We start from the raw sequence: 55,905 nt of genomic DNA on the forward strand, positions 1-55,905 counted from the left end.
TCGACCTCGCCTGGGTCGCGGCCGGCCGCTACGACGGCTACTGGGAGCGCGACCTCCATCCGTGGGACCTGGCGGCCGGCATCCTGCTGGTGACGGAGGCCGGCGGCCGCGTCACCGACGCCGAGGGCGGCGACGATGTGCTGGCCGCGGGTTCGGTCTGCGCCGGCAACCTGGAGATCCAGCCGCAGCTCCTGGAGCGCCTGCGCCAGGCTTCGCGCTAGTTGACCCTACCTCCGCCGAGTGACTGACTGTCACGAACGAGAAGTAGGGGGAGCGTCATGGACATCACACGCCGCACACTGGGCGCGACCGGCGCCGCAGCCGCCGCGCTCGCCGCCCTGCCCGCCGCCGCACAGGGGTTCAGGAAGAAGCCGCTGATCATCGCCCACCGCGGGGCCAGCGGCGAGCGGCCGGAAAGCACGCTGATGGCCTTCAGGCTGGCGATCGCCGAGGGCGCGGACTTCATCGAGCCGGACCTGGTGCTGACCAAGGACGGCCACTTCGTCGTCCGCCACGAGAACGAGATCTCCCAGACCACCGACGTGGCCCTGCACAAGGAGTTCGAGTCCAGGCTCACCACCCGCCAGATCCAGGGCCAGGCGGTGAGCGGCTGGTTCACCGAGGACTTCACCCTGGAAGAGCTGAAGACCATCCGCTGCCGCGAACGGCTGCCGAAACTCAGGCCCGAAAGCGTCAAGTTCAACGGCCAGGAGACCATCCCGACCTACCAGGAGGTGCTGGACCTGGCGAAGTCGGAGAGCGCCCGGCTGAAGCGCCCCATCGGCACCTATCCGGAGATGAAGCACGCCAACTACTTCGCCGGCATCGGCCTGCCGATGGAAGGCCGGCTGGCCGACATCCTGAAGAAGAACGACCTCGACAGCGCCACCGCCCCGGTCTTCATCCAGTGCTTCGACGTCCTGCCGCTGAAGACCATCATGACGATGTGCAAGGCGCCGCGCATTCAGCTGGTCTCGCCGGGCGGCGGGCCGACCGACGTCACCCTGGTCTACAGGGACATGGTCTCGGCCTCGGGCATGAAGGCGATCGCCGCCTACGCCAACGGCGTCGGGCCGGAATACACCATGGTGATCCCCACCGCGGCGGACGGCGGGCTGGCGCCGGCCACCGCCCTGGTCGGCGACGCCCATGCGGCGGGCCTGGCGGTGCATCCCTGGACGGTGCGCGCCGAGAACGCCTTCCTGCCGCCCAAGCTGCGCAACGGGACCGACCCGATGGTCCACGGCGACGTGGACGCGCTCTACCACGCCCTCTACGCCGCCGGCATCGACGGCCTGTTCAGCGACTTCCCGGGGCTCGCGGTGAAGGCGCGAGGGTGAGGCGCCTCGCAGCTCTGGCAGCCCTGGTTTCCGCCGCTGCGCTGGCGCCTGCGGCGCAGGCCCAGGCGCCGATCCCGACCCGTACGCCGCTGGCCGTGATCCCTGTCGCGCCCGGCAAATCCGTCGACCGCGTGGAGACCAACCGGGTGGACTTCCTGCCCGGCCAGGTCATGCCAAGGCACAAGCACACCGTCCCGGTGATCTGTTTCATCGCCAAGGGCGACTTCCTGGTGAAGATCGGCGACGCGCCCGAGCGGCGGGCGGCCCAGGGCTCGACAACCTACGAGCCGCCGGAGACGACGGTGCACTATTTCCGCAACGCCTCGGGGACCGAGCCGGCGCAACTGCTCTGCGCCTCGCTGGCGGGCAAGGACGACAAGGTGCTGAACGTGATGCTCGGCCCGGCGCCGGGCCGCTAGGCGGCTTCCCCGAACTGCAGCGACGCCAGCCGCGCGTAGAGCCCGTTGCGGGCCACCAGCTCGTGGTGCGTGCCCTCCTCGACCACGCGGCCCTCGTCCATGACCACGATGCGGTCGGCCTTGAGCACGGTCGCCAGCCGGTGGGCGATGACCAGGGTGGTGTGGCCGGCCATGGCCTCGTCGAGGGCCCGCTGCACCAGCTGTTCGTTCTCGGCGTCGAGCGCGCTGGTGGCTTCGTCGAGCAGCAGGATGGGGGCGTGGCGGACCAGCGCGCGGGCGATGGCCAGCCGCTGGCGCTGGCCGCCGGAGAGGCTGCGGGCGCGCTCGCCGATCTGGGTGTCGATGCCTTCCGGCAGGGCCGCCAGGAAGCCCTCGGCCTGGGCGGCGCGCACGGCGGCCTGCACCTCGGCGAGGCTGGCGTCCTCGCGGCCGAAACGGACGTTTTCCAGGGCCGAGCCGGAGAACAGCGGCGAGTCCTGGGCGACCAGCGCCATGCGGGCGCGGACCTCCACCGGATCGGCGTCGCGCACGTCGATGCCGTCCACCAGCACCCGCCCCGCTTGCGGATCGTAGAACCTCAGCAACAGGCGGAAGACCGTGCTCTTGCCGGCGCCGGAGGGGCCGACCAGGGCCACTCGTTCGCCGGGCTTCACGGTGAGCGTCAGGCCGCGCACCGCCGGCATGTCCGGCCGGCCAGGATAGGCGAAGGTGACGTTCTCCAGCGCCACCTCGCCGCGCGGCGGGGCGGGCAGCGGCCTCGGGTGGGCCGGCGGGGCGATGCCCGGCCGCGCCGAGAGGATCTCGGAGACCCGCTCCATGGCGCCGGCGGCCTTCTGGACGTCGCCCCAGGTCTCGCCCAGCGCGCCCACCGAGCTCGCCGACATCACCGCCAGGAAGACGAACTGGATCAGCGTGCCCCAGGTCATCTCGCCGTTCAGCGCCGCGGTGACGCCCAGCCAGAAGATCCATACGACTCCCCCGAACACCAGGGCGATGGCCGCCCCGGTCATCAGGGCGCGCGCGGTCATCCGCCGAAGCGAGGTGCGGAAGGCGTTCTCCACCGCCTCGCCGAACCGCGCGGCGCCGGAAGCCTCGCGCCCGAAGGCCTGGACGATCTCCAGCGCATCCAGGGTCTCGCCGGCATGGCCGATGGCCGAGGCGAACTGGTCCTGGGTGGAGGCGGTGAGCTTGCGCACCTGGCGGCCGAACAGGAAGAGCGGCGCGATGACCACCGGGAAGGTGATCAGCACCAGGCCGGTCAGGCGCGGACTGACCACCACCATGTAGGCCAGGCCCCCCACCAGCATCAGGACGTTGCGCAGCGAGACCGAGATCGAGGTGGTGAGCAGGTTTTCGACGATCTGGATGTCGGTGGTCAGGCGCGACAGCACCTCGCCGGTCCGGGTCATCAGGAAGAAGGCCGGGTCGAGCGACAGGATGTGGGCGTAGGTCGCCTTGCGGAGGTCGGCCACGATCCGCTCGCCGAGCTTGGTCACGAAGAAGTAGCGCAGGGCCGAGGAGAGCGCCAAGGCGAGCGCCACCCCGCCCAGCACCCAGAACCAGGGCGCGGTGCTCGCGGGCGTCGGATGGGCCGAGGGGCCGGTCAGGTGGTCGACCACCAGGCGCGCGGCCCCGGTCAGGCCGAGGCTCGCCGCCGCGGCGGTGACCAGGAAGACGCCGGCGGCGGCCGCGTCGAGCCGGTGGCCGGCGGCGAACGGCACCAGATGACCGAGCGCCCGGACGTTGCGGCTTTTCGGCCGGCGCTCGGCGGCTTCGTCGAGGGTTTGCGCCAGGGCCTGCCCCGCGGTCGGCCGTCCGGCCGCCGGCTCCAACCCGGGCTCACTCATCGACGCTCGCACCTTGCATTTGCGCCGGCGTTTCTCTATACGCCCGGCTTCCTCGAACGGCCCCCTCTGCAGGAGGCCTTCCGATCATTTTCGACGCTTCCTTACGTCAGGCGCTTTCGCGATGAAACAAGACACCCATCCGGACTATCACTTCATCACCGTGGTGATGACGGACGGCACGAGCTACCAGACCCGTTCCACCTACGGGAAGGAAGGCGCGACGCTGAACCTCGACATCGATCCCAAGACCCACCCGGCCTGGACCGGCGGCGGCCACCAGATGCTGGACCGCGGCGGCCGCGTGTCACGCTTCAACGCCAAGTTCGGCGGCTTCACCCGCAAGTGAGCCGGCGTTAGCCCGACTGATCCCGGCGAAGGCCGGGACCCAGGCCGGGACAACAGGATATCCCAATAGAAAACGCCGCGGAGATCGCTCTCCGCGGCGTTTTCTCGTTTCGATAGGCTGGAGCCTAGCTCCCGAAGGCGGTCTTCAGGCGGTCCTGTTGGGTCAGCACGGGGTGCGGCGCCTCCTCGGCGTCGCCCTCGACGTACATCCGCCGGTCGAGGTGGCGGACCCGTTCGTAGAGCCGTTCCGAGCGGTCCAGCAGGGTCAGGAGCTCGGTGGGCAGGCCCTCGGCCTCGCCCGTAGCGCGGCAGACCTCTTCCCCGGCCAGCCGGTAGCGCTCCTCGCAGGCGGCGTTCGGCGGCATGTCGCCTTCGCGAACGGCGCGCTGCACCAGCAGCCAGGAGGCCACCTGCATCAGGCGCGTGGTCAGGCGCATGCTTTCGGCCGCATAGGCGAGCGCGGCGTTGCGGGACAGCAGCTTGGAGGCCTGGCGGCCTGCGCCGTCCAGATAGCCGGCGGTCTCCTCAACCAGGTCCATGCCTTCCTGGAAGGTGCGCTGGAACAGCTCGGAACGCGCAAAGTCCTGAATGACTTCGGCGCGCCACGGCGTGGAGGGGACGTTGAGATCGCTCATCCGGTGGTCAACCTATACTCAGCCCGCCAAGCGGTCGCGAAAAACCGTCAATGCAACCGCCGTGCCACCCGATCTGGACCATTTTGCGCCTAATCCCTGCGTCAGACTAGCGCGGGCCAGAGCCGAACAGGGCGTCGGCCGCCGCCCGCCCGGCCCGCTTGCGCTCGATCTGGGCCTGGGCCCGGGCGATCTCCGACTGCAGGATCTCGATGCGCTCTTCCAGCTCGGCCACGCCGAACAGTTCCAGGTCCTCGCGGACGGCCTCGATGAGGCGCTGGCCGCGGCCGATACGGACTTCAGCCGGCTCTTCCATGACGGGCTCCACTTTCCGGTTCCCCGATGGGGCGCTATCCAACCTCGCGAGCCGCCAAAGCGCAAGTTTGCGCAACCCCGGCGCGCACAGCTTTGCCGGAGCCATCCACATGACCGACACCATGACCGCGATCGCCATCGAAGGCGGCAAGGGCCCGGCCGACGCGCTGAAGGCCGTGCAGATCCCGCGCCCCGAGCCCAAGCCCGGCCAGATCCTGATCCGGGTGCGCGCCGCGGGCGTCAACCGGCCGGACATCATCCAGCGCATGGGCTTCTATCCGCCGCCGCCGGGATCGCCGGAGACCATGGGGCTGGAAGTCGCCGGCGAGGTGGTCGAGGGCGCGGGACGCTGGAAGGCGGGCGACCGGGTCTGCGCCCTGCTGGGCGGGGGCGGCTATGCGGAATACGCCGTCTGCGACGCGCGCCACGCCCTGCCGATCCCCAAGGGCCTGGACTTCATCGAGGCCGCCGCCCTGCCCGAGACCGTCTTCACGGTCTTCGCCAACGTCTTCGAGCACGGGGCCCTGAAGCCCGGCGAGACCCTGATGGTGCACGGCGCCACCTCCGGCATCGGCACCGTGGCGATCCAGATGGGCAAGGCGCACGGCGCGAAGGTGATCGCCACCGCCCGCGGCGCCGACAAGGCGGCGACGGCCCGCAAGCTGGGCGCGGATGTGGCGGTCGACACCAAAACGGAGGATTTCGCCGAAGTGGCAAAGGGCGAGGGCGGCTGCGACGTCGTCCTCGACATGGTCGGCGGCGACTATTTCGCCAAGGACCTCGACGCGCTGAAAACCGGCGGCCGCATCGTGTTCATCGCCAGCCTGGGCGGCGGCGACGTCACCCTTTCGATCGGCCGCCTGATGCAGAAGCGCGGCGTCGTCACCGGCTCGACCCTGCGGCCGCGCGACGCCGATGAGAAGGCCAGGATCGCCGCGGCCGTGGAGCGCCTGGTCTGGCCGTGGATCGAGGCCGGCAAGCTGAAGCCGCAGATCGACGCCACCTTCCCGCTCGCCGAAGCGGCCAAGGCGCACGCCCATCTGGAGGGCGGCGCACACGTGGGAAAGGTGATGCTGGTAACGGGGTAACCAGACGTTGCAGACGTAACGCTAGGTAAAGGCCTTTGCCAAACCGTGTTTTTGAATTTTATGACAAAAACCTCGTGACAACTTCCCCACACTCCAAACCAACATTTCGAAATTGGGTTGTAAATTGGGCAGAGGCGGTTGACGCCCCGGTACGGCTGAGCCAGTGGAGAAAGAAAAAGCGACAGCTCATTCCTGGCTCATCTGGCCCACTGGGGAGATCAAATTTTGCACAACAAGGTTCGCCTTTTCGCGTCCGGCGCTCTTTTGCTTGCCGTCGCGCTCGGCACGTCAGCCCACGCTCAAACCCGTCCGGCCGCTGCGGCCGCGGCCAGCAACACCATCGAAGAGCTGGTGGTCACCGCTGAAAAGCGGAGCCAGAGCCTGCAGGACGTCCCCGTCGCCATCTCGGCCTACACCTCCGAGAAGCGCGACCTCCTGGGGATCAACAGCGTCCAGGACATGACCAACTTCACGCCGGGTCTGGCCTATTCCAGCCAGCTCGACCGCATCAGCCTGCGCGGCGTGGGCCGCCTGACCAACGTGCAGTCGGCCGACCCGGGCGTCGCGACCTATTCCGATGGCGTCTACACCTCCTCGACGGTGGAAGCCGGCAAGACGCCGATCTTCACCGACCGGGTGGAAATCCTGCGCGGGCCGCAGGGCACGCTCTACGGCCGTAACTCCATTGGCGGCGCGATCAACGTGATCTCCAAGCGCCCGACCGAAGAACCCTATGGCGAAGTCCGCGCCACGCTCGGCAACTATGGCCGCAGCCTGCTGGAAATGGCGGTCTCCGGTCCTCTGGCGCCGGATCTCCAGTTCCGCCTGGCCGGCAACTGGGAAAAGCAGCGCGACGGCTACTTCACCAACATCGTCCCGGGCATGCCCAGCGAAGGCAATGTCGTCGACACCTACTACATCGAAGGCCAGCTGCAGGCGAAGTTCGGCGAGAACCTCGAAGGCTGGGTGAAGGCCTCGGTCGCCGGCTGGAACAACGGCGGCGGCGGTCCCGGCGCGCGCGCCACCTACACCACCGGCCCGATCAACACGACCGAGTTCCAGCCCAGCGCGCTCTTCGTGAACCCCGGCTACGCCTGTAGCGGCGTGCCGACCAATGTCGTGAACAAGTCGCCCTCGGGCTGCGTGAACCCGGCCAACAGCGACCCGCGCAAGTTCGCGGCCGACACCGCCAACTCGGTGTCCCTGGACGAGACCTACATCTTCTCGACCCAGTGGACCTACCACTTCGGCGGCGCCGACCTGAAGTACATCGGCGGCTACGACAACTACCACTACACCCTGATCGCCGATCAGGACGCCACCGCGATCCAAGGCTTCACCCTGCCGGTGGCGCCGTTCTTCGCGGCCGGCGGCGCGGCGCTCGGCGCGCAGGTGACGCCCTGCTCGGTCGTTCCGGGCTGCACCGGCGTCAACGTGCGTCCGCGCTACGCCTCGACCTACCAGGAGAACAAGCACTGGGTCAGCCACGAGCTGAACCTGTCGTCGAGCGGCGACGGGGACCTGCAGTGGCTGGTCGGCGCCTACTACTACAAGGAAGGCGTCCAGCAGCCGGTCTTCACGACCCTGTTCGACCAGACGCAGCTCGCCTCCGCCGGCATCGCCGCGGCCGCGCCGACCCTCACCGGCCCGGTCAACGCCGACACCCTGCTGCGGCCCTATGACGACCGTCCCGAGATGCACGACGAATCCTACGCGGGCTTCGGTCAGATCGACTGGAAGTTCGCGCCGGACTGGAAGACCACGCTCGGCATCCGCTACAGCCACGACCACAAGTACGGCACCGAAGACGTCCGGGTGGTCTGCTATGCGGTGACCTCCTGCCTCGGCGGCGCGACGCCCGAAGGCCTCGGCTCCCTCGCGCCCCCCGTGGACGTGACGGCGGGCGTCGTGAACCTCGCGACCACGCCCCGCGGCGTGGTCCCCGGCGGGATCGGCGGCGTGACCTTCCTTCCGGGCGGCTTCGCCCACCGCGCCTACGACGCCAACTTCTCCGCCTGGACCGGCACCGCCGGCGTGCAGTGGGATCCCGATCGGGACACCATGGTCTATGCCCGCTACAGCCGCGGCTATAAGGCGGGCGGCTTCAACGTCGGCATTTCGACCACCCTGGGCTCCTCGCCCTACACCGGGCCGGAACACGCCAACAACTATGAAGTCGGCCTGAAGAAGGACTTCTTCAACCACACCCTGCAGACCAACCTGGCGATCTACTATCTCGACTACCAGGACTTCCAGGCGCCGGTGACCGTGCCGGCCGTCAGCGGCGGCATCGCCCAATCGCAGGGCGTCTTCCTGAACGTGCCCAAGGCGGTGAGCTACGGCCTCGAGCTGGAAACCATCTGGTCGCCCATCGACCACCTGCAGTTCCAGCTGACCTACGCCTACGACGACGCCCACATTACCGACCTGAAAGGCGTCATCGACCCGACCGATCCGACCGCCACGCAGCCCGGCGCCAAGCCGGTCGGCGCTGCCGGGCCGATCGATGTTTACACCGGCCTCCCCACTCGGGGGCAGGACCTGAGCGGCAACCAGCTGCCCCAGTCGACCAAGAACAAGGTCGCGCTGAACGGCACCTACACCTGGGTGATGGACGCCGGCTCGCTGTCGCCGTCGGTGAGCTACATCTGGCGTGACAAGCAGTACGGCTCGATCTTCACGCGCTCGTACAACGAGGCCCCATCCTGGAGCCAGGTCGATGCGCGCGTCACCTGGAAGGGCAAGGACAACAAGTACTCGGTCATCGCCTATGTGAAGAACCTCTTCGACGACCTGGGCTACGATGGCGGCGCCACTGGCGCCCGCATCGCCGGCACCCTGCCCGGCGCGACGGTTGTCTCCCCGCAGCGCAACGTCGTGCAGCCCGGTTTCAACATCACCTACCCGCTGACCCCGCCGCGCACCTACGGCGTGGAGCTGCAATACCGCTTCTAGGATAAACCCAGATTCGGTCGGAGGGCGCGCCTGCAAGGGCGCGCCCTTTGTTTTTGCAGGACAATCTTGTGATACTGATGGTCACAAGTTGAAACTTTCCGTAACGTAAGATCAAAAAACGTTGACGCTGCGCTAGGCCTCCCGCACCTTCGGCCCACAAAAGAATGGGCGATGGTGGCTGGCTGGCCTCCAAACGCCCGACGAGGGCCGCCTACGGGCGGTGGGAGGACGAATGGGGGCTTGCGGCATTTGCTTGTCGGACGCGCGATCGTGATCGCGCGCTCGCGCCTGCCCGCGATGATTTTCGAACAACAATAATATCAGTCTTAATTGTTGGGCCCTCGCGGCCCCTGGGGAGGATAAGTTGCAACACAAGGTTCGCCTTTTGGCGTCCAGCGCTCTGCTGGCCGCCACGGTGCTCGGCGCCACGGCCGTTCACGCTCAAAGCAAGCCCGCGGCCACCGCCGCGGCCAGCAACACCATCGAAGAGCTGGTGATCACCGCTGAAAAGCGGAGCCAGAGCCTGCAGGACGTGCCGGTCGCCATCTCGGCGTTCACGTCAGAAAAGCGGGAGCTGCTGGGGATCAACTCGATCCAGGACATGACCAACTTCACGCCAGGCCTGAACTACACCAGCGCCAACGACCGCGCCGCGGTGCGCGGCATCGGCCGCCTGACCAACGCCCACCCGGTCGCGGTCCCGGTGGCTGTGTACGACGATGGCATCTACACCACCTCGACGGTCACCGCCGGCAAGTCGCCGATCTTCTCCGACCGCGTCGAAGTGTTGCGCGGCCCGCAGGGCACGCTCTACGGCCGTAACTCCATCGGGGGGGCGATCAACATCATCTCCAAGCGCCCGACGGAAGATCCGTACGGCGAAGTGCGCGCGACCGTGGCCAACTACGGCCGGACGCTCATTGAAGCCGCGGTCTCCGGACCTCTCGCGGAGGGCCTGCAGTACCGTCTAGCCGGAAATTGGGAAAAGCAACGGGACGGCTACTACACCAACGTGGTCCCTGGCATGCCGTCCGAAGGCAATGTGATCGACCAGTTCTACGTTGAAGGCCAACTTCAGGCGAAGTTCGGCGAGCATGCCGACGGCTGGGCAAAGGCTTACATCACGGGCTGGAACAACGGCTCCGGCGGGCCCGGCGCGCGCGCCGGCTATTCGCCCGGCCCGTTTGGAGTGGGAGAATATGGCGCCCAGAACGTCGCCGCCGGCTTCGCCTGCGCGCCTGGGGGCGTGGTCACCAACGTGGTCAACACCTCGCCGCTCGGCTGTGTGAACCCGGCCGCCAGCGACCCGCGCAAGTTCGCCACCAACGTCGCCCAGACCGTTTCGCTGGACAATGCCTTCGGCATCGCGGTGAACTACACCTACCACCTGCCCGGGATGGACCTGAAGTACGTGGGCGGTGGGATCAACTACCACTACACCCTGTTCTCGGATAACGGCGGGGGCTCGATCAGTTCGTTCCAGATCGTGGTGCCGCCCTTCAACCCGGCGGCGCCCGCGGCGGCCCAGGGCTGCGCGGCGACGAACCTAGCCCGGCCCGGCGCCTGTCAGAACCTGACAATAAACCCCCGCCAAGCCTCGACCTATCAAGAAGACTACCACAACATCAGCCACGAGATCAGCCTGGCCTCCTCGGACAACGGCGCTCTCCAGTGGATCGGTGGTCTTTACTACTACAAGGAAGGCTACAGGCAGCCGGTCTTCACGACCCTGTTCGACCAGCCGCAGCTTGACGGCGTAATGACGAACGCTGGGGCTGCCCTTGGCATCAATCCCACGGGTGTTGGAGCCGACTTCCAGCGCCGGCTCTTCGACAACCGTACGCAGTTCGAACAGGAATCCTACGCAGGCTACGGTCAGATCGACTGGAAGTTCGCCGACACCTTGAAGGCGACGCTTGGCCTGCGTTACAGCCACGACAATCTCCAAGGCACGGAATCGGTGCGGGTGATCTGTTTCGGCACCACGGCCTGCCTGTCGGGCTCGTCGCCCAACCTGTTGGGCACCCTGACGCCGCCGGTTGATGTCACCGCCAGCGGCGCCGTGGCCTATCTCGGTCCAAGCGTGCCGAAAGGCGTGGTCAACAACGGAAAGCCCGGCGGCGTGACGGTCACGTCGGACGGCTTCGCGACCCGCGGATACGATTACACCTGGACGGCCACCACCGGGACGGCCGGCCTGCAGTGGGATCCGGATCCGGACACCATGATGTACGCCCGCTACAGCCGCGGCTATCTGATGGGCGGTATCAATTCGGGCGTGACCAGCACGCTCGGCCAGTTCCCGTTCACGGACGCCGAACACGACAACGACTACGAAGTCGGCCTCAAGAAGGACTTCTTCAACAAGACGCTGCAGGTCAACTTGGCGCTATTTTGGGAAGACCTCACCGGCTTCCAGGCGCCGCTAGCGGTGGCCAACAACACCGGCGGCCTAGCCGTCAGCCAAAGCCAGTACGTCAACATTCCGAAATCCGTCAGCCGCGGCATCGAGTTGGAAACGATCTGGCAGCCGGTCGACCACCTGCAGGTCCTGTTCAACTACTCGTACACCGACGCCTACGTGAAATCGCTCTCAGGCATTTTCGATCCGCAGGACCCCGAAGCTCTCGCGGCAGGAGCCAAGCCGCTGACCCAGGGGTTGCAGACCTGCACCGGCACTGGCTCGACCCCTTCGGCGACCAACCCCAAACCGGACCCGCTCTGCGACGTCAATACCGGCCTCGTGCAACGGGCCCAGGACCTGTCCGGCAACAGCCTGCCGCAGACCCCCCGCAACAAGGTCGCGCTCTCCGTCACCTACACCTGGGAGTTGGAGCGGGGCTCGCTGTCGCCCTCGGTCAGCTACATCTGGCGCGACAAGCAGTACGGCGGCATCTTCGAACGGTCGTATAACGCTGCGCCGTCCTGGAGTCAGACCGATGCTCGGGTCACCTGGAAGGGCAAGCAAAACAAGTACTCGATCATCGCCTACGTGAAGAACGTGTTCGACGACCTCGGCTACGACGGCGGCGCATCCGCTTCGCGTCTGAGCGGGGTGTTCAATGCCGCCACGATCGCGGCGTCGAACGGTGGCATCACGCCCGGCGTGCCGCTCACCACGGCGAGCGCTGTGACGGGTGCGGTCAACGGCATCCAGAAAGCGGGCACCGTCGGCAACAGCGGCCTCAACAGCAGTTACAACCTGACCCCGCCGCGGACCTTCGGCGTGGAGTTCCAATACCGCTTCTAGACGATCCGGAAATTCGGTTCGGAGGGCGCGTCCGCAAGGGCGCGCCCTTTGTTTTTGCGCAGGTTTCCGTAACGGAACATGCCGATTCTTCGAACCTTTCTACAATGTAAGATCAAATCCGTTGACGCCCCCGTGGCCCTCCCGCACGGTCGATGCACAGAGAGCGGACGACGGCTGTCCCGACAGTCCGAACGTCCGACGAAGGCCGCATCGATGCGGCGGGAGGACGTCATGGCGGCAGGCTGCAGGTCCCTGGGTGCGCGACCTTGAGTTCGCCGGTCCCCACGCCGCCGCCGCTCGGATTTCCGCTCAAGGTGACCTACGGCCTGGGGTCGGTGGCCTACGGCGTCGCCTACGTGATCCTGTCGTCGGCGGTGCTGCAGATCTATTTCAACCAGGTGCTCGGCATTCCCGCTGTGTGGGTGGGGGCCGCGATCCTGGTGTCACTGCTCGCCGACGTGGTGCTGGACCCCCTGATCGGCCAATGGTCGGACAATTTCCGCTCCCGCTGGGGCCGGCGCCATCCTTTCATGTACGCCTCGGCCCTGCCCGCCGCGGCGCTCACCTACTTCCTGTGGCACGCGCCGCGCGGACTGGAGCCGACGCAGCTCCTGGGCCTGGCGGTGGTGACTATGATCGCGCTGCGGGTCGCCGGGGCGAGCTATGAGATCCCCTCCGCCGCGCTCGCGCCCGAACTCGCGCCCGACTACGACCAGCGCACCTCGCTGATGGCCTTCCGCTGGTTCTTCGCGATCGGCGGTATCGCGGTCATGCAACTCGTTCTCTACACGGTGTTCCTGCGGCAGGACGCGGCCAACCCGCTCGGGGTGCTCAATCCTGAGCGCTACGCCCAGTTCGGCGCGCTCTCGGCCGTGCTGATTGTGGTCTGTATCCTCATCTCCGCGGCCGCCACCCACAGCCGCATCCCCTATCTGCACAAGCCGCCCGTCCGGCGCGCGACGGTCGGACAGACGTTCCGCCAGATCGCGTCCACCTTCGCCAACCCCGCCTTGGTCGTGGTCATGGGCTCCAGTCTGCTGGGGGGCACGGGCGTCGGCATCACCACGACGCTCTCCAACTATTTCTACCTGCACCTGTGGGGTCTGAAGTCACAGGCGATCGGGCCGCTGGCCGCCGGCGGTCTCCTATCCTCGGTGCTCGGCGTCTTCCTGGCGCCCTTCCTGGCCAAACGGTTCGGCAAGAAGCAGGCGATGATCGGGCTGTTCTCGACCTCGGTCTTCACCTCCATGCTGCCGATCGGCGGGCGGCTCCTGGGGATCATGCCGCCGAACGGCTCGGGGCTGCTCTATGGACTGCTGTTCACCGACGTGGTGGTGACCGCCGCGCTCGGCCTGATGGGCTTCGTGATCATCACCTCGATGGTCGCCGACGTGGCCGAGGACCAGGCCGTGAAGAGCGGCGCCCGCTCCGAGGGCGTGTTGTTCGCCGCCAATGGCCTCGTGGGCAAGTTCACGCTCGGCATCGGCGCGTTCGTCGCCGGTTCACTGATCTCGCTGGTGGGCTTCCCGACCCACGCGGCGCCCGGCACGGTCGACCCCGACATCGTACGCCGCCTGGCGATCTACTATCTGCCCTGCATCTTGATCTTCAACGGCGGCTCGGTGGTCGTCCTGCAGTTCTACCGCATCGACCGCGCTGCCCATGAGCGGAACATCGCCCGGCTTCGCGAAGCCGCCGCGCTCGCCGAAGAGACCCATATCGTCGGCTGACCCGAGCAGGCGACCCGGCTGCCCTAGCGTTCGAAAACGCCCATCAGCAGGGGGCGGGCGAAGACCGCGGGCGCGGCCTTCTGCTTGACCCCCGGCACCCAGACCCCGAGCTCGGCGCAGGCGTTCACCGTGGCGTTCAGCATCTGGGCGGCCAGGAACGGGTCGACCGCGCGCAGCGACCCCTCGGCGATGCCGTCGCAGATCATCGAGGCGAAGCGGTCGGAGACCTTGTCGGAGTGCTTCACCATCTCGGCGCGGATCGACTCCGGCAGGGCGGCGAGCGCGGAGGTGCGCAACAACGGCCCCTGGTCCGACAGCTGGTATTCGGCGAGCGCGGCCGTGGCGCTGATCAGCCGGGTCCACTGGTCGCCCGGCAGGTCGATGGCCAGGCGCTGGACCCGGGTCATCACCTCGAAGGTGCGGTCGAAACAGGCCACCACCAGGTCATCCTTGGCGTCGTTGTGGTGGTAGAAGCTGCCCTTGGTGACATTGAGCTCGGCCGAGATCTTGTCGACCGAGGCGCCGCGGTAGCCGCGGGCGTTGATCAGCCGGGTGGCGGCCATGAGGAAGGTCTCGCGGCTCATCTCGTGGCGGTCGCGCGGCGCGAGCTGGACCATGGGCAGCGGTTCGGGATTCCAGGTCTGGCCGGGCGCGGCCAGGCCGCCGACCAGGATGTCGTACATCCGCTCGCGGACGCGGCCGTAGTCCTCGGGATCGTACTTCGGAAGCCAGGCGGCGGCCCAGAAGAGCTGCTCCAGCAGCATCTGGGTGCGGGCCGTCTTCCGGCCCCGGGACATCCAGGCCAGTTCCGGCGCCTCGAATATCTGCCGCAGGCGCCGGAAGAGCTTCATATAGGCGGTCGCCACCTCGCCGCGCTGCGGCATGTTCAGCGCCCGCAGGTCCGAAAGCAGCGCCAGGGGCGGGGCCTCGCCCACCGCGGCGCGACGCACCCGCTCCAGATAGAGCCGAAGCAGGGTGTGCAACCGCGCCTGCGGCGTGGCTTCGGCGAGCGCCAGGCCGACGATCGCCATCAGGGCCCCGACGCCGCGCATCATGCACGCCGCGGCGAGATCGTCCTTGCGCTTGAAATAGTAGGTGACGCTGGTGGTCGACAGATCGACCGCGGCCGCGGCCACCCCCAGCGTCAGACCCTTCACGCCCCGGCTGTTGAGCAGTTCCGTCGAGGCGTCGAGAATCGCCTCGCGCTTGCGCTCAAAGCGGTCCGTGGACTGAACAGCCACCTGACCCATGTTTCCCCCAGCATTATCCGGGAGCGTGTTTCACTCCCGTTATTTTCAGGAAGTAGCGCATGGAAATCGCCGCTGCGCCAGCGGCTTAGAGCGGCCACGCGCAATGCAATCGCGTAACGTGTTCGCTGAATTTACGCCCGCTCAGGTGTCGGAAAATCCGAACGGCAGGCTGGTGCGCCGGATGTCGTCGGGCAGGATCTGGCGGCCGATCGGCGGCTCCGACCGGGCGCTGCATTCGGTGCGCTGGCAAAGCCGGCAGGTGACCCCGATCGGCGTGGCCGCCGCCTCGTCCGGCCCGGGCTGGCCCTGGGTATAGACCAGGCGGTGGGCGTGCTCCGCCGCGCAGCCGAGTGCAATGGCGCGCTCGACCCTGGGCGAGCCGAAGGCCCCGCCGCCGGCGGTCACCGTGCGCGCGATGGAGAAGAACCTCTGGCCGTCGGGAAGCTCCAGCCACTGGGTGACGATCTCGCGCGGCGTGCGGAAGGCGTAGTGCACCGACCAGAGCGGGCAGCCGCCGCCATGGCGGGCGAAGGGGAACCCCGCGCCGTCGAGCCGCTTGGAGACGTTGCCGGCCGGATCGACGCGGATGAAGAAGAACGGCACCCGCTCCTGCCCCGGCTTCTGCAACGTCGTCAGACGGTGGGCGGTCTGCTCGAAGCTGCAGCCGAACTGGCGGGCCAGGGCCTCGACGTCATAGCGGCGGGCCTCGACCGCGCGGGCGAAGGCCGAGTAGGGCATCAGGAGGGCCGCGCCGGCGTAGCTCGCCAGCGCCCGGCGGGTCAGGCGTTCGCCGCTCTCCGAGGCGAAGCTTCCCGCCGCGAGCACCGCGTCGATCTCTGCGCCCATCTCCAGGTAGGCGAGCTGCAGCGCGAGCTGGAAAGCCTGGCTCGCGCCATCCAGGGCGTCGTCCAGCAGGATCTCGCGGCGATGCCGGTCGAGCCGGCGCATGGAGCCGACCATCACGCTCGACGGCAGTCGCCGGACCCGCAGGTCGTGGCGCGCCTTCAGGTAGCCGGTGATGTTGTCATGGGCGCTCACCGCCTGGGCCAGACGCTCGGCGGCATCGTCGAGGGTCGGGAAGCTGTTGCGGCGCGCGGCCAGGAAGCGCCGCGACTCCGCCACCGGATCTGACGCCTCCGCCCCCTCGCCGCCCGGCCCGCCCGTCTCCGCCCCCCGGTCGGCGAGCGCCAGCTGCTCCTCCTGGTAGGTCGTATAGAGCCGGAGCAGCGCCTCGGTGATCCCGGGATGGTTGGTCACCACGTCGGAGACTTCCAGCGCCGCGCGGTCGATGTCGGCGAACAGTGGATCCTTCAGCACAGCCTGCAGCCGGGCGGCCTCGTCCGCGCCGGCGTTGCCGGCCAGGGCGGCCATGTCGACGTTGTAGGTCTGGGCCAGGCGCACCAGCAGGTCGGCGGTCAGCGGCCGATTGTTGCGTTCGAGCAGCGCGATGTAGGACGGCGAGACATCGAGATCGCCGGCCATGTCGGCCTGGGTCAGGCCCAGGTTACGGCGCAGGCGCCTCAGGCGGGGCCCGATGTAGAGGCGGCGGTCGGTGGCCATGATGTCTGTGCTGACGCCTTGTAAAGTGCGTTCCTTACATCATTACAAGACAATCTTGTAAAGTTTGACAGCTAAACCTTGTGGTCACTCCCGGCCGGTAAAATGGCGCGGTACGGCAAGTCCAAGTTCCGGGCGCGTCATGTCCGGCCAACCGCGGAAGAGGCAGATGGCTTACCAAGACCACATCATCGAGATGAGCCAGCTCATCAAGAGCAAGCATGGCGCGTGGGACGGCATCAATCCCGAAGGCGTGGCCCGCATGCGCCTGCAGAACCGGTTCAAGACCGGCCTGGAAATCGCCCGCTACACGGCCGACATCATGCGCGCCGACATGGCGGCCTATGACGCCGATCCGGCCAACTACACCCAGTCGCTAGGCTGCTGGCACGGCTTCATCGCCCAGCAGAAGATGATCTCGATCAAGAAGCACTTCGGCACGATGGAGCGCCGCTACATCTATCTGTCCGGCTGGATGGTCGCCGCGCTGCGCTCCGACTTCGGCCCCCTGCCCGACCAGTCGATGCACGAGAAGACCTCGGTGCCGGCGCTGATCGAAGAGATCTACACCTTCCTCAAGCAGGCCGACGCGCGCGAGCTCGGCCAGATCTTCCGCGACCTCGACGCGGCCCCCGCCGCCGGCGACAAGAAGCAGGAAGAAAAGCTGCTCGACGCGGTCGACAACTTCCAGACCCACGTCGTGCCGATCATCGCCGACATCGATGCGGGCTTCGGCAACGCCGAGGCGACCTATCTGCTGGCCAAGAAGATGATCGAGGCCGGCGCCTGCGCGCTGCAGATCGAGAACCAGGTCTCCGACGAGAAGCAGTGCGGCCACCAGGACGGCAAGGTGACCGTCCCGCACGAGGACTTCCTCGCCAAGGTGCGCGCCTGCCGCTACGCCTTCCTGGAGCTCGGCGTCGACAACGGCATCGTCGTGACCCGCACCGACAGCCTGGGCGCGGGCCTGACCAAGCAGATCGCCGTCAGCCATGAGCCGGGCGACATCGGCGACCAGTACAATTCCTTCCTCGACTGCGAGGAGATCTCGCCCGCCGACATGAAGAACGGCGACGTGGTGCTGAACCGCGGCGGCAAGCTGCTGCGGCCCAAGCGCCTGCCGTCGAACCTCTTCCAGTTCCGCGCCGGCACCGGCGAGGACCGCTGCGTGCTCGACTCGATCACCTCGCTGCAGAACGGCGCCGACCTCCTGTGGATCGAGACCGAGAAGCCGCACGTCGACCAGATCGCCGGCATGATGGACCGCATCCGCGCGGTGATCCCGAACGCCAAGCTGGCCTACAACAACTCGCCGTCGTTCAACTGGACGCTCAACTTCCGCCAGCAGGTCTATGACGCCTGGCAGAAGGCCGGGAAGGACCTCGCCGCCTACGACCGTGAGAAGCTGATGAGCGTCGACTATGACGCGACCGCGCTGGCCATCGAGGCCGACGAGAAGATCCGCACCTTCCAGGCGGACGCCGCCAAGCGAGCCGGCATCTTCCACCACCTGATCACCCTGCCGACCTATCACACGGCCGCACTCTCCACCGACAACCTGGCCAAGGAGTATTTCGGCAGCCAGGGGATGCTGGGCTACGTGCTGAACGTCCAGCGTCAGGAGATCCGCCAGGGCATCGCCTGCGTGAAGCACCAGAACATGTCGGGCTCCGACATCGGGGACGACCACAAGGAATACTTCGCCGGCGAGGCGGCCCTGAAGGCCGGCGGCGTCCACAACACGATGGGCCAGTTCGCGTAAGGCGCGCGCGGACGAACTCATCTCACGAGACCTTGGCTCCCGCCTCCGGGCGGGGGCCTTTCTTTTTTCCGGCCGCGCTGCATCCTGCGCGATCCTGGTCGACGCCCCCTTATTGAGCCCCGGTCAAGCCGATGGACATCACGAGCACCCTTTCGGTCGACGACATCCTCCACGCCTTCGTGGAAGACGAGCTGCTGCCGGGGACCGGCGTGACGCCCGAGGCGTTCTGGGCCGGGCTCGAGGCGATCCTCGCCGACTTCACCCCGCGCAACGTGGCCCTGCTGGCGCGCCGCGACGACCTGCAGGCGCAGATCGACGCCTGGTGGCGCGAGCGCCGCGGCCGGCCGCTTGACGTGACGGAGGAGACCGCCTTCCTGCGCGAGATCGGCTACCTGCTGCCGGAACCCCCTCGGTTCGAAATCAGCACCCAGGACGTCGATCCGGAGATCGCCAGGCTCGCCGGGCCGCAACTGGTGGTCCCGGTCTCCAACGGCCGCTTCGCGCTCAACGCCGCCAACGCCCGGTGGGGCAGCCTCTATGACGCGCTCTACGGGACCGACGCGATCGAACCCCCGACCGGCGGCAAGGGCTACGACCCGGTCCGCGGCGGCAAGGTGGTGGGCTTTGCGCGCAGCTTCCTCGACCGTGCGGCGCCGCTTTCGACCGGCTCCCACGCCGACGCCGAGGGCTATGTCATCGGCCGCAGCGGCCTGATCGTGCGGCTGCGCGGCGGCCAGGAGTCGACGCTGGCTGACCCCGGTCAGTTCGTGGGCTGGCGCGGCGAGGCCGGAACACCGCAGGCGGTGCTGCTCGTCCACAACAGCCTGCACATCGAGATCCAGATCGACCGCGCGCACCCGATCGGCAAGGACGACCTGGCCGGCGTCGCCGACGTGCTGATCGAGGCGGCGCTGACCACCATCCAGGACTGCGAGGACTCGGTCGCCGCCGTCGACGCCGAGGACAAGGTTGGCGTCTACCGCAATTGGCTTGGCCTGATGCGCGGCGACCTGACGGCGACCTTCGCCAAGGGCGGCGGGGCGGAGACCCGGCGGTTGGCGGAGGACCGGCGCTACGCCACGCGGCGCGGCAAGGACCTGGTGCTGCGGGGCCGCAGCCTGATGCTGGTCCGCAACGTCGGCCACCACATGACCACCGACGCGGTGCGCTATTGCGGCGAGGCGGTCTTCGAGACCGTGGTCGACGCCCTGATCACCGTGACCGCCGCCCTGCACGACCTGAAGGGCGCGCGGCGCAACAGCCCAGCCGGCTCTGTCTACATCGTGAAGCCGAAGATGCATGGCCCGGACGAGGTCGCCCTGGCGGTGCGGCTGTTCGACGGGGTCGAAGACGCGCTCGGCCTGCCGCGCAACACCGTCAAGCTCGGGGTCATGGACGAGGAGCGCCGCACCAGCGCCAACCTGGCGGCCTGCATCCACGCCGCGCGTGAGCGGATCGTGTTCATCAACACCGGCTTCCTCGACCGCACGGGCGACGAGATCCACACCGCGATGGAGGCGGGGCCCGTGGTGCGCAAGGACGCCATCAAGGCCGAGCCCTGGCTGCCGGCCTATGAGAAGCGCAACGTGGAGATCGGCCTGGCGACCGGCTTCCCCGGCCGCGCGCAGATCGGCAAGGGCATGTGGGCCGCACCGGACATGATGGCCGCCATGCTGGCCGCGAAGATCGGCCACCCGAAGGCCGGCGCAAACACCGCCTGGGTGCCCTCGCCCACCGCCGCGGTGCTGCACGCCCTGCACTATCACGAGGTCGACGTGGCCGCCCTTCAGGCCACGATGGCGGCGGCCGGTGAACGCACCGGAACCGACGAACTGCTGACCCCGCCGCTGGCGCGCTCCAACTGGAACGCCGCCGACGTGCAGGAGGAGCTCGACAACAACGCCCAGGGGATCCTGGGCTACGTCGTGCGCTGGATCGACCAGGGCGTCGGCTGCTCCAAGGTGCCGGACATCCACGACGTCGGGCTGATGGAAGACCGCGCGACGCTGCGCATCTCGAGCCAGCACATCGCCAACTGGCTGCATCACGCGGTCTGCACCGAGGCCCAGGTCCGCGAGACGCTGGCCCGCATGGCCCAGGTGGTCGACGCCCAGAACGCGGGCGACCCGGCCTACCGGCCGATGGGCCCGGACCCCGCCGCCAGCATCGCCTTCCAGGCGGCGCTGGACCTGGTCTTCCAGGGCCGCGCCCAGCCGAATGGCTATACCGAACACATCCTCACCGCCCGCCGCCGGGAGCGGAAGGCGCAGGCGGGCTGCTAGAGCTCGACCACTTGACGGCCAACCTGGCCTTCCCCACGTAGCCTTAAGGTATTGCATCGCCCAGAATGCCTGGGCTTCGAGCGCCTCTCTGGAGGCTCCCATGCTGTTTGAAGTCAATCCTCAGGGTACTCGCGATATCGGCGTTGTTCTGGTTGCCAATCAGGGCCGTGAGGTCGTTGTGGCCATGCTCCCGTTCGCAGCTATCAAAGACAATCGGACAGGCCCGATTGGGCGTTGACCCTCGGCGACGCGATATTGATCGCGACTGCGAATATCGAGATGATCAATCGTATCCTTGCCGCGAAGGTCGCAGCAGGAGCAATCACGCGATCCGAAGACGGAAAAGCCAGCATCGCGTTGACGAGCGGCGACTTCGCCGACGCAGGTGCTCGTTTCAAGACCTCGGTGCTGGACACGAAGTTCGCATCAGCCGATCCCAGCACCGGTCGCTGGTAAGCCCAAGCGGCGGGCTACAGCCCCCCAGGACTGGCCAGCGCCACGCCGCCGTCGACGGCGATGGTGTCGCCGACCACATAGTCGCCGGCCGGGCTCGCCAGATAGATCGCCGCGCAGGCCATGTCCTCGTCGCGGCCGATGCGGCGCGAGGGGATCCGCTTGGCGATCTCGTCGCCGTGGTCGCGGGCCACGCGGTTCATCTCCGAGGCGAAGGCGCCCGGCGCGATGGCGGTGACCGCGATGTTGTCGGCGATCAGCCGCGCCGCCATCCGGCGGGTCAGGTAGATCAGGCCGGCCTTGGAGGCGTGGTAGCTGTAGGTCTCCTGCGGATTGAGCCGGATGCCGTCGATGGAGGCGATGTTGATCACCTTGGCCGGCCGATCGGGCGTGCCGGCCTTGGTCAGCGCGCCATGCAGCGCCTGGGTCAGGAAGAAGGGCGACTTCAGGTTCAGGTTCAGCACCTTGTCCCAGCCGCTTTCCGGGAACTCGTCGAACTCCGCGCCCCAGGCGGCGCCGGCGTTGTTGACCAGGATGTCGAGCTTGTCCTCGTGGGTCAGGTACTGGGCGACCAGCGCCTTCACCCCCTCGACCGTCGAGACGTCCTGCGGCAGGGCGATGCAGTTGGGGCCGAGCTCCTCGGCGGTCTCGATGCAGGCCGGGGCCTTGCGCGACGAGATGTAGACCTTGGCGCAGCCGGCTTCGAGGAAGCCGCGGGCGATCATCTTGCCGATGCCGCGCGAGCCGCCGGTGACCAGGGCTGTGCGGCCCTTCAATGAGAACATGTCGAGCATCATCGCGGCGTCTCCCCGTGCTTGTTGTGGCGGCGTCGATGACCGCCTCAATCCCCTCGCACATTTGACTTGGAGGGGTCCAGCGTGGCCTGTAACAAGCGTTTGAATTTCCGGACCGCCACCCCAAATGAATGAGCGGTCCGCCAGCCATAGGGACACCTCACCCATGACCGAGATCAATTCGGTGACCACCCTGACCCGCGACGGCGACATCGCGATCATCACGCTCAACTCGCCGCCGGTGAACGCGCTGTCGGCCAAGGTCCGCGAGGGCCTGTTTGAGGGCTTCAAGGCGGCCGGCGCTTCGGACGCCAAGGCCATCGTGCTGATCTGCGAAGGCCGCACCTTCATCGCCGGCGCGGACATCACCGAGTTCGGCGGCGCCATGACGGGCCCCAGCCTCTTCGATGTGCAGGACATGATGGAAGGCTCGCCCAAGCCGGTGATCGCCGCGATCCACGGCACGGCGCTGGGCGGCGGCCTGGAGGTCGCGCTCTGCGCCCACTACCGCGTCGCCGTGCCCTCGGCCCGGGTCGGGCTGCCGGAAGTGGCGCTGGGCCTGTTGCCGGGCGCCGGCGGCACCCAGCGGCTGCCGCGCATCGTCGGCGTCGAGGCCGCGCTCGACATGGTCACCTCCGGCCGCCACGTGCCGGCCAAGCAGGCGCTGGCCATGGGCCTGGTCGACGAGATCGTCGAGGAGGGCAAACTCAAGGAAGGCGCGCTCGCCTTCGCCCGCAAGGCCGTCGCCGAGGGCAAGCCCCTGGTGAAGGTTCGCGACAACAACGCCAAGCTGGAAGCCGCCAAGGGCCACCCGGAGATCTTCGCCGACTTCCGCAAGGCCAATGCGCGGAAGTTCCGCGGCTTCATGGCCCCGGAAAACAACATCAAGGCCGTCGAGGCCGCGGTGAACTCCGCCAGCTTCGACGAGGGCCTGAAGGCCGAGCGCAAGCTGTTCGGCGAGCTGATGATGGGCCAGCAGTCGGCCGCCCAGCGCTACTACTTCTTCGCCGAGCGGCAGGCCAACAAGATCCCCGACGTGCCGGACGACACCCCCACCCGCCCGATCAAGTCGGTCGGGATCATCGGCGCCGGCACCATGGGCGGCGGCATCGCCATGAACTTCGTCAACGTCGGCATCGCGGTGGTCATCGTCGAGCAGGAGCAGGCGGCGCTCGACCGCGGCCTGGGCGTGATCCGCAAGAACTATGAGCGGTCACGCAGCGCGAAGCCCGAAGAGACCGAGCAGCGCATGGCCCTGATCAAGGGCTCGCTCAGCATGGACGACTTCAAGGACGTCGACCTGGTGATCGAGGCGGTGTTCGAGCGGATGGACGTGAAGAAGGAGATCTTCACCAAGCTCGACGCGATCTGCAAACCGGGCGCGATCCTGGCCACCAACACCTCGGGCCTGAACATCGACGAGATCGCCTCGGTGACCAAGCGGCCGCAGGACGTCATCGGCCTGCACTTCTTCTCGCCGGCCAACGTCATGAAGCTGCTGGAGATCGTCCGCGCCGACCACACGGCCAAGGATGTCATCGCCACCTCGATGAAGCTCGCCAAGCAGATCGGCAAGATCGCCGTGCTGGTCGGCGTCACCCCTGGCTTCGTCGGCAACCGTATCCTGGGCCAACGCCAGCGTGAGGCGCAGAAGCTGGTGATGGAGGGCGCCATGCCCTGGGACATCGACCGCGTGCTCTACGACTTCGGTTTCCCCATGGGCCCGTTCGCGATGAGCGACCTGGCCGGGCTCGACATCGGCTGGGTGAAGGAAAAGTCCAGGGGCGAGACCATCCGCGACGTGCTCTGCGAAGCTGACCGCCGAGGCCAGAAGACCGGCGCCGGCTACTACGACTACGACGAGAACCGCAACGCCAAGCCGAGCCCCTTCACCGAGAAGGTGATCAACGACTTCATCGTCAAGTCGGGCGCCAATCCGCGCAAGATTTCCGACGAGGAGATCCTCGAACGCTGCGTCTATCCGATGATCAACGAGGGCGCGAAGATCCTCGAAGAGGGCAAGGCGATCCGCCCGTCCGACGTCGATGTGGTCTGGGTCAACGGCTACGGCTGGCCGGTTTATCGCGGCGGTCCGATGCACTACGGCGACCAGGTCGGCGCGGAGAAGGTGCTGGCCAAGATGCAGCAATTCCAGGCGACCATGGGTGACGCGTTCAAGCCCTCGGCGCTGCTCGAAAAGCTGGTCGCCGAAGGCAAGAAATTCTCCGACATCAAGGCCTGAGCGGCCGCCACCCCTCCCCAAGCAGGACCCCTCCCCATGCGTGAAGCCGTCATCGTCGCCGCCCGCCGGACCCCCATCGGCAAGGCCTATCGCGGCGCGTTCAATAACACCTATGGCGCGACGCTCGGCGCCCACTCGCTGTCCGCCGTGCTCGAGCAAGCCGGGATCGAGGCCGGCGAAGTCGACGACATCGCCATGGGCTGCGCCCTGCAGCAGGGCACGACCGGCAACAACATCGCCCGCCAGGCGGCCTTGCGGGCCGGAATGCCGGTGACGGTGTCCGGCATGACCATCGACCGGCAGTGCTCGTCGGGCCTGATGGGCGTGGCGACCGCGGCCAAGTACATCATCAACGACGGCGCCCCGATCGCGATCGGGGCCGGCATCGAGTCGATCAGCCTCGTTCAGAACGGCAACATCAACGGCTTCATGGCCGTCGATCCCTGGCTGAAGGAAAACGTGCCCGCGCTCGGCACCTCGATGATCGAGACCGCCGAGGTCGTCGCCGAGCGCTACGGGGTCAGCCGCGAAGCCCAGGACGAATACGCCCTGCAGTCGCAGCAGCGCACGGCCCAGGCCCAGAGCGAAGGCCGCTTCGACCGCGAGATCGCGCCGATGACCACGGTCATGAAGGTGCTGGTCAACAAGGAGACCGGCGAGACCGCCGACAAGGAAATCACCATCGCCGCCGACGAGGGCAACCGCCCGCAGACCACCTTGGCCGACCTGCAGAAGCTGCAGCCGGTGTTCAAGGGCGGCCGCTATGCCAAGGAAGGCAGGTTCGTCACCGCCGGCAACGCCTCGCAGCTTTCCGACGGCTCCGCCGCGATCCTGATGATGGAACGCAAGGAAGCCGAAAAGCGTGGCCTGGAGGCGCTCGGCGCCTATCGCGGCATGGCCGTGGCCGGCTGCGGGCCCGAGGAGATGGGCATCGGCCCGGTGTTCGCGATTCCGAAGCTGCTGGAGCGCAACGGCCTGAAAATCGACGACATCGACATTTGGGAATTGAACGAAGCGTTCGCGTCCCAGGCGCTCTATTGCCGCGACAAGCTGGGCATCGACCCGGCGAAATACAACGTCTCGGGCGGCTCGATATCCATCGGACATCCCTACGGCATGACCGGCGCCCGCTGCACCGCCCACCTGCTGTACGAAGGCAAGCGCCGCGGCGCGAAGTACGGCGTCGTCACCATGTGCATCGGCGGCGGCATGGGCGCGGCGGGACTGTTCGAAATCTTCTAGGTCTTAAAACTCAGGCCGAAGCTGGAAGGGCCGTCCGCGAGGGCGGCCCTTTTCGCTGGGGAGGATCGGCGTCCAGCTCCGCGAAGGTGAGGCCGGCGGTCTCCCGCGCCACCAGCGCGCAGACCAGGCTGATCACGCAGGTGGCGGCCAGGTAGATCGAGATCGGCACGGTGGACTGGAAATGCCGGTACAGCAGGACCGAGATGATCGGCGCCCAGGACCCGCCGACGATGGTGGTCACCTGGTAGCAGAGCGAGGCGCCGGAATAGCGGATGCGGGTCGGGAACAGCTCGGCGATGAACGCCCCCTGCGGCCCGTTCATGGCGCTGTGCAGCAGCATGGCCACCATCAGGGCGGTGACGATCAGGCCGGGCGATCGGGTGGCCAGGATCGGATAGTAGGCGAAGGCCCAGATCGCCAGCCCGCCGGCCCCGAAGGCATAGACGCGGCGGCGGCCCACGCGGTCTGACAAGGCCGACCAGAGCGGCATGGTGGTGAAGGCCACCGCCGCCCCGGCCAGCATTCCGCCCAGCGCCACGCTGCGCGGCAGGCCGAGGATCTCGGTCAGGTAGGTGATCCCGAAGGTGGTCATCAGGTAGTAGGAGACGTTCTCGCCGACCTTCAGGCCGCCGCCGATCGCCACCTGCCAGGGCCGGGTCCGCAGGGTCTCGATCACCGGGGCGGCGTGGGCGCCCTCGGCGGTCTCCAGGGCCGAGCGGAAGACCGGGCTCTCGGTCAGGGTGGCGCGCGCCCACCAGCCGATGCCGATCAGCACCGCCGAGGCCAGGAACGGGATGCGCCAGCCCCAGGCCAGGAAGTCGTGCGGGCTCAGGGTCGCGGCCGCCACCGCCAGGATGCCGGTCGCCAGGAAGTTGCCGACGCTGCCGCCGGCCTGGGTCAGCCCGCCCCAGAGGCCGCGGTGTTTGTCCTCGCCATATTCGACGGCCATCAGCATCGCCCCGCCCCACTCGCCGCCCAGGCCGAAGCCCTGGACGAGGCGAAGCGCGATCAGCATCCCCGGCGCCCACAGCCCCACCTGATCGAAGGTCGGCAGGAGGCCGATCAGGAAGGTGGTCCCGCCCATGATGAAGAGGCTGAGGACCAGCAGCAGCTTGCGCCCGATCCGGTCGCCGAAATGGCCGAAGACGATCCCGCCCAGCGGCCGCGCCAGGAACCCCACGGCATAGGTGCCGAAGGCCAGCAGGGTGCCGGTGAGCGGATCGGCCTTCGGAAAGAAGACCTTGTTGAACACCAGGGCCGCGGCGGTGCCGTAGAGCAGGAAGTCGTACCATTCGACGGTGGTGCCGATGGCGCTGGCGAATACCGCCTTGCGCCGCTCGGCGCCTGTCGGGACGGCGGTCATTTCAGGGCGTCGATCTCAGCGAAGCTCAGGCCCTTGGTCTCCCGCGCGCGCAGCGCCGAGAAGGCGCTGATCGCGCCGGCGATGGCCAGATAGATGGCGATCGGGACCCAGGACTTGAACCGGTCGAGCAGAGCCAGCGCGATGATCGGAGCCAGCGAGCCGGCAAAGATCGACGTCGCCTGATAGGCCAGCGACGCGCCGGAATAGCGCATCCGGGTGGGGAAGAGCTCGGCGATGAACGCGGCCTGCGGCCCGTACATCAGCGCATGGCAGACGAGGCCGCCGACGATCGCCAGAATGATCAGCGGAGTCTGGCCGGTATCGATCAGGCGGAAGAAGGCGAAGCCCCAGACGGCGATGCCCGCCGCGCCCAGAAAGTAGATCGGCCGGCGTCCCACCTTGTCGGAGAGCGCCGCGAAGATCGGGATCAGCACGACCTCGACCGCCGTGCCGACCAGCATCGCGTTCAGCGCCTGGGTGCGCGACAGATGCGCGTGGTCGACGATGTAGGTGAGGCCGAAGGTGGTGACGACGTAGAAGCAGATGTTCTCCGCGACCCGCAGGCCGGCGCCGATGGCGAGGCCGCCGGGACGCTCGCGGATCGCATCGAGCACCGGCGCCTTGGGCGGGGCGCCGGCGTCCTCCAGCGCCTTCTGGAAGAGCGGGCTCTCGGCCAGGCTCACCCGCACCCAGTAGCCGACGCCCACCAGCACCGCCGACAGCAGGAACGGCACGCGCCAACCCCAGGCCAGGAAGTCGGTGTTCGACTGCACCGCCGACATGATCGCCAGCACGCCGGCCGCCAGCAGGTTGCCGGCCGGGACGCCGGCCTGCGGCCAGCCGGCCCAGAAGCCCCGGCGCTTGGCGTCGCCATATTCGGTGACCATCAGCACCGCGCCGCCCCACTCGCCGCCGACCGCGAAGCCCTGGACCAGGCGCAACAGCACCAGTCCGAGCGGCGCCAGCAGACCGACCTCATTGAACGTCGGCAGGATGCCGATCAGCACGGTCGAGCCGCCCATCAGCATCAGGCTCATCATCAGGAGCTGCTTGCGCCCGATCCGGTCGCCGAGGTGGCCGAACACCAGCCCGCCCAGCGGCCGCGCCACGAAGCCCAGCGCATAGGTGGCGAAGGACAGCATGACGCCGGTGGTCGGGTCGGCGTGGGGGAAGAACAGCTTGCCGAACACCAGCGCGGAGGCCGCGCCGTAGAGGAAGAAGTCGTACCACTCGATGGTGGTGCCGATCATGCTGGCCAGCACCACCTTGCGCAGGGTGGCGGGGCTCGCGGGCGCGTCGGCGGTCGTGGTGGTCAAACTCTGCCCTCCCGAGGCGGCCCGCTCTTCAAGGCGGACTCGTGAGCGCAGATGAGCCCGATACCGCCGGGGGCACAAGAGCGGGGTCGATTGGCGCGCCGCGGCCTAGCCGGTATCCGAAAGAGCCGGTTCGGGGGCCGGCTCGGGCGTACTCTTCCTGGTCGCCTTCGCTCTCGTTCCAGAGCAGGCGCTTGAGGAGATTATGGACGCGGGTCCGCTTGGGTTTGCAAAAGATACTGTCGCCGAGAAGGCCCTGCGGGACGATGTCGGACTCCGCCGCGCTCGTTCGTCGTTCCGGCGATGGCTCGCCGAGCCCATGAGGATCGAACCGGGGACCTCGACATGACCGTGCAAGCGCAGATCGATAGCTATATCGCCGGCCAGCCCGCTCCGAAGCGCGAAGAGCTGCAAGCCTTGCATCGAATGATGCTCAGGATTTCGCCCGGCTGCAGGCTCTGGTTCCTGGACGGCCGGAACGCCGACAACAAGATCGTTTTCCAACCCGAACATTGGATACGGGCTACAGGCGACAAAGTACGCCAACGGCGAAACGAAAGACTTCTACCGGATCGGCCTGAGCGCCAACACGACCGGAATATCCGTCTACGTCATGGGCCTGGACGACAAGAAATACCTGCTAGAGACCTACGGAAAACGGCTCGGGAAGGCGACGGTCACGGGCTACTGCGTCAAGTTCAGAAGCCTGCGGGATGTGAACATCGACACCATCGAAGAGATGGCCGCCAAGCACATGGGCTGATCCCGACGTGCGACGGCGGCCTGACCCATGAACCGGAGAGCCTGATGGCGACAACATTCTACGATCTCAGCGTGCCGACCTTGCTGCAGACGGTGCGCGCAGTCGGCGGCTTCCTCGACCGCGCGGTGACGCACTGCGCCGAGACCGGGGCAGATCCGGACGACTTCGTTCACCTGCGGCTCATCGACGACATGGCGCCCTTCCACTTCCAGATCGAAGCGGCGTGGCATCACGCCGTGTGGGGGCTCGAGGCCGCAAAGACCGGCGTGTTCGAGCCGCCGGGCCTGGTCGGACCGGTACCCTTCGCCGAGCTGCGCGCGATGATGGGCCAGGGCGAACGCGCGCTGGAGGCGCTGACGCCCGAGGAGGTCAACAGCTGGGCCGGCCGGGACCTGGACCTGCAGATCGGGCCACGGAGGCTGACCTTCACCTCTGAGACCCTGATCCTCTCATTCTCGCTGCCCAACTTCCATTTCCACGCCGTCACCGCCTACGACATCCTGCGCTCACGGGGCGTGCCGATCGGCAAGCGCGACTACGAGGGAAAGCTGCTGACCCGTCCGACCTAGCGCGAGGCCGAAGGATACCTACCTTCACCGTTCGCTTTCGCGGCTTGAACGAGGTTGTGATGATGTCGGTGCTCCTGACGGTGTCCTATCGGGTTTCCGGGGATGTGGACGGCTTCAGAGCCAAGGCCGAGGAGGCCGCCGCCAGGATCGCCGGCGCGCCGGGCCTGAAGTGGAAGATCTGGGGACTTGGTCCGGATGGGGCTGGCGTCAGCGCATACCTGTTCGAGACGGCCGAGGCGGCGGACGCGTTCGCGGGCGGCCCGGTGATCGCCGGGCTCAAGGCCAATCCCGCGGTGCAGGGCGTGGTCCTGGCGGCGGCGGCCGTGGACGCGAAGCTTTCGCAGATCACGCACGCGGGTTTCGCGGGCTGAGGCGAGCTTGAGGGAGCCTGCCGGGTTCAACGGCGGGGATGTTCGAGCCGCCGGCGCCGCCCTCTCCCACGGCGCTTCGCGCCTGGGAGAGGAGCAGGTGGGGGCTAGGCGAAATCCTTGGCCAGTTCGGCGCGGGTGGCGGGCGTGAGGCCGGCGAGGTGGCTGTACTGCTCATGGCCGCAGCCGACCAGGATCTGGGTGGCCGGATCGCGGAAGCGGGCGATCTGGTCGGGCGTCAGGACAAAGCGCAGGAAATGCACGGAGGAGGTCTTGCCGTCCTCGCGCGTGCGTTCGACGTCGCCCTCGGGGACCCCGGGCGCCCGGTCGGCGCCGATCTGGATGAAGAAGGTGTCCTCGACCCCGCCCAGCCGCGCCAGGGTCTGCTCGCGGCGGACCTCATCGACGATCTCGAACATCACCGTGGCGACCAGTTCGGAGCCCTGGGGGATCAGCGGATTGTAGGCCGCCAGCTCATCGGGGACCTGGGCCGCGCCGCCCTTCTCGGTCAGCAGCATCTCCTGAACCTGGAACAACATGGTGTCGTAGCTCTCGAAGATGATCGTGCACACCGGGCCCAGCGCCACGCGGCGCAGGCGCTTGACCGGCAGCAGGGCGGCGCGGCGCTCGCGGCGTTCCTTCGCGTAGTCGGCGTCGGGGATCAGGTCGGCAGGCGTGATCAGGCGTTGGGCGGCGGGCATGAGGGCGCTCCTTCAGACCGCGCCATAGGCGCGGGCGAAGATCTCGATGGGGTGGGCTTGGCGCGGGGCGGCGTGGGCCTCGGGGCGGGTCTCGGCGCTGAGCAGCTGGCCGAGGTGCTTGCAGGCGAGCGGGCAGTCCGAGCAGAGGGTCTCGGTCCCCTTGGCCGCGATCTGGCGGGCCGTGGGGCGGCCGACCTTGTTGGCGACGTGATGGGTCTCTTTCATCACCCCGAAGGTGCCGCCGTGACCCGAGCAGCGTTCGACCAGCTCGACCCGGGTGTCGGGGATCAGCCGCAGCATCTCGGCCGACTTCGCGCCCATGTTCTGGGCCCGCGCGTGGCAGGCGTGGTGCAGGGTGACGCCGCCCTCGACCGGCGTCAGGCCTTCGGCCAGGCCGAAGCTCTTCTGCAGCTCGACGACATATTCGCAGATGTCCTTGGTCGCCGCCGACAGGGCCACCACCCCCGGGTTTTCCGGCTCCATCAGCGGCCATTCGAACTTCATCATCAGGCCGCAGGAGGCGGTGAGCGCCACCACGTCGTAGCCCTCGGCGATCAGGGGCGCGAACACCTTGGCCACGCGGCTGGCGCGGCCGGCCACGTCCTTCAGGTCGCCGGCCTCGAGCTGCGGCATGCCGCAGCATTCCGGATAGACCAGCTTCACCTCGACGCCCTGCAGCGCCAGTACGCGGGCGGCGGCTACGGCGGTGTCGGGCTCGTTGTAGTCGACGAAGCAGGTGGCATAGAGCGCCACCTTGCGCCGGCCGAAGGCGGGGCCGGCGGGGTCCGGCGCCAGCGGGCTCTTCAGCCGGTCGGTGGCGGTCTTCGAGTGGTACTTCGGCAGCTCCGCCTCGGCGTCGATCTGGGCGATGGCTTCCAGCAGTTTGCGCAGCGGCGTGTTCTGGCGCGCGCTCATCGCGTTGACGACACCTGCGAACGGCTTGGCGAGCTTGCCGTTGCGGTCGGTCTTGCCCAGCTGCTCGCGGACGAACTCGCGGTGGCCGGCCTGACGCTTGGCCGCCCGGTAGCGCAGGATCAGGTGCGGGATGTCGATGTCGAAGGGATGCGGCGGCACATAGGGGCACTTCGTCAGGAAGCACATGTCGCAGAGCGTGCAGGCCTCATCGACCTTGGCGTAGTCCGACTTCGGCACGCTATCGAGCTCGCCGGTCTTGCTCTCGTCGATCAGGTCGAACAGCCGCGGGAAGCTGTCGCAGAGATTGAAGCAGCGGCGGCAGGTGTGACAGACGTCGAACTGCCGCTCCATCTCGGCCTCGACCTTTGCGAGGTCGTAGTAGTCGTCGTCGCGCCAGGCGATCGGATGCCGGAAGGGCGCGTCGAGGCTGCCTTCCCGCGGCGGACCGCCGCCCGCATCTTTGCTCTCGCTCACGATTGACCTGCCGCGCTGACGTACGGCGGTGACCCGTCGGGCCACCGCCTTGGAGAGACCTCTAGACCCCTTGCGATCAGTCGAGCGTGTCGAGCGCGCGCTGGAAGCGGCCGGCGTGCGACTTCTCGGCCTTGGCCAGGGTCTCGAACCAGTCGGCGATCTCGTCGAAGTTCTCCTCGCGGGCGGTGCGCGCCATGCCCGGATACATGTCGGTGTATTCGTGGGTTTCGCCGGCGATGGCGGCCTTGAGGTTCAGCGAGGTGCCGCCGATCGGCAGTCCGGTGGCGGGGTCGCCGACGGCTTCCATGAATTCCAGGTGGCCGTGAGCGTGGCCGGTCTCGCCTTCGGCCGTCGAGCGGAACACCGCGGCCACGTCGTTGTAGCCTTCCACGTCGGCCTTCTGGGCGAAGTAGAGGTAGCGGCGGTTCGCCTGGCTCTCGCCCGCGAACGCGGCCTTGAGGTTGTCGAGGGTCTTGCTGGTCGCGAGGCTCATCGTCGTCTCCCTTGGAGCAGTCCGCCGACCGGCGTCGGCGCGAAGGTGTTCCAATGACCCACTATGGCGGTTCTGAACAATAGAGCTAATCGTTTTATTCTATCTGTAACATTGATCTAGTCTATTGGAACCGTCGCGCCTCCGCCGGGTTACCCGAAGACGAGAAGGAGGCCTGGCCATGACCGACAAGACCCAGATCCAGGGCGAGGGCAATTACGACGCCGCCCGCAAGTTCGACGAGGAAGAGCGCAAGTTCGTGAAGTCCGGACAGGTCGAGCAGAAGGCCAAGGAAGCCGAAGAGGCGCTCGACGGTCCCGAAGGCGAGGAACTCGAGCGCGCCCGCAAGGAGACCGGCGAGCGCGGGGCGACGCCCGAGCGCTGACCCCGGCTTGCGACGAGGCTGCGACCCGCCGTCGTCCGGGCGGCGGTTTCTTTGCGCGCCCGCCGACGATGGCGCTTGCCCCGCGCGGTCCCGCGACCCACGCTGAACCCAACGAACATCAGCGAGGCAAACGCCATGTCCATCGACTTCGAGATCCCGCCGGAAGCCAAGGCGGTCCGCGAGCGCGTGCGCCAGTGGGTGCAGGACGAATGCATCCCGGCCGAGAAGAAGATCAAGGACGAGGCCTCCTACAAATCCGTGCTGGCCGACCTGCGGAAGAAGGCCCGGGCCCAGGGTCTATGGCTGCCGTTCGTGCCCAAGGAATACGGCGGCATGGGCCTGGGCCCGCTGGCCAACGCGCTCGTGCAGATGGAGCTCGGCCAGAGCCACCTGGGCGCGCTGTCGATGAACAGCCAGGGGCCGGATGACGCCACCATCCTGACGCTGCTGGCGCACGGCACCGACTTCCAGAAGGAGAAATTCCTAAAGCCGCTGCTGAACGGCGAGAAGCGCGTCTGCTATTCGATGACCGAGAAGGCGGCCGGCGCCGACGCCACCGGCATGCGCACCAGCGCGGTCAAGGACGGCAACGAAAACTATGTGCTGAACGGCGAGAAGTGGTTCTCGTCGGCCGCCAGCGCCGCGGACCTGGCCCTGGTCATGGCCCGCACGGATCCCGACGCGCCGCGCCACCAGCAGTTCTCGACCTTCATCGTCGAGCTGCCCAACCCCGGCTACCGGATCAAGCGCGACATCCCGACCATGGCGGTCCACGGCCCGCTCGCCGAGGTGATGGGCGGCGGCCACGCCGAGATCGAGATCAAGGACCTGGTGGTCCCGGCCGAGAACCTGCTGGGCGGCGAGGGCCGCGGCTTCGACATGGGCCAGCACCGCCTGGCCTATGGGCGCCTGCGCCACGGGATGCACAACGTCGCCATGGCCCAGCGGGCCCTCGACATGGCGACGGCCCACATCACCCAGCGCTCGACCTTCGGCAAGAAGCTGGATGAGCGCCAGGCCGTCCAGTTCATGCTCGCCGAGTGCGCGACCCAGCTCTACATCTCCCGCCTGATGCTGCTGCACATCGCCTACAAGGCCGAGAAGGGCCTGGACATGCGGCAGGAGAATTCGATCGCCAAGGTCTATCTGGCCCACATGGTCCACCACGTGGTCGACACCGCGATCCAGCTGCACGGGGCCCTGGGCTACAGCCTCGATACCCCGCTGGCCGCCTGGTACACCCACATCCGCTCGCAGCGGCTGGTGGACGGCCCCGACGAGGTGCACCGCTGGACGGTGGGCCGCAACGTCATCAAGGCCTTCCAGAAGGACGGCACCACCGCCATGGCCGCCGGCGGCGACCTGCTCTAGACGCCTAGGGGCGCTGCATCCTGGCGATGTAGTCGCGGACCAGGGCGAGGCCCTCGTCGTGGACCAGGGATCGGCCGAGCTCGGGCATCATCACGCCGGGGTCGGTCGAGGCCATGCGGTAGGCGACGATCGAGGCGTCGGGACGGCCGGGGACGAGGTCGGTCTCCAGGTCGCCGGAGCCCTTGCCGGCCGCCACCGGGCGCTTGCCGATCCCGAGGTGGGCCGGGCGCGCCTCCTCGAGATCGAGGAACAGGCCGGAGTTCGACGCCATGCCGCGGGGGTTGTGGCAGTGGCCGCAGTTGCCATCGAGATAGGCCCGGGCGCGGGCCTCCAGCGGCTCGGAGGCGTCGTCCCAGCGGGCGGTTCGCGGCGCCTTGTCGGGGGCCGGCGCGCCCGTCAGCATCCCCGTCCGCGTCCAGTGCGCGAGCTGGTTCTCCGGACCTTCCGCATAGGTGAAGTCACCATTGAGGTTGCGCGCCTTGACCCCGATCGGGGCGATGCGCCCGGACAGGGAATGGCACTCCTTGCACTGATTGGCGTTGGGCACGTGGTAGTCCACCCGCCGCAACCGCCCCTGTACATCGGTGAAATTGACATCCAGCCGCGTGCCCGCCCGCTTCAGCCGGGCCTCCGTCTGCTCGGCGTTCCAGACGTAGGCGAGCGCGACCCAGCCGGACCGGCGATGGATCAGGAGGCGGGTCTCCAGCATCCGCACCTTCTCCGCGGGCCGCCGGAAGTCGGCCGGATAGGCGAAGGTCTTGATCAGGGTCGAGCCCACCGGCAGGTCGAGCGCCCCGGTCGTCCGGTAGCGGGCCTTCGTCCCCGGCGGCAGGTAGAGGAACCGCGACTTCTCGGCATAGTCGCTGAACAGCGGGGTGTTCAGGGCATAGGGCGTGACGCCGGCGTTCGGATGCTGCGCGCCATCATCCGTGAACAGACGATAGGCCGCCAGCGTCGGGGCCGGCGTCGCGGCCATGAGCGCGCCCTGCGCCACCCCGGTCGGAGCCGGCGCCGCGCCCAGGCTGAGGATCGCCGCGAGCGCGGCGAGGGCCGTTCTCATAGGGCCGCTTGCGCCTTCGGCAGGACGACGGGCTTCGGTTCGGCCACCGCGCCGTCGTCGATCTTGGGGGTCATTTCCGGCTTGGCGCTGAACACATTGCCGGGCGCGCTAAAATGCAGGTTGGCCACCGGGCCGTCCAGCAGCCGCACATGCACGACCTCCGGCGCCGTCGCGCCCTTGCGGGTGTAGTTCGAGACCCCGTCCCAGACCACCGGCGGCAGGGCTCCGCCCAGCGCCTTGGCGATCACGTCACCGCCCGGGAACTGCGGCGCCCAGCCGTTCTTCCCGATCTTGTTGTCGCGCACCACGATGTCCCGCGGCAGCGGGTTGTAGGTCAGGTCGTCGTACTTCTGCGTGTAGGAGACCAGCATCACCGCGGCCGTCTGGTTCTGGTCGATCTCGTTTTCGAAGACATGGACGTTGCGGTTGGCCATCAGCATGACGCCGGTGCCGGTCGGGACATCGCCGACGATCGCGCCCTTCTTGGCGAAGTTCTTGGTGTCGTTCTGCACCACCTTGTTGCGGAAGATGCGCGTGGAATGGCCGCCCATCTGCGGCAGGTTCGGCAGGTCGAAGACCAGGATGCCGCCGGCGTTGTGGGTCGAGACGTTGTCGAAGACGTCGGCGTTCATCGAGTTCTCGATCTCGATGCCGGCGACGTTGAACTCGGCGCGGCTGTTCTTGACGATGATGTTCTTCGACTGGCCGACATAGATGCCGGCGTCCGACGCGCCCTTCACCGTCACCCTGTCGATCAGCACATTGGTCGAGGCCACCGGATAGACGCCGTAGGCCCCGTTGGTCTCTTTGGGCCCGCCGGTCCATTCGACGCGCAGGTTCACGAAGCTGATCTGGTCGACGCCCTTGGACTTGATGCCGTCGCCCTTGGAGTCCTCGACGCCGAGGTCGCGGATCGTCACCTTGTTGGAGGTCACCAGGAAGCCCTCGCCGGAGCTCTTCTGGCCCTTGAAGGACAGGATCGTGGCGGCCGGGCCCGCGCCCTTCACCGTCACGCCGGCGATGTCGAGCGACAGGCCGTCGGTGAGCTCGTAGCGGCCGGCCGCGATGGCCACAGTGTCGCCGGGCTTGGCGTCGAGCAGCGCCGTCTGCAGCTTCTCCTGGGCGTCGCCGCCCGGCGTGACGCTGAGCGTCTTGGCCTCAGCCTGGCCGGCCATGAGCGCCAGGGCGCCGGCGGCGATCAGCAGGGTCTTCATGGCGTCTTCCTCGCAAGGTGTCCGGCATCATGACGCGCCGTTCAACTTTGTATGGACCCCTGCCGCCCGGGCAATCAAGCCGTCCGCGTCTCGCCTCGGAAGTTGCGGAAGGTGATCGAATAGCGGTGCGCCTTCACCGGCGGGATCGAATGCTCCCAGGCGCTGCGCGCCTCGCCGGCGATCGCGTAGATCGACCGCGGCTCGAGCTCGATGGCTGTCCGCTGGAAGCCCTCGCCCACGCGACGGCGCAGGCGGAAGTTGCAGGGTGCGAGCAGCGAAATCCCCACCACCTTCTCGAAGACCGGCCTGTCGCGGTGCCAGCCGATCGGCGCGCCGGGCAGATATTCGTTGAGCAGGCACTGCTGCAGGTCCTCAGGCGCGAGGCCGGCGAAGGCCGCCGCGCGGGCGCGGACGCCCAGCAGCTCGGCCGGCATGTCGTCGGCCTTGGTGAGGTGGCTGCGGGTGAAGTCGTACTGCCAGCCGAACGAGACCACCCGGCGCTTGCCCTCGTAGCCGCGGAACTGGAAGGCCTGGAACGGCAGGGTCGCGAGCCAGGCGGCGAGCTCGCCCTCCTCGGCCGCCGACAGGAAGTCGGGCCGGTAGGCGAAGCCCTCGGGCAGGCGCGGCCCGGTGGCGGCGTCGAACAGGGAGGGCTGACGGGCGAGGGCCATTCTTCGCATGTAGGGGCTCGGCGGGTGTTTCGGGAGCGGTCTGGAACCGCCGCGCGGCCGCATGGTAGTTGGCCCCATGAGCGATGCGCCGCGGGCCCTGACGCCGCAAGAACTTCGACGGCATCTCACCGATGTCCTGCTGCGGGCCGGTCAGTTCGAAGAGGCGTGGAAGCTCTACGAGGAGCGCCCCACCCGGCTCAACTGGTCGCAACCCCTGAGCTTCCCCGAGTGGAAGGGGGAGCCGGTCCAGAGCCTGCTGGTGCTGCCGGAGCAGGGGCTGGGCGACCAGATCCAGTTCGCCCGCTACGTCGTCGAACTCCGGAACCGGGGCGTCCAGGTGACGATGATCTCGCCGCCGCCGCTGGTCCGGCTGTTCAAGGACCTGGGCGTCACCGTCCTGCCGATGGGCGCCGACGTCGCCGTGCCGCGGCATGACGCCTGGGTGTTGATCGCCTCCCTGCCCGGGCGCCTCGAAGCCCGGACGGACAACATACCGCGCGCGCCCTATCTGCCGTCGTCCGGCGAGGCGGGATCCGGTGTCGGGCTGGCGACCAAGGGCGCCGCGATCAACACCCTCGACCATGAACGCTCGCTGCCTGACGATCTCTCGGACGAGATGCGCGGCTGGCCGGGGATGACGAGCCTGCATCCGGAGGACAGCGGCGCCGCGGACATGGCCGCCACCGCGCGCCTCATCGACGGGCTGGAACTGGTGGTCGCGGTCGACACCGCGGTCGCCCATGTGGCCGGCGCCATGGGCAAGCCTTGCTGGCTGATGGTCGCTCATCGCGCGGACTGGCGCTGGCTGACCGGGCGCGACGACACGATCTGGTATCCGCGCCACCGCCTCTACCGCCAGCGCGAGCCGGGCGATTGGCGCGAGGTCGTGGGCCGCGTGAAGGCCGACCTCGCGCGGCGCTCCCCTTAGCCCAGCGCGCCGATAGCCTCGACGACGGCGGCGGTCTTCTCGACGATCACCATGTGGCCGGCCTCGGGGATCGAGACCAGCTGGGCGCCAGGGATGCCTTTCTTGAAGGCGTGCGCATAGACCGGCGGCATCAGCCTGTCCGAGTCGCCCCAGATCAGCACCGTCCTGGCCTTGATCCGGTAGAGGCGTTGCTGGAGCCCGCGTTCCGGTATCGGGAAGAGGATGCGGCCGGCCATGCCGAGCTGGCGGGCGTTGGTCACCAGATAGGCCTGCAGGAAGCCCGGATCCTCGACATTGCGGCCGGCGGTCATCATCGCCGCCCCGGCCTCGGCGTCGTGGAACAGGAGCGCCGGCATCTCGAACGGCAGGGTCGCGAAGAGGTCGGGGACCGGATGGTCGTCATCCCATAGGCCCGCGGGAGCGATCAGCGCCAGGCGGGTCACGTCGTTGGGCGCGATCGCCGCCATCTCCGCGGCGATCATGCCGCCCATGGAGTGGCCGACGAGGATCGGATCCTTCAGGCCGAGCGCCTCGACCACGTCCCAGGTGTGCAGGGTGAAATCCAGCATGTCGCGGATCTCGGGCGCTTCCTCGCTGTCGCCATAGCCGGGAACCAGCGGCGCGTAGACGTGGTGCTTTTCGGCGAGCGCAGCCAGGAAAGGGTCCTCGGCGGTCACGCCACCCGCGCCGTGCAGGTAGACGAGGTCGGGGCCATTCTTGCCTTCGGGGGGCCCGCCTTCGAAATAGCGGACGGGGACGTGGCGGGTCTGAACGGTCTTGAGGTCCACGCTCAGACCTCCACGGCGTAGGTCTTGGCGAGGTCGGCGCCGGTGGGGGCCTCCTTCGGCAGGCGGCCGGAGGTCACCCGCTTGTCCAGCGGCGTGGTCCAGAAGCGGTTGTCGTCGTCCCAGTCGGGGAACATGTTCCGCAGCTTCGGCATCACCTTCTCGGCGAAGAGCTTGGTGGAATACATGCACTTGTCGGCCGGCATGTTCCCGACGTGCATCAGGCAGAAGATGTTGCCGACGTTCAGGCCCTTGATCAGCTCCTCCATCCGCTGGCGCACGGTTTCCGGCGAGCCGGCGATCACGTGGCCCTGCTCGGTCAGCTCCTTCCACGTGAGTTGCGTGTAGCCGCCGCGCGGAGGCGCGTACTGGCTGAGCGCGCCGGTCTGGATGGTCTTGATCGTCCGGTAGCCGGGGGCGTCGGCGAAACCCGGATAGACGTGCAGGCAGCGGTTGTAGAAGTAGCTGACGTGCTCGGAATAGAGCCGCTCGGCCTCCTCGTCGGTGTCGGCGACCAGGATCGTCTGGGCGAAGCCCGCGCGGTAGGGGCTCTTGTCGACGCCGCGTTCCTCGACGCGCTTCCAGTAGCCGTTCATCAGCGCCTGGGCCCGCAGGTACCCGGAGAAGCTGAGGTATGAGTAGGAATAGGTGTTGTCGATGCAGAAGTCGTAGGTCTCGACCGAACCGCCGCCCGGGATGTGCACCGGCGGATGCGGCTGCTGGATCGGCCGCGGCCAGATGTTGACGTGCCGCAGCTTGTTGTAGCGGCCGTTGAAGGCGAACGGCTCGCGCGTCGTCCAGGCCCTGACGATCAGGTCGTGGGCTTCCTGGTATTTCTCCCGCGTCAGGCTGGGGATCTGGCCGTAGCAGTAGTTGGTGTCCATCGAGGTCCCGACCGGGAATCCGGCCACCAGCCGCCCGCCCGAGATGCAGTCCAGCATGGCGAATTCTTCGGCCACCCGGACCGGCGGATTGTAGAGGGCGATGGAGTTGCCGAGCACGACGATGGCCGCGTCCTTGGTCCGGCGCGCCAGGCCCGCGGCGATGATGTTGGGGCTGGGCATGATGCCGTAGCCGTTCTGGTGGTGCTCGTTCACCCCCACGCCGTCGAACCCGAGGGTGTCGGCGTATTCCAGGAGGTCCATATAGGTGTTGTAGACCTCGTGGCTCTTGGCCGGGTCGAACAGCTTCTGGTCGATGTCCACCCAGACCGAGCGGTTCGTCTCCCGGAAGTCGTCCGGCAGGTAGGGCCACGGCATCAGGTTGAACCAGGTGAACTTCATGGCGCCGGTCCTCCGAGCCACCTCTGGGGGTGGTCATATGAACAACGATAACCCGTAAGCGGCGGGCGCCAACCGGAATCGGTTCGGAACGCTGTTAGTCGGCCTTGCAGCGTGTCGGGCGCCTGGCCTCGGCCTGGACCACCGGGCGCACCACCTCGGTCCACAGCTTGTAGCCCTCGGGTGTCATGTGCAGGCCGTCGGCGACATAGATGTCCTTCGGCACGCCGCCGGTCAGCATGGCCGGAACCACGTCAACGTAGCGCAGGTCGGGGCGCTGGGCGGCGAGCGCCTGGATCTGGGCGTTGACCTGCGCCTGGGCGTCACGTTGCGCCCAGCGCAGCTTCGAGGGCTTCAGCGAGATGAAATAGACCGGCGCCGCGCCCAGCGCCCTGGTCTTCAGGTCCATGAAGCGGACGAAGTCGGCGGTCACCGCACGCGGCGCGGCGCCGGCGTTGAGATCGTTCTCACCGGCGTAGAAGACGATGGCTCGGGGGCGATAGGGCGTCACCACCTGCTCGAAATAGTAGTCCACGTCGGCGACGGTGGAGCCGCCGAACCCGCGGTTGATCGCCGGCTGGGGCGCCATGTCGGCCTCGAGCGTCTTCCAGAACCGGATGCTGGAGGAGCCCACGAACAGGAAGCCGCACGGCGGTGGCCTATGGTCGCGATCGGCCGCCGCAAAGGCCGCGATCTCGGGGGCGAAGCGCTCGGGCCCGCTGGCGGGCGCGGGGGCGGCCGAGGGTTGGGCGCAGGCCGGCGGCGCGAGGGCCGCGAGGCAGGCGAAGGCGATGGCGATGGCGCGCATGGCGGGCTCCGGCGTCGGTCGGGTCAGACTAGCTCAGCCTTGCCAGGAGGACACCCCACCGGATCCGGCGCCTTCGGCGCCGCAAGCAGCACTCGCACCCCGCGAGTGCTAAAGTATTGATTCTGCGGATACTTTCTTTACAAATCGCGCCCACCCTGGCGTGGGACGAACAGCATCGGGGTCATAGCCATGAAAGCGTCGCCCGACTTCAGGAAGCAGTTGGCGGGCTACGGCCTGACCACCGCCGAGATCCTCTACCGCATGCCGGACCATCCGACCCTGCTGCAGAGCTACATCTGGCAGGAGTACGACCTCTTCCCGGACTTCCCGGTCCTCAAGGGCTTCCTGGATTTCTGGACCCGTACGCTGGAGGGCCCGCTGTTCAAGGTGACCGTCGGCCATTGCCGGCTGATCAAGCCCGCCGAGCTACGGGCGTTGGGCGGCGAATTCCACCTCCACTGAGGCGCCTCGACATTTTCCAAGCCGCAAGGGAGTGATGGCGATCCTGTCCGGAGTCGCCGTCCTTGAAGAAGCCGCTGATCGCCGCCGTCCTCGTCGCCGCGGCCCTCGCCGGCTGCCAGGACAAGGTTCATCGGCCGGCCTGCCCCGCGGGCCAGGTCTGCCTGGAATACGGCAACAACTCCGAGCCCCTGACGCTCGACCCACAGAAGTCCAACCTGATCGACGAGTTCGTCATCATCGCCGACCTGATCGTCGGCCTGACCACCGACGCGCCCGACGCCAGCCCGGCGCTGGCCATGGCGACCTCGACGGAGACGAGCCAGGACGGCCTCACCTGGACCTTCCACCTGCGCGACGCCCAGTGGTCGGACGGCGTTCCGGTCACCGCCGAGGACTTCGTCTACGCCTACCGGCGGATCCTCGATCCGAAGACCGCCTCGATCTACGCCTACCTCGTCTATATCCTGAAGAACGGCCAGGCGGTGAACGAGGGCAAGGCCGCGCCGGAGACCCTGGGCGCCAAGGCGCTCGACGCCCACACCCTGCAGCTCACGCTCGAGCACCCCGCGCCCTACATGCTCGAGCTCGCCAAGCACCAGAGCTTCTTCCCGGTGCCCAAGCATGTGGTCGAAAAGTACGGCGACGCCTGGGTCCAACCCGGCCACTTCGTCGGCAACGGCCCCTACAACCTCGTCTCCTGGAGCCTCGGCGACAAAATCCAGGTGGCGAAGAACCCCCGCTTCTGGGACGCGAAGAACGTCTGCGTCGATCGCATCAACTACTATCCGACGCCCGACCTGGTCTCCGCCGAGCGTCGGGTGCAGCGGGGCGAACTCGACATCAACACCAGCTTCCTGTCGAACCGCCTGCAGCACATGAACGAGGTGATGCCGGGCTACGCGCGGCCGCACATGTCGCTGGCCACCAGCTACCTGGCGTTCAACACCCACGACAAAGGCCCCTTGCAGGACAAGCGCGTTCGCCGCGCGCTGTCGGAGGCCATCGACCGCGAGTTCATCACCGCCAAGCTGATGCGCGCGGGCCAGGTCCCGGCCTACAGCTTCACGCCCCCGGGGACCGCGCACTACACGCAAGGCCCGCGGTTCCGCTGGGCCGATGAATCCTTCCCGGAACGCCAGCTCGAGGCCAAGGCCCTGCTGGCGCAGGCGGGGTTCAACGCGAAGCGTCCGCTGAAGATCGAGTTCAAGACCCAGAACGCGACGGACACCCTGCTGCTGGCCGAAGCCGTTCAGGCCGATTGGCGGGCCATCGGCGTCGAGGCGACGATCGCGCAGAACGAGACCCAGATCGCGTTCGCGGCCTACCGCAACCGGGACTTCCAGGTCGGCGGCATGAGCTGGTACGCCGACTTCAACGATCCCGTCACCTTCCTGGGCCTGCTAAAGTCAGACGTCGGCGCGCAGAACTATGGCGACTACAAGAGCCCCGCCTACGACGCGCTGCTGGCCCAGGCCGACAACGAGGCCGACGAGGCCAAACGGGCGCAGATCCTGGCGCGCGCCGAGCAGACCATGCTCGACGACGAGGGCGTCGCGCCGATCTTCTTCGTCGTGAACCGCAACATCGTGAACCCGAAGATCACGGGCTGGGTGGCCAATTCGGAGAATTTCCACCGCGCCCGATGGCTCTGCGTCAGACGCTAGCCGAGGTCAGACGATAGCCGAGGCGGGCGCGCCGCGGTTTAGCGGTATTCCCAGTGGCAGACCCGATGGGTGTCGTTGTGCTTGGCGATCTGGTGGCCGGCGACCGCGCCGACGCCCGCGCCGATGATCGTGCCGCCGGTCTTGCCGCCGCCGTGCGACAGGGCGTTACCCAGGAGGCCGCCGGTCACAGCGCCGACCACGGTGCCGGTGTTGCGCGAGCCGCGCGAACTGACGTCGCGGCAGACCTGGACCTTATGACGATGCTGGGCCTGGGCGGCGGTGGGAAGGGATGTAGTGGCCACGGCCAGGGCCGAGCACACCAGGGTCGCAGCGGTGAGAAGCTTGTTGCGCACGAGATGTCTCCTTGAGGGCAGCGGACACGCTCGGAACTAAACCCTTCAGCACGGCAAAGGTTGCGTGATCGTTGCTACCGCGAAGCCGGGCGGAACCGAAGCGCCTCAGTGAACCTTGTTGCGGCATTCCGCCGGAAGGGAAGGGTTCCCGCACCGGCTATCTGGAGAGACGCTCATGTCAATTCTCGCCTGGATCATCCTGGGCCTTGTCGCCGGCTTCATCGCCAGCAAGATCGTCAACAAGACGGGCAGCGGCATCGTGATGGACCTGCTGCTCGGCGTCGTCGGCGCCTTTGTCGGCGGCTTCCTGTTCACGCGCTTCGGCGCGGCCGGGGTCACCGGCCTCAACCTCTATTCGATCCTCGTCGCCACCCTGGGCGCGGTGGTGGTGCTGTTCATCTACCACGCCCTCCAGGGCCGCCGCTCGCTCTAGCGGGACTGAGAGACTTTTCTCGATAGAAAACCCCGCTCCGCCTGGAGCGGGGTTTTTCTTTGGGTCAGGCGGCCGCGGCCTGCCAGGCGATCGGCGCGATCTTGCGGACCAGAGTGGCCCAGCTGAGGGCGCCGGCGACCGCGATCACGCCGGCCACCGCGAAGGCCCAGGTGAACTCGCCCGTCCGGTCGACCACCGCGCCGGTGACGATCGGGGCGACGATGCCGGCGATGTTGCCGATGCAGTTCTGGAAGCCGATCCACTTGCCGCCGCCGCGCGGGCCGCCGAGCGTCTGGCCGATGGCGTAGAGCGAGGGGCTGATCAGGCCGAAGGCGACCCCGGCCACGAACAGGCTGGCGATGGCCACCGGGGCGCTCCCCAGCATGCAGCCCAGCATGGCCGCGGCGGTGAGCAGGTGGCCGGAGATGATGACGGTCTTGCGGACCTGGGTCGCCGAACCGCCGGCCGCCATCCAGCGGTCCTGCACCCAGCCCGAGGCCATCGAGCTCGCCGCATAGACCAGGTAGATCATGCCGCCGACCTCGGCCATCTGCGAGACCGTGAAGCCGCGGGTCTTCACCAGGTAGAGCGGCAGCCAGGAGATCACGAAATAGAAGGCGTAGTTGTTGCAGAAATGGCCGAGCCCGGCGCCCCAGGCCTCGCGCCGCGCCAGGATCTGGGCGAAGGGCGGGGCGGTGTCGACCTTGGGTTCATCGTCGGCCTTGGAGAGATGGCGGGTCACCGACAGCCAGGGCCAGAGCCAGAGCAGCGACCCCAGGCCGAAGATCAGGAAGACCGGCCGCCAGCTCAGCTGCGCCATCAGCAGGCCGCCGGCGAAGGTCCCGAAGGCGGGTCCCAGCGACAGGCCGAGCGCCACCAGGCCGTTGGCCATCCCCAACCGGTGCTGCGGCAGGTGCTGGGCGATCAGCTTCGACGAGCAGGGGAAGGCGACGCTCTCGCCCAGCCCCAGCAGGAGACGCAGCACGATCAGCATCGAAAACCCGCTGGCGACGCCGGTGAGCGCCGTGGACGCCGACCAGAGCGCGAGGCCCAGCGCATAGGTGCGGTAGGGATTGATCTTCTCGGCCAGCCAGCCCGCCAGGATCTGGGCCGGGACATAGGTCCAGAAGAAGACCGAGAGCAGCAGGCCGATCTGGCTGGCGCTGAGGTGAAGCTCGTCCTTCATCAGCGGCGCGGCGGTCGCCAGGTTGCCGCGGTCGACGTAGTTGATGAAGATCGCCACGGCGAGCAGCACCACCACGCCGTCGCCGAACCGCACGGCGCCGGGCGCCGCCTTGATATCTATCGCCGCCACGTCGTCCCCCGGGACCTGCGCCGTCCGCCCTCTGAGGGAGACCTGCGTCGTTCCGTCACTGAACGATGTTCGCGCGCGGCTGACAAGCCGCCGTGCGGGTCCTAGTCGGCCGCCATCCGGTCGTCGATGTTGCGGGCCACGATCAAGGTCCCAGCGTCGAGCCTGCGCCCCTTGGCGTCGGCGATCTCCAGATGGACGTGGTCGGTGATCCCCAGCGGATAGCGATGCTGCAGGGTGTGGGCCTGGCCGATGGGGCGGCCCACCGCCACGCTGTCGCCGACCTCGACCTTGGGATCCACGTAGAAGACGCGGGCCGTCAGGTGCAGGGCCGGGTTGTCGATCTCGACGTAGCGCAGGGTCTGGTCGTCCGGATAGGCGTAGCCGATCCTGGCGACATAACCGGAAATCGGCGCCTCGACGGTCTGGCCGGCGGTGGCCACATAGTCGACGCCCTCATGCTCACGCTCGCCGCCGTCGCGCGTGGCGTGGAAGCGGCCTTCGCCATAGGCGTCGGCCTGGCGCGGCGCCTTGCCGGTGGGATTGGCGATGTCGGGCTGCCCGTCGCCATCCAGATCGGCGCCTTCCCAGACGAGCCGGGTCGTCACCTTGAAATGCTCCGGCGGCGGGCCGCTGGTCAGCCGCACATCGGAGCGGTGGTGGATCACCTCGGCGTGCACCGCCGCCACGGCGAGGCCCAGCGAAACCACCGCTGCGCTCAGCAGGACAGCCGCCGCGGCGGGGTTTCGGTTCGAGGCATTCGCCCTGCGGCGAAGCCCAGCGAGGCCGGTTTGTACGCAAGTCTTGACGCCCATCGGCGGACCCATAGGCGAAGATCAAGGCGAGTTCATGCGGCTTCTGGGCGGCAAAAAGGCCAAGGTCGAGCTTGTTTTTGCTCAGGAATTGTCGAGCTTCGCCAGATAGGTCATGGCCATGACCGCGACCCCCGCCACCAGCGCCACAGGGACCATGGCGGTCAGTACGTGGCCGGCGCTCCAGCCCGCCTGGCGAAGTTGGCCCGCGACCAGCGGCCCCAGGATCGAACCGAACCGCCCGACGCCCACCGCCGCCCCGGCCGCCGCCGAGCGGACCTGGGCGGGATACAGCGCCGGCGCGAGGCCGTAGAGGACATAGAGCGCGCCGATCAGCATGAACCCCGCCGCCGCCGCCGCCGCGAGGATCGGACCGAGCCCCGTCGCGGCCCCGATCGCCGCCATCGCCGCCCCAAGCGCCAGGAAGGCGACCAGCATGGTCCGCCGCACGCCCGCCCGGTCGGCCGCCACGCCCAGCGCCACGGCGCCGACGACGCCCATCACATTGAAGACCAGCGCAGCCGTCGCGCCATCCCCCGCCGTATGCCCCTTGGCCGCCACCAGGATCGGCAGCCAGTTGAGCAGCAGGTGCAGCACCACCAGCGTCAGCAGGCTCGCCGCCCAGAGCAGGAGCGTCGGGGCCAGCCGCCCCTCGGCGAACAGGGCCTTGGCGAGGTTGCGGTCGAGATGCGGCTCCGGCTGCGGCCGGGTCTCCGGCAGCACCCAGACGACCAGGGGCGCGATAAGCATCGGCAGGCCGCCGCCCACCAGGAACAGCAACCGCCAATCGGCGTGCTCCCCCGCGAGGCGGGCCAGCAGGGACACGCCCGCGCCGCCGGCCGGCATGCCGCAGAACATGGCGCTGGTCAGCGCCGCGCGGCGTCCGGGCCGCGCGATCTCGGCGGCAAGCGCGATCAGGTTGGGCATCACCCCGCCGAATCCGAGGCCGGTCAGGAAACGGGCCAACAACAGCGGCTCGAAGCCCTGGGAAAAGGCGGTCGCCAGCGAGAACAAGCCGAAGGCCAGCACCGAGGCCAGCAGCACGGGCTTGCGGCCCCAGCGGTCGGCCGCCCAGCCACCGGCCAGGGCGCCCAGCACCAGGCCGAAGTTCGCCGCGCTGCCGGCCCAGCCGACCTGGCTGGGGTTCAGGCCCAGCTCCGGCGCCATGTGCGGCGCGGCCACCCCGAAGGCCTGGACGTCGTAGCCCTCCAGCGTCGCGATCAGGATGCAGACCCCGATCACCAGGCCAGGCCGGAAGGCGCGCGCCCCGTCGCTCGTCGCCGCCATCCTCAGTCCCCCTTGAGCACCCGTTCGACCCGCCGGTCAGGAATAAACCAGATCATCGCCACCAGCACATAGAGCGCCACCGAGACGATCGGCTGGACGAAGGCGAGCGCGATGGCCGTGACGTAGATCGCCAGCGACGCCTTGCCCTTGATGTCGCGGCCCATGGCATGGGCCAGAACGGAGTCGGAACCTTCGTGGGCGATCAGCATGGTCATCAGGATCGTGAAGGCCAGCGCGTTCATGATCAGGACCCCGCCATAGAGCGCGACAGGGCCGCTCGACAGCTGGTTCTCGCCCATCCACGCGGTCGCGAAGGGCACGAGGGAGAGCCAGAACAGCAGGTGCAGGTTGGCCCACAGGATCGGGCCGGTCACCGTCGTCGCCAACTGCAGCAGGTGGTGGTGGTTGTTCCAGTAGATGCCGATGTAGACGAAGCTCAGGACGTACCCCAGGAACACCGGCGCCACCGGCGCGAGGTCGGCGAACGAGGTCCCGTGCGGGACCTTCAGCTCCAGCACCATGATGGTGATGATGATCGCCACCACCCCGTCGCTGAACGCCGCCAGCCGCTCCTTGCCCATGAGGTTCCCCCGCGCCCGCCCCGCGGCGCACGAAGACCTTAGGGCGGACCCGCCGGATTTCCACCGGAACCTGCCGCCTTGAACCGATCGGCGTGGCCAAGGTATGACTGCCCTGCCCGCGTCGTTTGCGGGTGGATACCAAGCGCGCCGATGCCTTCGGGCTTAAACGGGAACGTAGCAAGGAGACCCTTCGTCTCCCGATCTGCGGCTGTCCCTGCAACTGTGAGCGGTGAGCGCATACGCATCGGCGGGAGGGTTCGATCCTCTCGCCAACCACTGGGCGACGAAGCCCGGGAAGGTCCGCGTATGACGCTATGACCCGCGAGCCAGGAAACCGGTCGATGCGTGTCGCTCGAGCTTTCGGATCAGTGGAATCCGGGGCGCGGAACTCCGTCTGAGCGACGAGCAGAAGCGGTGGAGAGCCGTTTCGACCGGTCCGGCTGGCGCGCTTCCGCGTCCTCGCCACCCGGCCCGTCGGCCTGTGGGGTTTCGACCCCTGGGAGGCTCTCCGCTTGTCGTTCAGACGCAAGCAAACGGGGGGCTTCAATGCCCAGATATCTACTTCGCGCCAGCATCCTGGCGCTCATCGCGGCCAGCCCGTCGGCGGCCTGCGCCGCCGACAGCTCGACATCCCCGACCACCGTGGACGATCTGATCGTCACCGCAACCCGCTCGCCGGACGGCATCGACGAGGACAAGGTCGCCTCGTCGCTGAGCGTCATCACCGCCCAGGACATGGAGCTGCGGCAGATCCGCATCGTCTCCGATGTCCTGCGCGACGTTCCGGGCGTCGCCGTCAGTCGCACAGGCGCGATCGGCGGCCAGACCCAGGTCCGCATCCGCGGTACGGAGGGCAACCACGTCCTGACCCTGATCGACGGGATCAAGGCCTCCGACCCGTTCTTCGGCGAGTTCGACTACGCGACCCTGCTGGCCGACGACGTGAGCCGCGTGGAAGTACTGCGCGGCCAGCAGAGCGCGCTCTACGGCTCCGACGCCATTGGCGGGGTGATCAACTACATCACTCCCACCGGCGCCCAGGACCCGGGCATCCGGGTGCGAGCCGAAGGCGGCTCGATGAACACCCTCGGCGGCGCGGTCAGGGTCGGCGGCGTCCAGGGCGGCTTGGACTATGTTCTGAGCGCCGGCTACCAGTCGACGGACGGCTATCCGGTGGCCACGGTAGGCACGCGGGACATCGGCTCGACGCTGAAGTCCGTGGCCCTCAAGCTGGCCTATCCGGTGGGCGAGCACCTGAAGCTGCGCGGCGTCTACCGCCACACCGAGACCGACGCCGACGTGAACGGCCAGGACTTCGGCGCAACCGGCTTCGTGCTCGACAGCCCCGGCAGCTCGACCAAGGCCGACAGCACCTATGGCGCGGCGATCGCCGACTTCAGCTTCCTGGACAACAGGTGGCTCACCAGTCTCCAGGTCCAGGGCGTGGACGCGACCCGAAACAACATCGACAACTTCGTCCGTGACGGCGGCGACAAGGGCAAGCGGCTGAAGGAGCTGATCTCCACCAGCTACAAGCTCTCCAGCGGCGAGCTGACCCACACCTTCACGGTGGCCTACGACCACGAGCGCGAGACCTACCAGAACACCAATCCCGCGGGCCCGTTCAACGCCGACACCACCCGGCGCTCGGTCAACAACGACGGCTATGTGGGCGAATACGACCTGGCGGTGGGCGACGTCGCCGGCGTGCACGGCGCGGTCCGCTACGACAAGAACGACTTCTTCGACAACGCCACGACCTATCGGATCGAGGGCTTCTACAGGATCAACGAGATGGTCCGCGTCCGCGCCGCCGCGGGCTCCGGGATCAAGGGGCCGAGCCAGACCGAACTCTTCGGCTTCAACGCCGGCGCCTTCCCGTTCGTCGGCAATCCCAACCTGAAGCCCGAGCGGTCCGAAGGCTGGGAAGTGGGCGCCGATTTCGCCCTGATGCAGGGCCAGGTGCGGGCCGGTGTCACCTATTTCGACTCCACCCTGCACGACGAGATCTTCTCAATCTTCGGCGCGCCGGCCGCCCTCTGCGCCCGTCCGGGGCAGCCGCCGCCGTTCAGCTGCAGCACCACCGGCAACGAGCCCACGGACTCCACGCAGAAGGGCGTCGAGCTGTTCGGCAACGCCAAGCTCTCAGAAGCCTTCAGCCTGGACGTCGCCTACACCTATCTCGACGCCAAGCAGAACGGTGTCGAAGAGGTCCGGCGGCCGAAGAACATCGCCAGCGCCAACCTCACCTGGCATGCGCCGGGCGACAAGGGCAGCGTCACGCTCACCACCCGCTACAACGGTGAGATGACCGACGAGGAGTTCAAGAACTTCAGCATCGTCAAGCTGAAGGCCTTCACGCTCGTGAACCTGTCCGGGTCCTACAAGCTGACGCCCCACGTGGAGCTGTTCGCCCGCGTCGAGAACCTGCTCGACGAGGACTACTTCGAGGTGGTCAACTTCCGGACGCCTGGTCGGGCGGCCTACGGCGGCGTGCGCCTGCGGTTCTGACGATGAAACCTGCGCTCCGCCCCATCGCCCTGGGATTGGCCGCCGCCGCGATCGTCGGCGCCGGCTCCCCTGCGGCCGTGGCGGCGGGGCGTCCGGCGCCCAGGCGGATCATGTCGCTGAACATCTGCACCGACCTGCTGCTCCTGCAGATCGCACCGAAGGCCCGGATCGCGTCGGTGACCTTCATGGCCCGGGACGGCGCCCGCGCGCTGTTCCCAGGCCAGGCGGCCGGCATCCCGGTGAACCACGACCTGCCGGAGGACATCGTCCAAGCCCGACCCGACCTGATCCTGGATAGCGAACTGGGCGCGTCCATGACCCGCGCCATGGCCCGGCGGGCCGGCGCGCGCGTGGTGGAGGTGAAGAACGCCAACACCTTCGACGACATCCGCCAGATCATCCGGCAGGTCGGCCAGGAAGTCGGCGAACCGGCTCGCGCGGCGGCCCTGATCCGGCGGATGGATGCGACCCTGGCGGACCTCGCCGCCCATCCGCCGCCGCGCCGGCTTCGGGTGGTCGCCTGGAGCGGCGGCACGGCGGTGCCCGGCAAGGGCAGCCTGACCGACGCCATCATCACCGCGGCGGGCGCGGTGAACATCGCCGCCCGGCCGGGGGTCGCCGAGTCGAGCTTCGGCGTCGAGGAACTGCTCGCCGCGCGGCCTGACGCCCTGCTGTTCGGCGGCGCGACCCTTGGCCAGCCCTCGCTGCTCGACGACGAAGGCCAGCACCGCGTCGTCCGCCGGCTCTACGCGGGCCGACGCATCGCCTACAACGACATCGCCCATACCTGCGGCCTGCCGCAGTCCGCCGACTCCGCGCGCGACCTACGCCGCGCGCTCGACGCCCTGCCGGAACGGAGGACGGCGCCTTGAAGTCCGCCCCGTCCCTTCCGGGCCATGTCATGACCTGGCTGGCGCTCACCGCGCTCCTGCTGGCCGCTGTCGCCTCCCTGTTCCTCGGCCGGGTGAATCTGAGCCCCGCGGACCTGTTGCACGGCCTCATGTCGCCAGGCGGCGATCTCGCCGGCCTGGTAGTCACCGAACTGCGCCTGCCGCGGGCGATCCTGGCGATCATGGTGGGCGCCTCGCTGGGCCTCTCCGGCGCGGTGCTGCAAGGCCTCCTGCGCAATCCGCTGGCCGAGCCCGGGCTGCTCGGCGTGTCCAACGGGGCGGCGCTCGGCGCGGTGATCTCGATCTACTTCGGCCTGGCGCATGTCTTCGGCATGGCGACGCCGCTGCTCGGCATGTTGGGCGCGATGGCGGCGGGCGCGCTGACGTTCGCCTTCGGGCGCTCCAGCACGCTCACCCTCATCCTGGCCGGCGCGGCGGTCTCCAGCCTGATGAGCGCCTTCCTGGCCATGGCGCTCAACTTCGCCCCCAGTCCCTACGCGGCCTACGAGATGAGCGTCTGGATGCTGGGTTCGCTTTCAGAACGTAGCTGGGACCACGTCTTCCTCGCTGCACCGTTCATCGGCCTCGGCCTGGCGATCCTGGCGACCATGGGACGCGCCGTCGACGCCCTGGCGCTGGGCGACATCCAGGCCCAGAGCCTGGGCATCCACCTCGACCGCACGCGCATCCTGGCCCTGCTGGGCGTGGGCCTGGCGGTCGGGGCGGCGACCTCCGTGACGGGGTCGGTCAGCTTCATCGGCCTGGTGGCGCCACATCTGGTCCGGCCGTTCGTGGGCTCCGTTCCCAGCCGCACCCTGCTGCCGTCGGCCCTGCTGGGCGCCACACTGCTGCTGGTGGCCGACATCGGCACGCGGGTGATCCACACCAACACCGAGCTGCGCCTCGGCGTGCTCACCGCCCTCCTGGGGGCGCCGTTCTTCTTCTGGCTGGTCGTGCGTCTGCGGAAGGTCGCGCCATGACCCGGCTCACCGCCGCCCAGGTCACCGTCCGGCGCGACGGGCGCGCCATCGTCGGTGAGGTCTCGGTCGAGCTGGAGGGCGGGGCCTTCGTGGCCCTGGTCGGCGCCAACGGCGCGGGCAAGTCGACCCTGCTCTCGGTGCTGGCCGGCCTGATCAAACCTGACGCGGGCGAGGTCCGGCTCGACGGGACGCCGCTCTCGGGGATCGACCGCCGGGCGCTCGCCCGGCGCCGCGCCTACCTCCCGCAGAACCCGCGCGCCGAATGGCCGATCGCGGTCGAACGCCTGGTGGCGCTGGGCCTCACGCCGCACCTGCCGGCCTTCGGCGGCCTGCCGGGCGGGCTGGAGCCGCGCCTGACCCAGGCGATCGAGGCCTGCGATCTCGCGGACCGCCGCCTGCAACCGGCCACCACGCTTTCCGGCGGCGAACTGGGGCGGGCGATGCTGGCCCGGGCCCTGATCGGCGACCCGCAGATCCTGATCGCCGACGAGCCCACCGCCGGCCTCGATCCGCGCCATTCGCTCGACACGGCCGCTCGCCTCCAGGCCCTCGCGGCGCAGGGCAAGCTGGTGATCGCCGCGACCCACGACCTGACGCTCGCGGCGCGCTACTCGACCCACCTCCTGGCGATGCTCGACGGCCGCCTAGCCGCCTTCGGGCCGACGGCGCACGTCCTGACGCCCGATCTGCTGCGCCAGGTGTTCGGCGTCGAAGCCCGGATCACCGGCGCCGGCGGCGAGCGGCTCGTGGACTATCTCGCGGCGGCCCGCTGACCGCCTATTTGACCGCCGTCACCGTCTGCCCGATCTTCTTGGCCAGCGCCTCGTCGGGCCCGGCCGGGGCCGCCACGTCGGCCACGCAGGCCGGCGAGGTCTTCGAGACCACGTGGTAGAGCTTGTTGGTCAGACCGCCGTAGGACGCCGTGCTGACCAACACGACCTGGCGGGCGTCTTCCGAGACCTTCACCGCCTTCAGGCCGACTTCCATGTTGACGATCTCCGCGGCGGTCGGCGCCTCCAGCAGGCTCGCCCACATCTTCTTGTCGGCCCGCGCGATGCGGGTCTTCGACTTCACCCAGTCGGCGGGCGCGTCGATCTGGCAGTGACCGTCACGATAGGGCGCCGCATGGCTGACCCCGGCCGTGGCCAGGAGCGCGATCAGGGCCGCCTGGCCCAACAACGAAATACGCAAAGCTGGTTTCCCCCATCCCGTGGGCCGATCGCCCAGCAGCATTTGTGGAGGGCTTTAGCGCCGCCAGCAAGAACCTCGGTATCCCGTTGACCGGGGTATGGCGGAGAGGGTGGGATTCGAACCCACGGTACCCTTCCAGGTACGCCGCATTTCGAGTGCGGTGCTTTCGACCACTCAGCCACCTCTCCAGAGCCGGCGCCGGGCCAAAAGAGGGGCCCGCTGAGCGAGGCGCGGAACCTACTCATCCACCCCCGCAGGCGCAAGGGCGGCGCTCCACTTCGCCGCGCGTGACGCTATGATGCCGGCGACAGCCCGGGAGGCCGGCATGGCGCACGATCCGAAAACCCTGCAGGCGATCTTCGAGGACGCGGCGCCGCCGGACCTGGAGCTGATGTTCAAGCCGATGTTCGGCGGGATCCTGGCCTATGCCCACGGCAGGCCGCTGGCCTCGCTGTCCGACGTGGGCCTGGCGGTGAAGGCGGCCGGTGCGCTGAACGCCGAATTGCTGGCGACCCCCGGGGCCGAGCCCTTGCGCTACGAGCCGAACGCCCCGCCCAGCAAGTCCTACGTCTTGGCGCCGGACGCCCTGTTGTCCGACCGCGAGGGCCTGCGGGCCTGGATCGCCCAGGCGGCCGCCGAGGTCGCAGCGGCGCCGGCAAAGAAGAAAACGAAGAAACGCTAGCGCGGGTAGAGCACCATCTGGGTGCAGCGGAAGAGGGCCATGGTCTTGCCGGTGGTCTTGTTGACCGCCTCGGCGTCCCAGACCTGGGTCATGCGTCCGCCGTGGACCAGGCGCGCGGTGCAGGCGACCGTTTCGCCCTCCCGCGCGCTGCCCAGGTAGTTGGTCTTGATCTCGATGGTGGTGAAGCCCGACGCGCCCTCGGGCAGGGAGGCCATGCAGGCGTAGCCGCAGGCGCTGTCCACCAGGGCGATCACCGAGGCGGCGTGCAGGAAGCCGTTGGGCGCCATGTGTTTGCGCGCGGCCGTGAAGTGGCCCGCCGCGCGGCCCGTGGCGACCTCTTCCCACTCCAGGCCCAGCTCACCGGGCAGCATGCCCTTCTGGCGCTCCTGGAACACCGCCGCGACATTGCCGTCCATCATCGTCGTCAACTCCTTGGGTCTGGAGGAGAGCTAGGAAGCCGACCTCGGGGAAACCAAGGGGCCTTGCGGTCGCCGCCTCGGATGGGGAGAGTGGCCGCCCGCCGAATATAGCGGCGGACCCGCGACGATTTCAGACCACGGGGCGCAAAGACCCCGCCTTTATTTGGGAAGATGCGATGGCCGACGAGATGATTTCCCTGGGCGCGAAGCTCGCCCAGCACGCCCGATTCCAGCCGAACGCGCCGGCGGTGAGCTGCGGCGAGACCACCCTGAGCTACGTCGAGCTGCACCGGCGCACCAACCGCATCGCCCGCGGCCTCACCGCGCTTGGCGTCAAGCCCGGCGACCTGGTGACGCTCGGCCTGCCCAACGGGGTCGGCTTCGTGGAGGCCTGCTATGCGATCTGGAAGCTCGGCGCGACGCCGCAGCCGGTGTCGTTCCGCCTGCCCAAGGGCGAGCTCGAACAGATCATGGAGCTCGCCAGGACCCCCATCGTGATCGCCGAGTTCAAGCACGAGATCGACCGGCCTCTGGTCTCGGTCGCCGATATCGCGGCGAAGGCCGACGACGAAAGCGACCTGCCCGACGCCACCGCGCCGATTTCCAAGGCGCCCACCAGCGGCGGCTCCACCGGGCGGCCGAAGCTGATCCTGGCGGGCCAGCCCGGCGTCACGCTCAAGGAGACCCCGGAGGTCGGGGGCTGGCGGCTGACCCCGGACTCCATCGCCGTCCTGCCGGCCCCGCTCTACCACAACGCCGGCTTCGGGATGATGATGTCGGCCATCGCCATGGGCTGCCACCTAGTGGTGATGCCGCGGTTCGACCCCGAGGCGACGCTGGCCGAGATCGAGAAGCGCGGCGCCACCTGGGTCTATGTCGTGCCGACCATGATGAACCGCATCTGGCATCTGCCCGACGCCGTGCGCGAGAAGTACGACCTCGCCTCGCTGGAGACGCTCTGGCACCTGGCCGCGCCCTGCCCGGCCTTCCTGAAGGAGGCCTTCATCCGCTGGATCGGGCCGGAGAAGGTGATGGAGCTCTACGCCGGCACCGAGGCGCAAGCCGTGACCATCATCTCCGGCGCCGAGTGGCTGGAGCACCGCGGCTCGGTGGGCAAGGTGACCGTGGGCGAGATGAAGGCGGTCGGCGAGGACGGCCGCGACCTGCCGCCGCGCGAAGTCGGCGAGATCTACATGCGCCGGCCCGAGGGCTCACCGCCGACCTACCAGTATGTGGGCGCGACCGCCAAGGTGATGGAGGGCGGCTGGGAGAGCCTGGGCGACATCGGCTGGTTCGACGAGGACGGCTACCTCTACCTCGCCGACCGGCGCACCGACATGATCCTGGTGGGCGGCTCCAACGTCTAT

Annotated in this window: 52 protein-coding genes, 1 tRNA gene and 1 riboswitch (1 of these 54 only partly in view); of the genes, 28 read left to right on the plus strand and 25 right to left on the minus strand. The window is 68.3% G+C overall.

Annotated elements, in window-relative coordinates:
- The 3 genes from ACESMY_RS17495 to ACESMY_RS17505 all read left to right on the plus strand — a co-directional run.
- Positions 1 to 221, plus strand: a 221-nt coding sequence (locus ACESMY_RS17495) for an inositol monophosphatase family protein (RefSeq protein ID WP_372785897.1), incomplete at its 5' end; no start/stop codon positions are given.
- A 57-nt stretch (positions 222 to 278) separates the two neighbouring features.
- A complete protein-coding gene (locus ACESMY_RS17500; protein ID WP_372785898.1) occupies positions 279 to 1,340 on the plus strand; it encodes a glycerophosphodiester phosphodiesterase in 1,062 nt (353 codons plus the stop codon).
- Positions 1,337 to 1,759, plus strand: a complete 423-nt coding sequence (locus ACESMY_RS17505; RefSeq protein ID WP_372785899.1) for a cupin domain-containing protein — start codon at positions 1,337 to 1,339, stop codon at positions 1,757 to 1,759. Before ACESMY_RS17500 ends, ACESMY_RS17505 begins: the two co-directional genes overlap by 4 nt.
- On the opposite strand, the gene ACESMY_RS17510 is transcribed toward ACESMY_RS17505, so the two are convergent.
- Positions 1,756 to 3,606, minus strand: a complete 1,851-nt coding sequence (locus tag ACESMY_RS17510; RefSeq protein WP_372785900.1) for an ABC transporter transmembrane domain-containing protein — start codon at positions 3,604 to 3,606, stop codon at positions 1,756 to 1,758. The two genes, ACESMY_RS17505 and ACESMY_RS17510, sit on opposite strands and share 4 nt — an antisense overlap.
- 121 nt (positions 3,607 to 3,727) lie before the next feature.
- On the opposite strand from ACESMY_RS17510, the gene rpmE reads away from it, so the two are divergent.
- A complete protein-coding gene (gene rpmE, locus ACESMY_RS17515) occupies positions 3,728 to 3,952 on the plus strand; it encodes a 50S ribosomal protein L31 (RefSeq protein WP_293366641.1) in 225 nt (74 codons plus the stop codon).
- 124 nt (positions 3,953 to 4,076) lie between these two features.
- On the opposite strand, the gene ACESMY_RS17520 is transcribed toward rpmE, so the two are convergent.
- Positions 4,077 to 4,586, minus strand: coding sequence for a DUF1465 family protein (locus ACESMY_RS17520; RefSeq protein WP_372785901.1), 510 nt, complete (start codon positions 4,584 to 4,586; stop codon positions 4,077 to 4,079).
- 106 nt (positions 4,587 to 4,692) lie between these two features.
- On the minus strand, positions 4,693 to 4,899 hold the full coding sequence (locus ACESMY_RS17525) for a DUF1192 family protein (RefSeq protein ID WP_372785902.1): 207 nt from the start codon (positions 4,897 to 4,899) through the stop codon (positions 4,693 to 4,695).
- A 109-nt stretch (positions 4,900 to 5,008) separates the two neighbouring features.
- Here ACESMY_RS17525 and ACESMY_RS17530 point away from each other — a divergent pair, with 109 nt between their 5' ends.
- From ACESMY_RS17530 to ACESMY_RS17545, 4 genes are all read left to right on the plus strand, one after another.
- Positions 5,009 to 5,986 (plus strand): NAD(P)H-quinone oxidoreductase, encoded by a 978-nt coding sequence (locus ACESMY_RS17530; RefSeq protein ID WP_372785903.1) that lies wholly within the window; start codon positions 5,009 to 5,011, stop codon positions 5,984 to 5,986.
- A 225-nt stretch (positions 5,987 to 6,211) separates the two neighbouring features.
- Entirely contained in the window at positions 6,212 to 8,941 is a 2,730-nt protein-coding gene (locus tag ACESMY_RS17535; protein WP_372785904.1) for a TonB-dependent receptor, read from the plus strand.
- Between the two features lie 364 nt (positions 8,942 to 9,305).
- Positions 9,306 to 12,191 (plus strand): TonB-dependent receptor, encoded by a 2,886-nt coding sequence (locus tag ACESMY_RS17540; RefSeq protein ID WP_372785905.1) that lies wholly within the window; start codon positions 9,306 to 9,308, stop codon positions 12,189 to 12,191.
- A gap of 266 nt (positions 12,192 to 12,457) precedes the next feature.
- The gene (locus ACESMY_RS17545; RefSeq protein ID WP_372785906.1) at positions 12,458 to 13,921 is read left to right on the plus strand and encodes an MFS transporter; all 1,464 of its coding nucleotides are present in this window, start codon (positions 12,458 to 12,460) and stop codon (positions 13,919 to 13,921) included.
- A gap of 23 nt (positions 13,922 to 13,944) precedes the next feature.
- Here ACESMY_RS17545 and ACESMY_RS17550 read toward each other — a convergent pair whose 3' ends face one another.
- Together ACESMY_RS17550 and ACESMY_RS17555 are read right to left on the minus strand one after the other, a co-directional pair.
- Positions 13,945 to 15,171, minus strand: coding sequence for a TetR/AcrR family transcriptional regulator (locus ACESMY_RS17550; protein WP_372785907.1), 1,227 nt, complete (start codon positions 15,169 to 15,171; stop codon positions 13,945 to 13,947).
- Positions 15,172 to 15,312: 141 nt separating this feature from the next.
- Entirely contained in the window at positions 15,313 to 16,731 is a 1,419-nt protein-coding gene (locus ACESMY_RS17555) for a short-chain fatty acyl-CoA regulator family protein (protein WP_372785908.1), read from the minus strand.
- Between the two features lie 166 nt (positions 16,732 to 16,897).
- Here ACESMY_RS17555 and ACESMY_RS17560 point away from each other — a divergent pair, with 166 nt between their 5' ends.
- From ACESMY_RS17560 to ACESMY_RS17570, 3 genes are all read left to right on the plus strand, one after another.
- The gene (locus tag ACESMY_RS17560; RefSeq protein WP_372785909.1) at positions 16,898 to 18,490 is read left to right on the plus strand and encodes an isocitrate lyase; all 1,593 of its coding nucleotides are present in this window, start codon (positions 16,898 to 16,900) and stop codon (positions 18,488 to 18,490) included.
- Between the two features lie 131 nt (positions 18,491 to 18,621).
- On the plus strand, positions 18,622 to 20,772 hold the full coding sequence (locus ACESMY_RS17565; protein ID WP_372785910.1) for a malate synthase G: 2,151 nt from the start codon (positions 18,622 to 18,624) through the stop codon (positions 20,770 to 20,772).
- 234 nt (positions 20,773 to 21,006) lie between these two features.
- The gene (locus ACESMY_RS17570; RefSeq protein WP_372785911.1) at positions 21,007 to 21,228 is read left to right on the plus strand and encodes a hypothetical protein; all 222 of its coding nucleotides are present in this window, start codon (positions 21,007 to 21,009) and stop codon (positions 21,226 to 21,228) included.
- A 14-nt stretch (positions 21,229 to 21,242) separates the two neighbouring features.
- Here the strand turns inward: ACESMY_RS17570 and ACESMY_RS17575 are convergent, their stop codons facing one another.
- Entirely contained in the window at positions 21,243 to 22,022 is a 780-nt protein-coding gene (locus tag ACESMY_RS17575; protein WP_372785912.1) for an SDR family oxidoreductase, read from the minus strand.
- Positions 22,023 to 22,185: 163 nt separating this feature from the next.
- Between ACESMY_RS17575 and ACESMY_RS17580 the strand changes: the two genes are divergently transcribed.
- Positions 22,186 to 24,261 carry a 3-hydroxyacyl-CoA dehydrogenase NAD-binding domain-containing protein gene (locus ACESMY_RS17580; RefSeq protein WP_372785913.1) on the plus strand — a complete coding sequence of 692 codons (2,076 nt, stop codon included), beginning with the start codon at positions 22,186 to 22,188 and terminating at the stop codon, positions 24,259 to 24,261.
- A gap of 36 nt (positions 24,262 to 24,297) precedes the next feature.
- A complete protein-coding gene (locus ACESMY_RS17585) occupies positions 24,298 to 25,503 on the plus strand; it encodes an acetyl-CoA C-acyltransferase (protein WP_372785914.1) in 1,206 nt (401 codons plus the stop codon).
- 10 nt (positions 25,504 to 25,513) lie between these two features.
- On the opposite strand, the gene ACESMY_RS17590 is transcribed toward ACESMY_RS17585, so the two are convergent.
- Both ACESMY_RS17590 and ACESMY_RS17595 read right to left on the minus strand, forming a co-directional pair.
- On the minus strand, positions 25,514 to 26,866 hold the full coding sequence (locus tag ACESMY_RS17590) for an MFS transporter (protein WP_372785915.1): 1,353 nt from the start codon (positions 26,864 to 26,866) through the stop codon (positions 25,514 to 25,516).
- Positions 26,863 to 28,182 carry an MFS transporter gene (locus tag ACESMY_RS17595; protein ID WP_372785916.1) on the minus strand — a complete coding sequence of 440 codons (1,320 nt, stop codon included), beginning with the start codon at positions 28,180 to 28,182 and terminating at the stop codon, positions 26,863 to 26,865. Before ACESMY_RS17595 ends, ACESMY_RS17590 begins: the two co-directional genes overlap by 4 nt.
- A 610-nt stretch (positions 28,183 to 28,792) precedes the next feature.
- Between ACESMY_RS17595 and ACESMY_RS17600 the strand changes: the two genes are divergently transcribed.
- The 3 genes from ACESMY_RS17600 to ACESMY_RS17610 are packed head-to-tail and all read left to right on the plus strand — an operon-like array spanning position 28,793 to position 29,882.
- Positions 28,793 to 28,942 (plus strand): hypothetical protein, encoded by a 150-nt coding sequence (locus ACESMY_RS17600; protein WP_372785917.1) that lies wholly within the window; start codon positions 28,793 to 28,795, stop codon positions 28,940 to 28,942.
- Positions 28,943 to 28,986: 44 nt separating this feature from the next.
- Positions 28,987 to 29,511, plus strand: coding sequence for a DUF1993 family protein (locus tag ACESMY_RS17605; protein WP_372785918.1), 525 nt, complete (start codon positions 28,987 to 28,989; stop codon positions 29,509 to 29,511).
- A 59-nt stretch (positions 29,512 to 29,570) separates the two neighbouring features.
- A complete protein-coding gene (locus ACESMY_RS17610) occupies positions 29,571 to 29,882 on the plus strand; it encodes a YdhR family protein (RefSeq protein ID WP_372785919.1) in 312 nt (103 codons plus the stop codon).
- Positions 29,883 to 29,986: 104 nt separating this feature from the next.
- On the opposite strand, the gene ACESMY_RS17615 is transcribed toward ACESMY_RS17610, so the two are convergent.
- From ACESMY_RS17615 to ACESMY_RS17625, 3 genes are all read right to left on the minus strand, one after another.
- Positions 29,987 to 30,580, minus strand: coding sequence for a DUF3501 family protein (locus tag ACESMY_RS17615; RefSeq protein WP_372785920.1), 594 nt, complete (start codon positions 30,578 to 30,580; stop codon positions 29,987 to 29,989).
- A gap of 12 nt (positions 30,581 to 30,592) precedes the next feature.
- The gene (locus tag ACESMY_RS17620; protein WP_372785921.1) at positions 30,593 to 31,969 is read right to left on the minus strand and encodes a heterodisulfide reductase-related iron-sulfur binding cluster; all 1,377 of its coding nucleotides are present in this window, start codon (positions 31,967 to 31,969) and stop codon (positions 30,593 to 30,595) included.
- Positions 31,970 to 32,045: 76 nt separating this feature from the next.
- Positions 32,046 to 32,462, minus strand: coding sequence for a rubrerythrin family protein (locus ACESMY_RS17625; protein ID WP_372785922.1), 417 nt, complete (start codon positions 32,460 to 32,462; stop codon positions 32,046 to 32,048).
- Positions 32,463 to 32,640: 178 nt separating this feature from the next.
- Between ACESMY_RS17625 and ACESMY_RS17630 the strand changes: the two genes are divergently transcribed.
- The gene (locus tag ACESMY_RS17630) at positions 32,641 to 32,844 is read left to right on the plus strand and encodes a hypothetical protein (RefSeq protein ID WP_372785923.1); all 204 of its coding nucleotides are present in this window, start codon (positions 32,641 to 32,643) and stop codon (positions 32,842 to 32,844) included.
- A gap of 135 nt (positions 32,845 to 32,979) precedes the next feature.
- Positions 32,980 to 34,215: an acyl-CoA dehydrogenase family protein gene (locus ACESMY_RS17635; protein ID WP_372785924.1), complete on the plus strand. Its 1,236-nt coding sequence runs from the start codon at positions 32,980 to 32,982 to the stop codon at positions 34,213 to 34,215.
- 4 nt (positions 34,216 to 34,219) lie between these two features.
- On the opposite strand, the gene ACESMY_RS17640 is transcribed toward ACESMY_RS17635, so the two are convergent.
- The 3 genes from ACESMY_RS17640 to ACESMY_RS17650 all read right to left on the minus strand — a co-directional run bounded on the left by ACESMY_RS17640 (position 34,220) and on the right by ACESMY_RS17650 (position 37,160).
- Positions 34,220 to 35,275, minus strand: a complete 1,056-nt coding sequence (locus tag ACESMY_RS17640; protein ID WP_372785925.1) for an SO2930 family diheme c-type cytochrome — start codon at positions 35,273 to 35,275, stop codon at positions 34,220 to 34,222.
- Entirely contained in the window at positions 35,272 to 36,489 is a 1,218-nt protein-coding gene (locus ACESMY_RS17645; RefSeq protein ID WP_372785926.1) for a parallel beta-helix domain-containing protein, read from the minus strand. The genes ACESMY_RS17640 and ACESMY_RS17645 overlap by 4 nt, the downstream gene beginning before the upstream one ends.
- Before the next feature lie 74 nt (positions 36,490 to 36,563).
- On the minus strand, positions 36,564 to 37,160 hold the full coding sequence (locus tag ACESMY_RS17650; RefSeq protein WP_372785927.1) for an alpha-ketoglutarate-dependent dioxygenase AlkB: 597 nt from the start codon (positions 37,158 to 37,160) through the stop codon (positions 36,564 to 36,566).
- A 76-nt stretch (positions 37,161 to 37,236) separates the two neighbouring features.
- On the opposite strand from ACESMY_RS17650, the gene ACESMY_RS17655 reads away from it, so the two are divergent.
- Entirely contained in the window at positions 37,237 to 38,088 is an 852-nt protein-coding gene (locus ACESMY_RS17655) for a glycosyltransferase family 9 protein (RefSeq protein WP_372785928.1), read from the plus strand.
- On the opposite strand, the gene ACESMY_RS17660 is transcribed toward ACESMY_RS17655, so the two are convergent.
- The 3 genes from ACESMY_RS17660 to ACESMY_RS17670 form a co-directional block, all read right to left on the minus strand.
- Complete coding sequence (locus ACESMY_RS17660) at positions 38,085 to 38,876, minus strand: alpha/beta fold hydrolase (RefSeq protein ID WP_372785929.1); 792 nt, start codon at positions 38,874 to 38,876, stop codon at positions 38,085 to 38,087. The genes ACESMY_RS17655 and ACESMY_RS17660 overlap by 4 nt on opposite strands.
- A gap of 2 nt (positions 38,877 to 38,878) precedes the next feature.
- Positions 38,879 to 40,156 (minus strand): LLM class flavin-dependent oxidoreductase, encoded by a 1,278-nt coding sequence (locus ACESMY_RS17665; RefSeq protein WP_372785930.1) that lies wholly within the window; start codon positions 40,154 to 40,156, stop codon positions 38,879 to 38,881.
- Between the two features lie 94 nt (positions 40,157 to 40,250).
- The gene (locus tag ACESMY_RS17670) at positions 40,251 to 40,961 is read right to left on the minus strand and encodes a GDSL-type esterase/lipase family protein (protein WP_372785931.1); all 711 of its coding nucleotides are present in this window, start codon (positions 40,959 to 40,961) and stop codon (positions 40,251 to 40,253) included.
- A gap of 189 nt (positions 40,962 to 41,150) precedes the next feature.
- Here ACESMY_RS17670 and ACESMY_RS17675 point away from each other — a divergent pair, with 189 nt between their 5' ends.
- Together ACESMY_RS17675 and ACESMY_RS17680 are read left to right on the plus strand one after the other, a co-directional pair.
- Entirely contained in the window at positions 41,151 to 41,423 is a 273-nt protein-coding gene (locus ACESMY_RS17675; RefSeq protein WP_372785932.1) for an usg protein, read from the plus strand.
- Positions 41,424 to 41,485: 62 nt separating this feature from the next.
- A complete protein-coding gene (locus tag ACESMY_RS17680; protein WP_372785933.1) occupies positions 41,486 to 43,087 on the plus strand; it encodes a peptide ABC transporter substrate-binding protein in 1,602 nt (533 codons plus the stop codon).
- A gap of 38 nt (positions 43,088 to 43,125) precedes the next feature.
- Here the strand turns inward: ACESMY_RS17680 and ACESMY_RS17685 are convergent, their stop codons facing one another.
- Positions 43,126 to 43,440, minus strand: coding sequence for a glycine zipper 2TM domain-containing protein (locus ACESMY_RS17685; protein ID WP_372785934.1), 315 nt, complete (start codon positions 43,438 to 43,440; stop codon positions 43,126 to 43,128).
- Between the two features lie 175 nt (positions 43,441 to 43,615).
- Here ACESMY_RS17685 and ACESMY_RS17690 point away from each other — a divergent pair, with 175 nt between their 5' ends.
- Positions 43,616 to 43,873: a GlsB/YeaQ/YmgE family stress response membrane protein gene (locus ACESMY_RS17690; protein ID WP_372785935.1), complete on the plus strand. Its 258-nt coding sequence runs from the start codon at positions 43,616 to 43,618 to the stop codon at positions 43,871 to 43,873.
- A gap of 64 nt (positions 43,874 to 43,937) precedes the next feature.
- Here the strand turns inward: ACESMY_RS17690 and ACESMY_RS17695 are convergent, their stop codons facing one another.
- The 4 genes from ACESMY_RS17695 to ACESMY_RS17710 all read right to left on the minus strand — a co-directional run bounded on the left by ACESMY_RS17695 (position 43,938) and on the right by ACESMY_RS17710 (position 47,865).
- On the minus strand, positions 43,938 to 45,188 hold the full coding sequence (locus tag ACESMY_RS17695; RefSeq protein ID WP_372785936.1) for an MFS transporter: 1,251 nt from the start codon (positions 45,186 to 45,188) through the stop codon (positions 43,938 to 43,940).
- A gap of 101 nt (positions 45,189 to 45,289) precedes the next feature.
- Positions 45,290 to 46,000 carry a M23 family metallopeptidase gene (locus tag ACESMY_RS17700; protein ID WP_372785937.1) on the minus strand — a complete coding sequence of 237 codons (711 nt, stop codon included), beginning with the start codon at positions 45,998 to 46,000 and terminating at the stop codon, positions 45,290 to 45,292.
- A gap of 81 nt (positions 46,001 to 46,081) precedes the next feature.
- On the minus strand, positions 46,082 to 47,284 hold the full coding sequence (locus ACESMY_RS17705; RefSeq protein WP_372785938.1) for an MFS transporter: 1,203 nt from the start codon (positions 47,282 to 47,284) through the stop codon (positions 46,082 to 46,084).
- A gap of 2 nt (positions 47,285 to 47,286) precedes the next feature.
- The gene (locus ACESMY_RS17710; RefSeq protein WP_372785939.1) at positions 47,287 to 47,865 is read right to left on the minus strand and encodes a TMEM175 family protein; all 579 of its coding nucleotides are present in this window, start codon (positions 47,863 to 47,865) and stop codon (positions 47,287 to 47,289) included.
- A gap of 131 nt (positions 47,866 to 47,996) precedes the next feature.
- Positions 47,997 to 48,223, plus strand: a riboswitch (cobalamin riboswitch).
- Between the two features lie 188 nt (positions 48,224 to 48,411).
- Here ACESMY_RS17710 and ACESMY_RS17715 point away from each other — a divergent pair.
- From ACESMY_RS17715 to ACESMY_RS17730, 4 genes are read left to right on the plus strand one after another with little or no spacing between them, the layout of a single operon-like run.
- Positions 48,412 to 50,376, plus strand: a complete 1,965-nt coding sequence (locus tag ACESMY_RS17715) for a TonB-dependent receptor plug domain-containing protein (protein WP_372785940.1) — start codon at positions 48,412 to 48,414, stop codon at positions 50,374 to 50,376.
- A gap of 2 nt (positions 50,377 to 50,378) precedes the next feature.
- On the plus strand, positions 50,379 to 51,248 hold the full coding sequence (locus tag ACESMY_RS17720) for an ABC transporter substrate-binding protein (protein ID WP_372785941.1): 870 nt from the start codon (positions 50,379 to 50,381) through the stop codon (positions 51,246 to 51,248).
- Positions 51,245 to 52,246: a FecCD family ABC transporter permease gene (locus ACESMY_RS17725; protein WP_372785942.1), complete on the plus strand. Its 1,002-nt coding sequence runs from the start codon at positions 51,245 to 51,247 to the stop codon at positions 52,244 to 52,246. The genes ACESMY_RS17720 and ACESMY_RS17725 overlap by 4 nt, the downstream gene beginning before the upstream one ends.
- On the plus strand, positions 52,243 to 53,019 hold the full coding sequence (locus ACESMY_RS17730; RefSeq protein WP_372785943.1) for an ABC transporter ATP-binding protein: 777 nt from the start codon (positions 52,243 to 52,245) through the stop codon (positions 53,017 to 53,019). The genes ACESMY_RS17725 and ACESMY_RS17730 overlap by 4 nt, the downstream gene beginning before the upstream one ends.
- A gap of 4 nt (positions 53,020 to 53,023) precedes the next feature.
- Here the strand turns inward: ACESMY_RS17730 and ACESMY_RS17735 are convergent, their stop codons facing one another.
- Both ACESMY_RS17735 and ACESMY_RS17740 read right to left on the minus strand, forming a co-directional pair.
- On the minus strand, positions 53,024 to 53,437 hold the full coding sequence (locus tag ACESMY_RS17735) for a hypothetical protein (RefSeq protein WP_372785944.1): 414 nt from the start codon (positions 53,435 to 53,437) through the stop codon (positions 53,024 to 53,026).
- A 98-nt stretch (positions 53,438 to 53,535) separates the two neighbouring features.
- Positions 53,536 to 53,625, minus strand: a tRNA-Ser gene (locus ACESMY_RS17740).
- A 137-nt stretch (positions 53,626 to 53,762) separates the two neighbouring features.
- Between ACESMY_RS17740 and ACESMY_RS17745 the strand changes: the two genes are divergently transcribed.
- Positions 53,763 to 54,119: a TfoX/Sxy family protein gene (locus ACESMY_RS17745; RefSeq protein ID WP_372785945.1), complete on the plus strand. Its 357-nt coding sequence runs from the start codon at positions 53,763 to 53,765 to the stop codon at positions 54,117 to 54,119.
- On the opposite strand, the gene ACESMY_RS17750 is transcribed toward ACESMY_RS17745, so the two are convergent.
- Positions 54,116 to 54,538: a PaaI family thioesterase gene (locus ACESMY_RS17750; protein WP_372785946.1), complete on the minus strand. Its 423-nt coding sequence runs from the start codon at positions 54,536 to 54,538 to the stop codon at positions 54,116 to 54,118. The genes ACESMY_RS17745 and ACESMY_RS17750 overlap by 4 nt on opposite strands.
- A gap of 176 nt (positions 54,539 to 54,714) precedes the next feature.
- On the opposite strand from ACESMY_RS17750, the gene ACESMY_RS17755 reads away from it, so the two are divergent.
- Positions 54,715 to 55,905 carry the 5' portion of an AMP-binding protein gene (locus ACESMY_RS17755; protein ID WP_372785947.1) on the plus strand. The gene runs 282 nt beyond the window's last position, so only the first 1,191 of its 1,473 coding nucleotides appear in the window; it begins with the start codon at positions 54,715 to 54,717; its stop codon lies off the right edge, out of view.

It is taken from the genome of Phenylobacterium sp., assembly GCF_041691455.1.
Taxonomy (GTDB): Bacteria; Pseudomonadota; Alphaproteobacteria; order Caulobacterales; family Caulobacteraceae; genus Phenylobacterium.

Coding starts and splice junctions, on each gene's coding strand:
- ACESMY_RS17720 (WP_372785941.1), top strand. CDS start 50,379: ATGAAACCTGCGCTCCGCCCCATCGCCCTGGGATTGGCCGCCGCCGCG.
- ACESMY_RS17745 (WP_372785945.1), top strand. CDS start 53,763: ATGGCGCACGATCCGAAAACCCTGCAGGCGATCTTCGAGGACGCGGCG.
- ACESMY_RS17635 (WP_372785924.1), top strand. CDS start 32,980: ATGTCCATCGACTTCGAGATCCCGCCGGAAGCCAAGGCGGTCCGCGAG.
- ACESMY_RS17630 (WP_372785923.1), top strand. CDS start 32,641: ATGACCGACAAGACCCAGATCCAGGGCGAGGGCAATTACGACGCCGCC.
- ACESMY_RS17575 (WP_372785912.1), bottom strand. CDS start 22,022: ATGATGCTCGACATGTTCTCATTGAAGGGCCGCACAGCCCTGGTCACC.
- ACESMY_RS17675 (WP_372785932.1), top strand. CDS start 41,151: ATGAAAGCGTCGCCCGACTTCAGGAAGCAGTTGGCGGGCTACGGCCTG.
- ACESMY_RS17670 (WP_372785931.1), bottom strand. CDS start 40,961: ATGCGCGCCATCGCCATCGCCTTCGCCTGCCTCGCGGCCCTCGCGCCG.
- ACESMY_RS17520 (WP_372785901.1), bottom strand. CDS start 4,586: ATGAGCGATCTCAACGTCCCCTCCACGCCGTGGCGCGCCGAAGTCATT.
- ACESMY_RS17565 (WP_372785910.1), top strand. CDS start 18,622: ATGGACATCACGAGCACCCTTTCGGTCGACGACATCCTCCACGCCTTC.
- ACESMY_RS17625 (WP_372785922.1), bottom strand. CDS start 32,462: ATGAGCCTCGCGACCAGCAAGACCCTCGACAACCTCAAGGCCGCGTTC.
- ACESMY_RS17650 (WP_372785927.1), bottom strand. CDS start 37,160: ATGGCCCTCGCCCGTCAGCCCTCCCTGTTCGACGCCGCCACCGGGCCG.
- ACESMY_RS17705 (WP_372785938.1), bottom strand. CDS start 47,284: ATGGCGGCGACGAGCGACGGGGCGCGCGCCTTCCGGCCTGGCCTGGTG.
- ACESMY_RS17730 (WP_372785943.1), top strand. CDS start 52,243: ATGACCCGGCTCACCGCCGCCCAGGTCACCGTCCGGCGCGACGGGCGC.
- ACESMY_RS17510 (WP_372785900.1), bottom strand. CDS start 3,606: ATGAGTGAGCCCGGGTTGGAGCCGGCGGCCGGACGGCCGACCGCGGGG.
- ACESMY_RS17655 (WP_372785928.1), top strand. CDS start 37,237: ATGAGCGATGCGCCGCGGGCCCTGACGCCGCAAGAACTTCGACGGCAT.
- ACESMY_RS17610 (WP_372785919.1), top strand. CDS start 29,571: ATGATGTCGGTGCTCCTGACGGTGTCCTATCGGGTTTCCGGGGATGTG.
- rpmE (WP_293366641.1), top strand. CDS start 3,728: ATGAAACAAGACACCCATCCGGACTATCACTTCATCACCGTGGTGATG.
- ACESMY_RS17600 (WP_372785917.1), top strand. CDS start 28,793: ATGGGCCTGGACGACAAGAAATACCTGCTAGAGACCTACGGAAAACGG.
- ACESMY_RS17690 (WP_372785935.1), top strand. CDS start 43,616: ATGTCAATTCTCGCCTGGATCATCCTGGGCCTTGTCGCCGGCTTCATC.
- ACESMY_RS17750 (WP_372785946.1), bottom strand. CDS start 54,538: ATGATGGACGGCAATGTCGCGGCGGTGTTCCAGGAGCGCCAGAAGGGC.
- ACESMY_RS17500 (WP_372785898.1), top strand. CDS start 279: ATGGACATCACACGCCGCACACTGGGCGCGACCGGCGCCGCAGCCGCC.
- ACESMY_RS17585 (WP_372785914.1), top strand. CDS start 24,298: ATGCGTGAAGCCGTCATCGTCGCCGCCCGCCGGACCCCCATCGGCAAG.
- ACESMY_RS17640 (WP_372785925.1), bottom strand. CDS start 35,275: ATGAGAACGGCCCTCGCCGCGCTCGCGGCGATCCTCAGCCTGGGCGCG.
- ACESMY_RS17550 (WP_372785907.1), bottom strand. CDS start 15,171: ATGGGTCAGGTGGCTGTTCAGTCCACGGACCGCTTTGAGCGCAAGCGC.
- ACESMY_RS17525 (WP_372785902.1), bottom strand. CDS start 4,899: ATGGAAGAGCCGGCTGAAGTCCGTATCGGCCGCGGCCAGCGCCTCATC.
- ACESMY_RS17605 (WP_372785918.1), top strand. CDS start 28,987: ATGGCGACAACATTCTACGATCTCAGCGTGCCGACCTTGCTGCAGACG.
- ACESMY_RS17700 (WP_372785937.1), bottom strand. CDS start 46,000: ATGGGCGTCAAGACTTGCGTACAAACCGGCCTCGCTGGGCTTCGCCGC.
- ACESMY_RS17665 (WP_372785930.1), bottom strand. CDS start 40,156: ATGAAGTTCACCTGGTTCAACCTGATGCCGTGGCCCTACCTGCCGGAC.
- ACESMY_RS17580 (WP_372785913.1), top strand. CDS start 22,186: ATGACCGAGATCAATTCGGTGACCACCCTGACCCGCGACGGCGACATC.
- ACESMY_RS17530 (WP_372785903.1), top strand. CDS start 5,009: ATGACCGACACCATGACCGCGATCGCCATCGAAGGCGGCAAGGGCCCG.
- ACESMY_RS17615 (WP_372785920.1), bottom strand. CDS start 30,580: ATGCCCGCCGCCCAACGCCTGATCACGCCTGCCGACCTGATCCCCGAC.
- ACESMY_RS17590 (WP_372785915.1), bottom strand. CDS start 26,866: ATGACCGCCGTCCCGACAGGCGCCGAGCGGCGCAAGGCGGTATTCGCC.
- ACESMY_RS17715 (WP_372785940.1), top strand. CDS start 48,412: ATGCCCAGATATCTACTTCGCGCCAGCATCCTGGCGCTCATCGCGGCC.
- ACESMY_RS17555 (WP_372785908.1), bottom strand. CDS start 16,731: ATGGCCACCGACCGCCGCCTCTACATCGGGCCCCGCCTGAGGCGCCTG.
- ACESMY_RS17560 (WP_372785909.1), top strand. CDS start 16,898: ATGGCTTACCAAGACCACATCATCGAGATGAGCCAGCTCATCAAGAGC.
- ACESMY_RS17710 (WP_372785939.1), bottom strand. CDS start 47,865: ATGGGCAAGGAGCGGCTGGCGGCGTTCAGCGACGGGGTGGTGGCGATC.
- ACESMY_RS17645 (WP_372785926.1), bottom strand. CDS start 36,489: ATGAAGACCCTGCTGATCGCCGCCGGCGCCCTGGCGCTCATGGCCGGC.